51 protein-coding genes, 3 tRNA genes and 1 pseudogene (2 of these 55 running past the window's edge) are annotated in these 56087 nt (G+C 68.7%); 30 read left to right on the top strand and 25 right to left on the bottom strand.

The window, feature by feature from the left end; all coding sequences use genetic code 11:
* The 5 genes from C471_RS10485 to C471_RS10465 all read right to left on the bottom strand — a co-directional run.
* Positions 1–135 carry the 5' end (the start) of a DUF7467 domain-containing protein gene (locus C471_RS10485; RefSeq protein ID WP_004048773.1) on the bottom strand. The gene continues 951 nt to the left of window position 1, outside the view, so only the first 135 of its 1086 coding nucleotides appear in the window; the start codon lies at positions 133–135; the stop codon falls past the left edge of the window.
* On the bottom strand, positions 132–896 hold the full coding sequence (locus C471_RS10480; protein WP_004048771.1) for a hypothetical protein: 765 nt from the start codon (positions 894–896) through the stop codon (positions 132–134). The genes C471_RS10485 and C471_RS10480 overlap by 4 nt, the downstream gene beginning before the upstream one ends.
* A 190-nt stretch (positions 897–1086) precedes the next feature.
* On the bottom strand, positions 1087–2769 hold the full coding sequence (locus tag C471_RS10475) for a vWA domain-containing protein (protein ID WP_004048769.1): 1683 nt from the start codon (positions 2767–2769) through the stop codon (positions 1087–1089).
* A 191-nt stretch (positions 2770–2960) separates the two neighbouring features.
* Positions 2961–4319, bottom strand: coding sequence for a SipW-dependent-type signal peptide-containing protein (locus C471_RS18120; RefSeq protein WP_004048768.1), 1359 nt, complete (start codon positions 4317–4319; stop codon positions 2961–2963).
* 137 nt (positions 4320–4456) lie between these two features.
* Positions 4457–6016, bottom strand: coding sequence for a vWA domain-containing protein (locus tag C471_RS10465; RefSeq protein ID WP_004048766.1), 1560 nt, complete (start codon positions 6014–6016; stop codon positions 4457–4459).
* A gap of 453 nt (positions 6017–6469) precedes the next feature.
* Between C471_RS10465 and C471_RS10460 the strand changes: the two genes are divergently transcribed.
* Entirely contained in the window at positions 6470–7030 is a 561-nt protein-coding gene (locus tag C471_RS10460) for a DUF7344 domain-containing protein (protein WP_004048764.1), read from the top strand.
* 684 nt (positions 7031–7714) lie between these two features.
* Here C471_RS10460 and C471_RS10455 read toward each other — a convergent pair.
* On the bottom strand, positions 7715–8653 hold the full coding sequence (locus tag C471_RS10455; protein ID WP_004048762.1) for a hypothetical protein: 939 nt from the start codon (positions 8651–8653) through the stop codon (positions 7715–7717).
* A gap of 336 nt (positions 8654–8989) precedes the next feature.
* Here C471_RS10455 and C471_RS10450 point away from each other — a divergent pair, with 336 nt between their 5' ends.
* The 4 genes from C471_RS10450 to azf all read left to right on the top strand — a co-directional run bounded on the left by C471_RS10450 (position 8990) and on the right by azf (position 13789).
* Complete coding sequence (locus tag C471_RS10450; protein WP_004048760.1) at positions 8990–9541, top strand: DUF7344 domain-containing protein; 552 nt, start codon at positions 8990–8992, stop codon at positions 9539–9541.
* Positions 9542–9624: 83 nt separating this feature from the next.
* Positions 9625–12432, top strand: coding sequence for a DNA mismatch repair protein MutS (mutS, locus tag C471_RS10445; RefSeq protein ID WP_004048758.1), 2808 nt, complete (start codon positions 9625–9627; stop codon positions 12430–12432).
* 62 nt (positions 12433–12494) lie between these two features.
* Positions 12495–12845 carry a cell division protein SepF gene (locus tag C471_RS10440; RefSeq protein WP_004048756.1) on the top strand — a complete coding sequence of 117 codons (351 nt, stop codon included), beginning with the start codon at positions 12495–12497 and terminating at the stop codon, positions 12843–12845.
* Positions 12846–12922: 77 nt separating this feature from the next.
* Positions 12923–13789 (top strand): NAD-dependent glucose-6-phosphate dehydrogenase Azf, encoded by an 867-nt coding sequence (azf, locus tag C471_RS10435; RefSeq protein ID WP_004048754.1) that lies wholly within the window; start codon positions 12923–12925, stop codon positions 13787–13789.
* A gap of 11 nt (positions 13790–13800) precedes the next feature.
* Here the strand turns inward: azf and C471_RS10430 are convergent, their stop codons facing one another.
* The 3 genes from C471_RS10430 to C471_RS10420 all read right to left on the bottom strand — a co-directional run bounded on the left by C471_RS10430 (position 13801) and on the right by C471_RS10420 (position 15311).
* Entirely contained in the window at positions 13801–14478 is a 678-nt protein-coding gene (locus tag C471_RS10430) for a DUF309 domain-containing protein (RefSeq protein WP_004048752.1), read from the bottom strand.
* Between the two features lie 171 nt (positions 14479–14649).
* Entirely contained in the window at positions 14650–14940 is a 291-nt protein-coding gene (locus C471_RS10425; RefSeq protein WP_049909301.1) for a hypothetical protein, read from the bottom strand.
* Positions 14941–15044: 104 nt separating this feature from the next.
* Positions 15045–15311, bottom strand: coding sequence for a hypothetical protein (locus tag C471_RS10420; RefSeq protein WP_004048749.1), 267 nt, complete (start codon positions 15309–15311; stop codon positions 15045–15047).
* A gap of 461 nt (positions 15312–15772) precedes the next feature.
* On the opposite strand from C471_RS10420, the gene C471_RS10415 reads away from it, so the two are divergent.
* Positions 15773–17614, top strand: coding sequence for a cation:proton antiporter (locus tag C471_RS10415; RefSeq protein WP_004048743.1), 1842 nt, complete (start codon positions 15773–15775; stop codon positions 17612–17614).
* A gap of 50 nt (positions 17615–17664) precedes the next feature.
* Here C471_RS10415 and C471_RS10410 read toward each other — a convergent pair whose 3' ends face one another.
* Positions 17665–18099 (bottom strand): hypothetical protein, encoded by a 435-nt coding sequence (locus tag C471_RS10410; RefSeq protein WP_004048740.1) that lies wholly within the window; start codon positions 18097–18099, stop codon positions 17665–17667.
* Between the two features lie 440 nt (positions 18100–18539).
* A tRNA-Arg gene (locus tag C471_RS10405) sits at positions 18540–18612 on the bottom strand.
* A 443-nt stretch (positions 18613–19055) separates the two neighbouring features.
* Between C471_RS10405 and C471_RS10400 the strand changes: the two genes are divergently transcribed.
* The 3 genes from C471_RS10400 to C471_RS10390 all read left to right on the top strand — a co-directional run bounded on the left by C471_RS10400 (position 19056) and on the right by C471_RS10390 (position 22138).
* The gene (locus C471_RS10400) at positions 19056–20546 is read left to right on the top strand and encodes a single-stranded DNA binding protein (protein WP_004048739.1); all 1491 of its coding nucleotides are present in this window, start codon (positions 19056–19058) and stop codon (positions 20544–20546) included.
* Positions 20547–20701: 155 nt separating this feature from the next.
* On the top strand, positions 20702–21133 hold the full coding sequence (locus C471_RS10395; RefSeq protein WP_004048737.1) for a histone: 432 nt from the start codon (positions 20702–20704) through the stop codon (positions 21131–21133).
* Positions 21134–22138: a histone deacetylase family protein gene (locus tag C471_RS10390; protein ID WP_004048735.1), complete on the top strand. Its 1005-nt coding sequence runs from the start codon at positions 21134–21136 to the stop codon at positions 22136–22138.
* A 225-nt stretch (positions 22139–22363) separates the two neighbouring features.
* Here C471_RS10390 and C471_RS10385 read toward each other — a convergent pair.
* Together C471_RS10385 and C471_RS10380 are read right to left on the bottom strand one after the other, a co-directional pair.
* Positions 22364–22436: transfer RNA gene (locus tag C471_RS10385), tRNA-Asp, on the bottom strand.
* A gap of 29 nt (positions 22437–22465) precedes the next feature.
* Positions 22466–22538, bottom strand: a tRNA-Asp gene (locus C471_RS10380).
* 367 nt (positions 22539–22905) lie between these two features.
* Between C471_RS10380 and C471_RS10375 the strand changes: the two genes are divergently transcribed.
* From C471_RS10375 to C471_RS10330, 10 genes are all read left to right on the top strand, one after another.
* Positions 22906–23133: a DNA-directed RNA polymerase subunit H gene (locus C471_RS10375; RefSeq protein WP_004048733.1), complete on the top strand. Its 228-nt coding sequence runs from the start codon at positions 22906–22908 to the stop codon at positions 23131–23133.
* Entirely contained in the window at positions 23130–24695 is a 1566-nt protein-coding gene (locus C471_RS10370; RefSeq protein WP_004048732.1) for a DNA-directed RNA polymerase subunit B'', read from the top strand. The genes C471_RS10375 and C471_RS10370 overlap by 4 nt, the downstream gene beginning before the upstream one ends.
* A gap of 1 nt (position 24696) precedes the next feature.
* Positions 24697–26526, top strand: coding sequence for a DNA-directed RNA polymerase subunit B (gene rpoB, locus C471_RS10365; RefSeq protein ID WP_004048731.1), 1830 nt, complete (start codon positions 24697–24699; stop codon positions 26524–26526).
* A 6-nt stretch (positions 26527–26532) separates the two neighbouring features.
* The gene (locus C471_RS10360; protein ID WP_049909276.1) at positions 26533–29454 is read left to right on the top strand and encodes a DNA-directed RNA polymerase subunit A'; all 2922 of its coding nucleotides are present in this window, start codon (positions 26533–26535) and stop codon (positions 29452–29454) included.
* Positions 29447–30661, top strand: a complete 1215-nt coding sequence (rpoA2, locus tag C471_RS10355; protein WP_004048729.1) for a DNA-directed RNA polymerase subunit A'' — start codon at positions 29447–29449, stop codon at positions 30659–30661. Before C471_RS10360 ends, rpoA2 begins: the two co-directional genes overlap by 8 nt.
* Entirely contained in the window at positions 30661–31080 is a 420-nt protein-coding gene (locus C471_RS10350; RefSeq protein ID WP_004048728.1) for a NusA-like transcription termination signal-binding factor, read from the top strand. Before rpoA2 ends, C471_RS10350 begins: the two co-directional genes overlap by 1 nt.
* Positions 31081–31125: 45 nt before the next feature.
* The gene (locus C471_RS10345) at positions 31126–31935 is read left to right on the top strand and encodes a DUF7537 family lipoprotein (RefSeq protein ID WP_004048727.1); all 810 of its coding nucleotides are present in this window, start codon (positions 31126–31128) and stop codon (positions 31933–31935) included.
* Positions 31936–32159: 224 nt separating this feature from the next.
* Positions 32160–32588 (top strand): 30S ribosomal protein S12, encoded by a 429-nt coding sequence (locus C471_RS10340; protein WP_004048726.1) that lies wholly within the window; start codon positions 32160–32162, stop codon positions 32586–32588.
* Positions 32585–33238 carry a 30S ribosomal protein S7 gene (locus tag C471_RS10335; protein WP_004048725.1) on the top strand — a complete coding sequence of 218 codons (654 nt, stop codon included), beginning with the start codon at positions 32585–32587 and terminating at the stop codon, positions 33236–33238. Before C471_RS10340 ends, C471_RS10335 begins: the two co-directional genes overlap by 4 nt.
* Positions 33239–33388: 150 nt before the next feature.
* On the top strand, positions 33389–34696 hold the full coding sequence (locus C471_RS10330; protein ID WP_049909274.1) for a dicarboxylate/amino acid:cation symporter: 1308 nt from the start codon (positions 33389–33391) through the stop codon (positions 34694–34696).
* 50 nt (positions 34697–34746) lie between these two features.
* Here the strand turns inward: C471_RS10330 and C471_RS10325 are convergent, their stop codons facing one another.
* A complete protein-coding gene (locus C471_RS10325) occupies positions 34747–36732 on the bottom strand; it encodes an aconitate hydratase (RefSeq protein WP_004048723.1) in 1986 nt (661 codons plus the stop codon).
* Positions 36733–36998: 266 nt separating this feature from the next.
* Between C471_RS10325 and C471_RS10320 the strand changes: the two genes are divergently transcribed.
* Positions 36999–37472 carry a deoxyuridine 5'-triphosphate nucleotidohydrolase gene (locus C471_RS10320; protein WP_004048722.1) on the top strand — a complete coding sequence of 158 codons (474 nt, stop codon included), beginning with the start codon at positions 36999–37001 and terminating at the stop codon, positions 37470–37472.
* A 373-nt stretch (positions 37473–37845) separates the two neighbouring features.
* Here C471_RS10320 and C471_RS10315 read toward each other — a convergent pair whose 3' ends face one another.
* The 3 genes from C471_RS10315 to C471_RS10305 all read right to left on the bottom strand — a co-directional run bounded on the left by C471_RS10315 (position 37846) and on the right by C471_RS10305 (position 40776).
* On the bottom strand, positions 37846–39222 hold the full coding sequence (locus C471_RS10315) for an LLM class flavin-dependent oxidoreductase (protein WP_004048721.1): 1377 nt from the start codon (positions 39220–39222) through the stop codon (positions 37846–37848).
* A 98-nt stretch (positions 39223–39320) separates the two neighbouring features.
* Positions 39321–39728 carry a CBS domain-containing protein gene (locus tag C471_RS10310; RefSeq protein ID WP_004048720.1) on the bottom strand — a complete coding sequence of 136 codons (408 nt, stop codon included), beginning with the start codon at positions 39726–39728 and terminating at the stop codon, positions 39321–39323.
* Between the two features lie 91 nt (positions 39729–39819).
* Positions 39820–40776, bottom strand: coding sequence for a DUF5787 family protein (locus C471_RS10305; RefSeq protein ID WP_004048719.1), 957 nt, complete (start codon positions 40774–40776; stop codon positions 39820–39822).
* Positions 40777–40936: 160 nt separating this feature from the next.
* Here C471_RS10305 and C471_RS10300 point away from each other — a divergent pair, with 160 nt between their 5' ends.
* The 3 genes from C471_RS10300 (at position 40937) to C471_RS10290 (ending at position 42952) form a co-directional block, all read left to right on the top strand.
* Positions 40937–41320 (top strand): hypothetical protein, encoded by a 384-nt coding sequence (locus C471_RS10300; RefSeq protein WP_004048718.1) that lies wholly within the window; start codon positions 40937–40939, stop codon positions 41318–41320.
* Positions 41317–41907, top strand: a complete 591-nt coding sequence (locus C471_RS10295) for an NUDIX hydrolase (RefSeq protein ID WP_004048717.1) — start codon at positions 41317–41319, stop codon at positions 41905–41907. The genes C471_RS10300 and C471_RS10295 overlap by 4 nt, the downstream gene beginning before the upstream one ends.
* A 211-nt stretch (positions 41908–42118) precedes the next feature.
* On the top strand, positions 42119–42952 hold the full coding sequence (locus C471_RS10290; RefSeq protein WP_004048716.1) for an NAD+ synthase: 834 nt from the start codon (positions 42119–42121) through the stop codon (positions 42950–42952).
* Positions 42953–43018: 66 nt separating this feature from the next.
* Here C471_RS10290 and C471_RS18475 read toward each other — a convergent pair whose 3' ends face one another.
* A complete protein-coding gene (locus C471_RS18475) occupies positions 43019–43168 on the bottom strand; it encodes a DUF7563 family protein (protein ID WP_004048715.1) in 150 nt (49 codons plus the stop codon).
* 194 nt (positions 43169–43362) lie between these two features.
* A complete protein-coding gene (locus C471_RS10285) occupies positions 43363–44481 on the bottom strand; it encodes an anthranilate phosphoribosyltransferase (protein WP_004048714.1) in 1119 nt (372 codons plus the stop codon).
* A gap of 319 nt (positions 44482–44800) precedes the next feature.
* Between C471_RS10285 and C471_RS17700 the strand changes: the two genes are divergently transcribed.
* Together C471_RS17700 and ahbB are read left to right on the top strand one after the other, a co-directional pair.
* Positions 44801–44959 carry a DUF7317 family protein gene (locus C471_RS17700; protein WP_004048713.1) on the top strand — a complete coding sequence of 53 codons (159 nt, stop codon included), beginning with the start codon at positions 44801–44803 and terminating at the stop codon, positions 44957–44959.
* 113 nt (positions 44960–45072) lie between these two features.
* Positions 45073–46152 (top strand): siroheme decarboxylase subunit beta, encoded by a 1080-nt coding sequence (ahbB, locus tag C471_RS10280; RefSeq protein WP_004048712.1) that lies wholly within the window; start codon positions 45073–45075, stop codon positions 46150–46152.
* Positions 46153–46179: 27 nt separating this feature from the next.
* Here ahbB and C471_RS10275 read toward each other — a convergent pair whose 3' ends face one another.
* From C471_RS10275 to C471_RS16595, 3 genes and pseudogenes are all read right to left on the bottom strand, one after another.
* The gene (locus C471_RS10275; protein ID WP_004048711.1) at positions 46180–46950 is read right to left on the bottom strand and encodes a bacteriorhodopsin; all 771 of its coding nucleotides are present in this window, start codon (positions 46948–46950) and stop codon (positions 46180–46182) included.
* Between the two features lies 1 nt (position 46951).
* A complete protein-coding gene (locus tag C471_RS10270; RefSeq protein ID WP_004048710.1) occupies positions 46952–48676 on the bottom strand; it encodes a methyl-accepting chemotaxis protein in 1725 nt (574 codons plus the stop codon).
* A gap of 146 nt (positions 48677–48822) precedes the next feature.
* Positions 48823–49333 (bottom strand): annotated as a pseudogene (locus C471_RS16595) (DoxX family protein).
* A 127-nt stretch (positions 49334–49460) separates the two neighbouring features.
* Here C471_RS16595 and C471_RS10260 point away from each other — a divergent pair.
* Together C471_RS10260 and C471_RS10255 are read left to right on the top strand one after the other, a co-directional pair.
* On the top strand, positions 49461–50267 hold the full coding sequence (locus tag C471_RS10260; protein ID WP_004048708.1) for an aldo/keto reductase: 807 nt from the start codon (positions 49461–49463) through the stop codon (positions 50265–50267).
* Between the two features lie 151 nt (positions 50268–50418).
* The gene (locus C471_RS10255) at positions 50419–50844 is read left to right on the top strand and encodes a DUF5790 family protein (RefSeq protein WP_004048707.1); all 426 of its coding nucleotides are present in this window, start codon (positions 50419–50421) and stop codon (positions 50842–50844) included.
* 13 nt (positions 50845–50857) lie between these two features.
* Here the strand turns inward: C471_RS10255 and C471_RS10250 are convergent, their stop codons facing one another.
* Complete coding sequence (locus C471_RS10250; RefSeq protein WP_004048706.1) at positions 50858–51622, bottom strand: creatininase family protein; 765 nt, start codon at positions 51620–51622, stop codon at positions 50858–50860.
* A gap of 121 nt (positions 51623–51743) precedes the next feature.
* On the opposite strand from C471_RS10250, the gene C471_RS10245 reads away from it, so the two are divergent.
* Positions 51744–52100, top strand: a complete 357-nt coding sequence (locus tag C471_RS10245) for a DUF5789 family protein (RefSeq protein WP_004048705.1) — start codon at positions 51744–51746, stop codon at positions 52098–52100.
* Between the two features lie 37 nt (positions 52101–52137).
* Here C471_RS10245 and C471_RS10240 read toward each other — a convergent pair whose 3' ends face one another.
* Positions 52138–54084 (bottom strand): ABC transporter ATP-binding protein, encoded by a 1947-nt coding sequence (locus C471_RS10240; RefSeq protein ID WP_004048704.1) that lies wholly within the window; start codon positions 54082–54084, stop codon positions 52138–52140.
* Positions 54085–54249: 165 nt separating this feature from the next.
* Positions 54250–54564, bottom strand: coding sequence for a DUF7538 family protein (locus C471_RS10235; RefSeq protein WP_049909300.1), 315 nt, complete (start codon positions 54562–54564; stop codon positions 54250–54252).
* 130 nt (positions 54565–54694) lie between these two features.
* Between C471_RS10235 and rnz the strand changes: the two genes are divergently transcribed.
* Positions 54695–55627 carry a ribonuclease Z gene (gene rnz / locus C471_RS10230; protein WP_004048702.1) on the top strand — a complete coding sequence of 311 codons (933 nt, stop codon included), beginning with the start codon at positions 54695–54697 and terminating at the stop codon, positions 55625–55627.
* A 76-nt stretch (positions 55628–55703) separates the two neighbouring features.
* Positions 55704–56087, top strand: partial view of an HIT family protein gene (locus C471_RS10225; protein ID WP_049909298.1) — the 5' portion only. 36 nt of this gene lie beyond the right edge of the window; the window shows 384 of its 420 coding nt (coding positions 1–384); it begins with the start codon at positions 55704–55706; the stop codon falls past the right edge of the window.

Genomic DNA, 56087 nt, shown 5'->3' with positions numbered 1-56087 from the left:
CTCGCGGTCCGAGAGGTACGCCCCCGTGCCGAGCCCGCTCGCCATCCCGACGGCGCCGACGCCGCCGATCCCGGCGAGCAGTTGGCGCCGGCTCAGGCCGCTCGGACGCCCCGCTCCGTCCCCTCCGCGGGTCATTCGGACACCTCGGTGTCGGTCGAGTCGCTCCGCGGGAAGGGGTTCCCATCGTCGTCGCAGTCGACCACGGCGAACTCCACGAGGAAATCGACCGCACCGCCCTGCCCGGCGTTGCCGCCCTCGCCGTCGAACTCCCACGCGAAGGTCAGGCAGCGCTGCTCGCCGGGACCGAGGCAGCCGTCACCGAGGATCCCCGGACGCAGTTCGACCCCGTCTGCGAGCGCGGACCCGTCGATGTCCGCAAGCGTCGTCTCGTCGGCGATCATCCCCCCGGCGGCCGCGAACTCGCCCTCGGCGCCGCCGCAGCTGCCGATCCCGAATATCCCGGTGTCGTGTCGGACCGTGAGCCTGAGACGCTCCGCGAGCGCGGCGCCCGCGGCGTCGACACCGTCGAGGTGCGGGTCGATCCGCAGCCACACGCGGGCGGTGTCCTCGGGGTCCTCGAGCCGGAGGCCGACGCTGGCCGTGCCGTGATCGTGCGGCAGCGCGTTGTCGACGTCGAAGAGCCGGATCCCGGCCGTTTCGACGTCGTCGACCGCGCCGACCGGGCTCGAATCGACGAGCGTCCCGTTCTCCGTGCGCCGCCACCCGACGAGCAGATTCGGGGACGTGTCCGACTGGGCGTACGTGTACGCCGAGTACTCGTCCCAGCGGTCCGTTCCCGTCGACCGTCCGGAGGCGGCCCCGAGGGTCGCGAAGCCGATGGCTCCGGCGCCCGCGAGCGCCTCCCGCCGCGTGAGTCCTGATTCTTTCTGTGTCATTGTGTGTCGTTGCGGCTCCGAACGGCCGGTCGTCGGTATCTCTCCTCGCTGCCCGTGCACGTATGTATGGGTCACCTACCCGAGCGATCGGTCGGTCGAACCCCGCGACAGGAATCCCCTACCGGTGAGGTAGCGGCCCGTCGGGGACGCCGCGCCGAGCGTCGCGCGGTCACCCGCAGCGGGCGCGGGACTACGCGGGCGTCTGGGGATCGGCGTCGCCGTCGAGCTCGAACGGGTTGTCCGACCCGTCGTTGTGGCGGCACTGCTCGGCGTAGAACTCCAGGTCGAAGACGATCGAGTCCCCCTGGATCTCGTTGCCGACCTCGTAGGGGAGGTGCCACTCCAGCGCGATACAGCGCGTGTCCGAGTTGGGGTAGCACTGCCGCCCCTCGCGGTTGCGGTCCGCGTCGAGCGGGTAGCCGCCGGCGATCCCGTCTTGGGGGCCGAGCAGGTCGTACAGCGACCCCTCGAATATCACCTGTTCGCCGTCCGCGGTGAAACCGATCTCCTCGGCGACGCTCGTGACGGGATCGGTACTCGGATCCGCGGGGCCGTTGATCGCCTGATCGATATCGGCGTCGGTCACGTGCATGAACTTGTGATCGCCCGGGAGGGTGGCGATCTGAGCGAGCGTGTCGGCGTCATCCTCCTCGGGACCGAAGCCGACGATGAGGAACCGATCGATTTCGCCGCCGTTCTGTCGAAGGTTATCGCTGGCCGCCGCGAGGAAATCACTCGTCTCAACGTTGATCCCGTTCGTGATCAGGACCATTATCCGGCTGTCCGCTTCGGGGCACTCGGCGAGCGCGTCCGCGCCGGCTTCGATCGCCACCGGGATGTCGGTCCCAGCGTCGAGCGACTGGTAATCGATCGTCTGCAGTCCCGTCGAATCCGCGTAGTTCCCGCCGTCGACGCCGACGATGTCCGACACGTCGCTCGTCGGCAGAAGGACGGTGTCCGCGACCGTCGTCCAGTTCGTCAGTCCGACGCTGAAGGGAGCAGTGTCGCCGTCGGCGGACTCCGCGCCGTCAGCGGTGTCTAACCGACCGATGTACGTTTCGATCGCGTCGATCAGAAGGTCGTCCTTCAGATCGCCGGAGAACGGCGCCGTGCTCCCCATCGAGTCGGTGTTGTCCACGACGAACTGGATGCAGGTGTCGCTTCCCTCGTCGAGGAAGTTGTCGCAGTCGTCGTCGTACCACAGCGTCGCCTCGATCTCCTTCGCGAGCTGCTCTTCCGCCTCCGCCGCGGCGACGAGGTCCGCGTCGGGGAGATCCCCGTGGATCTCTTTGAGCGCCTCGCGTTTGGGATCGTTGAGCGCGCCGATCTGAGCCTCGACGCCGCCGGCGTTGAGCCAGAGGTAGCCCGGGTTGTCGAAGACGTGTTTGCTGATCGTGATCTCGCCGCGGTCACCCGGCTTGACGTCGTCGAGGTCGATGACGGGGCCGACGAACTCGTGGTTCCCGCTGCCGTCGGTGCCCTCGAAGCTCGCGAACTGCCCGCGGTAGGCCGCCTCGATCGCCTCGGGGTCGGCGTTCGCCGGGAGCCCGAGGAGCGTCGGATCCTCAGTCAGCTGATAGCGCGCGTAGATCGGGTCCTGTCGGTCGTCGCCGTCCAGGTCCGGGTACGCGTTCACCGGCGCCCACGTCGTGTGGTCGTCGGGGTCCTGTCCGGGGAGGCCGGTGTAGTAGCTCTGCTGCCAGTCCATCCGGAGCTCGAAGGCGCCGGCGCTCAGCGTGTTGCCCTCGAACCCCTCCCGGTCGTTGAAGAACGCGGTGGTGCCGAGGCCCGCGCCGGCGCTCGCGACGCCGACAGCTCCGAGGCCCGAGAGCAGCTTGCGTCGGGTGAGTGCGGTGAGTTTGTCGTCTGTCATTGGTGTGTGTATGAGTGTACGGGGACGAACCCCGAATTCGTTAGTCGGTCGTTCCCCGAGGGGAGGCCCACCGGCGGAGTCGAACCGCCGTCAGCCGCTGTGGGAACCCGCGACCTCGCGGCCCGAAGGCCGACGGAGCCGCGGTCGGTCCCGGTGACCGTGTCTGCTCGGTGTCGCGCCGATTTCGCGTCCTACTGGAGCGTCGTCGACTGGCCGTTCTGGCTGGACGTGAAGTTGTTAACGGGGGAGTAGGGCCCGCCGGTCGGGACGCTCACGGACGGCTGTTCGCCGCCGGCGCCGGCGTTGAAGCCGAAGACGTAGTTGTCGTCGTTGGCCTCGAGCGTCGAGCGCGGGACGCTGATGAGCGCCTGCGAGCCGGACTTGACCGCGGTGATGCCCGCCGGGAGCGCCGACCATCCGGTCGACGTGTCCTTCTCCCAGTTCGGACCGGTCTCGACCCCGGAGTACAGGAACTCGTCGTTGCCCTGCGCGTTCCAGGCGACCTGGAAGTCGTAGGTCCCGTCGTTGTCAGCGTCGAACGGCAGCGAGAAGTTCGTGCTCGCGAAGGACGGGTCGGCGAGGCTGTACTGGCTGCCGGCGGGCTCGTCGAACGTGACCGCGTAGACGACGTCGTCATCGCCGTAGGAGACGCCCACGCGGGCGACGCCGTCGGGGATGGGCTGGTCGATCCCGTCGGGGTTGACGTAGTCGGCCGCGTACTCCTCGTCGACGCAGGGGTTGGTCGTCCCGTCGTTGTGGCGGGCCTGTTCCGCGTAGAACTCGAAGTCGAAGGCGACGGAGTCGGTCTGAACCTCGTTTTCGACGCTCGTCGGGAGCCACCACTCGAAGCAGACGCACTGCTCGGCGATGACCGGTTCGTCGTCATCGAAGGGCGCGTCGACGCCCTCGAAGGGGACGCGGTTCTCGATCGGCGCGTCGGGCATCCCGTCGCCGTACAGGGGCACGCCCGCGCGAAGCGCGACCATCACGTCCGCGAGCGAACCGGAGACGATCTCCTCGCCGACGATGTTTTCTCCCTCACCGTCGTCGGTACAGTACGAGACCGACACCTGCATCGCGTCGGCGAGCTCGCCCATGCCCTCGCCGGGATCGCCGCCGGTTGTGTCGACGGCCGCCTCGGGCTCGTTCTGCCCGTTCTCGTTGTTCTCCGTCAGCGCGCCGCACATCCACAGATACGCCGGGTTGTTGACGATCGAGAAACAGAACTCGCCCTCGCCCGAGTCGCCGGGCTTGAGGTCGGAGACCTCGATACTGAGGGGTTCGCCCTCCTCTTGGTCGCCGCCCACGACGTTACCGTCGATGAAGGTGCCGTCGGGAGTCGACCACTGCGCGTAGCTGCCCTGGTCCTCCGAGTAGTCGACGTGGACAAACAGGTCCAGCTCGCCGGCTGTCAGGGTGTTGTCGTCGAACGACTCGGTGTCGTTGAAGTACGCCGTGGTTCCGAGTCCCGCGCCCGCGGAGGCCACGCCGACGGCCCCGAGTCCGACCAGCATCTTGCGCCGCGATAGTCCGATTGTGTCGTCGTTCATTGTGTGTCATCCCCGAAGGGAACTCCCGGCGGCGGTCGCGAACCGCCGCGTCGGCCGCCCGCGATGGGCGCCGAACCGGGAACCGGGCGAGACTCGCCCGGGGGAAGCGCGTGGCTTCCGAGACCGTCAGACGTCGATTACTGCCCAGGCTCGCTGGGCGCCGTGCCGTTGGGAGCCGTGCCGTTGGGCGCCGTGCCGTTAGGTGCGGTCCCGTTCGGCGCGCCGACCTGCTCGTTGTGCCGGAACTGCTCGGCGTAGAAGCCGAGGTCGAAGGCGACGGAGTCCGTCTGGACCTCGTTACCGACCTCTGCCGGCAGGCACCACTCGAAGCCGATACACTGGGTCAGGCCGCCCTCGAAGGGATCCGTCATCTCCGTGGCGCGGTTGCCGTCGAGCAGGAGGCCGCCCTCAAGCTCAGCCATCGCGCCCGCGAGGGATCCCTCGAAGATGATGGTCTCGCCGAGGAGCGTCTCGCCGATCAGGCCGAACGCCTGTTCGAGCGCGCCGTCGTCGCTGGCGAAGAAGACGTAGTCCTCGTCGGGGTTGCTGGAGATGGCGTTGAGCGTCGAGACCTGCGCACCACCCACACCGAGCGCGTAGATGGTGGTCCCCTCGCCCTTGGCCGTGGTGGCGGCCGTGGTGGGGTCCGTCCCCGCGTTGTTCCCACCGTCGGTCAACACGACCATCGTGGGCGATTCCCCTTCCTCGCAGTCTTCGAGGTCACCCTGGGCGGCCAAGATGCCCTCACCGATGGCGGTCGAATCGCCGTCGGCGGGGAGCGTGTCGATCGCACCGACGACGAGGGAGAGGTCGTCGGTCAGCGTCTGGATGACCTGCGCGCTCTCGTCGTAGCCGTCGGCGCTGAAGAACGTCACACCGACTCTGCTGCCGGCGGGACCGTCGTTCAGGATGCTCTCCGCGAGCGTCTTCGCGCCGTCGATGGCCTGTTGGTTGCGTCCGCCATTCGTCATCGACCCCGAGGCGTCGAGCACGATCTGGACGCAGAGCGGGCCGCCGCTCTCGCTTCCGGGCTCGTAGACGTTGTCGCAGTCCTCGTCGTACCACATCGTCACGTCGATGGCATCGGCGAGCTCGCCCTCGCCGGAGATGGGGCCGTCGGCGTCGTCGCCGAGCGCGTTGCCCTCGCCGTCCGCGCCCGCCTCGGGCTCGGAGACGGTGTTCTCGTCGTCCGCGGTCACCTCGCCGTTCATCCACACCCACGAGGGGTTGTCACAGATGTGGAGGCTGATCGTCACCTCGCCGCAGTCGCCGGGCTTCACGTCATCGAGCGCGAAGACCGGGATCTGGTCGCCGTTGATCAGGCCCACGTCGGGCGCACAGAAGTCGCGTTCCTGCACGACGTCGGGCCACTCGCCCTCGTCGATGTTCGGGACCTCGCCGATGAGGTAGACGCCGTCCTCCTCCTCGACGACATTGAAGGGCTCTCCGGGACCCTCGTCGCTGTACCAGCCGTTGATCTCGTCGACGCGGCCGAGGCCGCCCGCGTACGTTGCGCGGTAGTCGAGCTTGAGGTCGAGTTCGCCCGCGGTGAGCGTGTTGCCCTCGAACGCCTCCGTGTCGTTGAAGTACGCCGTGGTTCCTAGTCCCGCACCCGCGGAGGCCACGCCGACGGCGCCGAGGCCGGCGAGCAGCTTGCGCCGCGAGAGTCCGATTGTGTCGTTTGTGTCTTTGCTCATGGTTGCTCCCCCGACTCGCCCCCGTCCGCGCCGGTTAGCCGAATCGGTTACTCTCCCCTCCGAGGGATACCCACGTAGTTACGCGCTGCCACGTCACCGTCGAACGGACGCTTCGATCCGGTGGAACGGACGGTTCGCGCCGTCGAACCCCGCGTTCGATCGGCGGTCCGGAGGGCCTACCCGGGCCCGAAATACCGGCACGAACCCCATACTTCGAAGGCGGCGGGCGGTACGGACTCCGTGCCACGCCGGCAGCGGCCTCGGCGCCGGTAAGCAGGGGACGGCGCCGCCTACCGGGGTGCAGGCTAGCGGTTTCGCGGGAGCGGATCCAGACTCGCGGTACCATGAAACACGGACCGAGCGGAGGTAGCGAGCGCATACATATGCCCCCGAGAGAAGATGTAGGGTCAACGAACGATTCTCCGCGTCGCGCGGAGCGTCGGACTCCCATCCATGAAGCTCCGAACAGACGTCCTTCCGGCCGAACAGGTGTACACGATCCTCGCGAACGAGCGCCGTCGGCACGCCCTCGAACATCTCGGGAGCGTCGGCGGCGTCGTGACGGTCCACGAGCTGTCGGCGCTGGTCGCGGGCCGCGAGACCGGCGAGAGCCCGCCGCCGAAGCGCTGTCGCGAGAGCGTGTACACCTCGCTCGTGCAGACGCACCTCCCGAAGCTGGAGGAGCTCGGCGTGATCGAATACGACCGGGAGAGCCAGACGATCGAGATGTCCCGCCACGCGCGAGACGTGGCGCTGTACACCGAGGTCGTCGCGAGCGTCGGCGTCACCTGGTCGGAGCTGTACCGCGCGCTCGGCGTCGCCTCGCTGACGGTCCTGCTCGCGGCGCTGCTCGGCGTCCCCCTCGTCTCCGCGGTCGATCCCGTCCTCCTTACGAGCCTCGGGCTCGCGCTGTTCGCCGCCGCGAGCGCCTACCAGCTGTGGATCAACCGTTTCTCCGTGCTCCGGCAGCTCCGAGGCGGTCGAAGCGGGATCGCCGGTCTGCGACGGCGGTGAGGCAAACTACGGTTTTTCGCGACCGCCGCCGCTGACAGAGAAACCCGGGTCTGGTGCTGACAGGGAAACCGGAGTTCGACACTGACAGAGAGATCGGAGAGATCGTGGTTACGGTGGCGCGCGCCTGCGAGCGCCCGCCGGGCGCGAGCAGCGTGCGCGAGGGAGTCGAACCGGCGCGACCGCGCCGGTTCGACGAGGCTGGGGAGGCGTGAGGCGCGGTCGCTGTGCGGTCGCTGTGCGTTTGTGGCGGGACTCAAAGAGGCAGTCGAGAGGTGGGCGCAGACGACGAAAGCACTCCGGGGGCCGAGCAACGCGAGCGACCGAAGCGCGCAACGAGTGTGCGCCCACCTCCCGACTGGGGCCTTGGAGGGCGTCGCCGGAGCCACCAGAGTCACCAGAGCCACCAGAGTCACCAGAGTCACCAGAGCCACCAGAGTCACCAGAGCCACCAGAGTCACCAGAGCCACCAGAGTCACCAGACCCACCAGAGTCACCAGAGCCACCAGAGTCACCAGACCCACCAGAGTCACCAGAGCCACCAGACCCACCAGAGCCACCAGAACCACCAGAGTCACCAGAACCACCAGACGATCAGAAACAGACGGCGACGCCGCAGGCATCTGGTGAACACTTGCCAGCGGCAGCGACCGATCGGCGACCGAAAAACTCCGCCCTCCCAGGGATTTACGACCGCGCGTCCGCCAGCGACGCCGGGAGGTCGATCTCGAACAGCCGCGCGTTACAGGCGGTACAGCGGCCGGCGACGACCTCGTAGCTCGAACAGCAGGACTCGACGACCCGCTCTTCCAGCTGCACCGGCCCCTCGCAGGTCGGGCAGCGCTCGACGAACAGCCGGAGCGCGCCGAGTGCGCCGCTTCGCGAGGCGAGGGGGAGCGACTCCCAGTCGTCGAGCCGCGCCGTCAGCGCGCGGTCGGCGGCGACGTCGGCGAGGAAGGCCGAGCGCGACTCCCAGTGACCGATGCGCTCGTCGCCGGCGTGCGCGAACGCCGCGTCGCCGCGCCACCGGAGGGAGAGCCCGTCCTCGTCGACGCCGGTGAGGCCCGCGAGGGCGGCGACGTCGGCCGGCGCGGCGGGGCGCGTGCCGTCGGGGGCGAGCTCGGCGGTTTCGACGGTCTCGGCGGTCGCGATCGACGCGCCAACCGTCTCGTCCGTCGACGACGGCTCGCCGAACTCGGTGTCGGCGGCGTCGCGCAGCGCGGCGAGGTGCGTCCGCCACGCCGACTCGAACCACGGCGCGAACCCGAGGTCGCTCCCGTCCGGCGTCTCGACCAACGCGCCGGCCGACAGGAGGTACGACTCCGCGTCGAACTCCGCCGGCGGTCCGGGGTCGCGACCCTTTCCGAACCACCCCAGCACGCGCTCGGGGAGGTACCGCTTCGTGAGCGCGGGCGTGCCGGGCACGAGGTAGCCGCGCAGCCAGATCGCCGCGAGCGCGGCGACCAGGACCGCCGCGCCGAGTTCGACGGCGACCAGCGCGCCGACGGCGACCGCGCCGACCGCGGCGATCGCGACGTTAACGACCGTACACGGTAAACAGCGGTTCTCGCCGGTGTGCTCCGGGCGCCGAAGCCGATCGAGACGGGTGTCATGTGATGCCGTCATGCCCGTCGTTGGGGGGGAGAGGGCGTATGTATGCGCGGCCTACCGCCGAGGACCGGGCTCGAGGGAGGGCGGAAAACCAGACGACGGGCCGGATCGGACGGAAACGGCGGACGGCGGATCGGCGCGGGCCCAAGACGGAATCGCGGAGGGTGAAAATTCAACCCTGTGATGGTTCTTAGCGGCTCGCGAGGCGATCAGTTCACATCCGCACGCCATACGACCTGATACGACATTTTTCAACCGATATAGTTTCCATGATCTCGCCGTGAAATGATAACAGTTAGTGATATGTAGGGCGGTAACGGTAGGTACAGTAATTGATGGCATGATTTTTCCATGACACCGCAACTCATAGGGGAGGGAAAATCGACGACCGGCGACGACGAGCCCTCGCGAGACGAGGTGTTCACGGCGCTCAGCAACCGGCGGCGGCGGAACGTGATCACCTATCTGAAACAGCACGGCGACGGCGCGCGCGTCAGGGACATCGCCGAACAGCTGGCGGCGTGGGAGAACGACCTCGATATCCCCGAGGTGACGTACAAACAGCGCAAGCGGGTGTACACCGCGCTCCACCAGTCGCACCTGCCGAAGTTGGCCGACGGGGGATTCATCGACTACGAGCCGGACCGCGGGATCGTCTCGCTGACCGAACAGAGCCGGCAACTCGAGATATACCTCGAAGTCGTCTCCGAAAACGAGATCCTCTGGGGGGAGTACTACGTCGGCCTCGCCGTCGTCTGTGGACTGCTCGGTAGCGCAGCGTGGGTGGGAACGGTCCCGTTCGCGTCGGTGTCCGGATACGCCTACGCGGTCCTGTTCGCGGCGCTTTTCGGCGTCTCCGGGATCGTACATCGGATGTCGACGCGGCGGAACCGGTTGGGGTGACGCGGGCGCCGCGGGCGACCGGGACGTAGCCGGCCGCCGCACACCCGTAGGGTTTTACCCGCCGACGGCGGGAGTACGGGTATATGCCAACGGGGATCGTCGGGGAGTTCCTCGATCTCAAGGCGGAGACCGACGCTGACGTTCTCGCCATGCAGTGCGGCGACTTCTACGAGTTCTTCGCGGACGACGCCGAGCTCGTCGCCGACGAACTGGATCTCACCGTCTCGCAGAAGTCCTCGCACGGCTCGTCGTACCCGATGGCGGGCGTGCCGCTCTCCGAGCTGACCCCCTACGTGAAGGCGCTCGTCGAGCGGGGCTACCGCGTCGCCGTCGCCGACCAGTACGAGACGGACGACGGCCACGCCCGCGAGATCACCCGCGTCGTCACGCCCGGTACCCTCCTCGAGACCGCGGACGACGACGCGCGGTACCTCGCGGCGGTCGTCCGCGAGGACGACGGCGGGAGGGCGTCGGGCTCCGCGGAGACGAGCGACGACGCGGAGGGGCCCTACGGGCTCGCGCTCGCCGACGTGACCACCGGGCGGTTCCTCGTCACCGAGGTCGAGAGCGCGGGGGACCTCCGCGCGGAGCTGTACCGGTTCGACCCCGCTGAGGTGCTCCCCGGGCCGCGCGTCCGCAACGACGACGAGCTGCTCGGGGCGGTCCGGGAGGACCTGTCGGGGTCCGTCTCGGTCTTCGACGCGGAGGCGTTCGCGCCGGGTCGCGCGAACCACGCGGTCCGCGATCAGTTCGGCCGGGAGACCGCCGACAGCGTCGGGATCGACTCCGATCTGGCGCTGCGCGCGGCGGGCGCGGTCCTCGGCTACGTCGAGGAGACCGGCGCGGGCGTGCTGGCGTCGATCACCCGGCTCACCGCCTACGGCGACGACGACCACGTCGCCGTCGACGCCACGACCCAGCGCAACCTCGAACTCACCGAGACGATGCGGGGAGACGGCGAGGGCTCGCTGTTCGAGACGATCGACCACACCGTCACCGCCGCCGGGGGTCGCCTCCTCCGAGAGTGGATCACCCGACCGCGGCGGGACCGCGCGGAGCTGGACCGCCGGCTCGACGCGGTCGAGGCGCTCGCGTCGGCGGCGCTCGCGCGCGACCGCCTGCGCGAGACGCTCGGCGACGCGTACGACCTCGAACGGCTCGCAGCGCGGGCGACGAGCGGGAGCGCGGGCGCGAGAGAGCTCCTCTCGGTGCGCGACTCGCTGGCGCTGGTGCCCGCGCTCGCCGACGCCGTGTCCGGGACCGCGCTCGCCGACTCCCCGCTCGCCGGGGTGCTGGAGCGGATCGACCGCGAGCGGGCCGCGAGCCTCCACGACGAGCTCGCGGACGCGCTCGCGGAGGACCCGCCGAAGACGAAGACGCAGGGCGGGCTGCTCCGGGAGGGGTACGACGACGAGCTCGACGAGCTGATCGCGCGCCACGAGGAGGTCAACGAGTGGCTCGACACGCTCGCGGAGCGCGAGAAGCGCCAGTACGGGCTGAGCCACGTCACCGTCGACCGCAACAAGACCGACGGCTACTACATCCAGGTCGGGAAGTCCGCGGCCGACGGGGTCCCCGAGCACTACCGCGAGATCAAGACGCTGAAGAACTCGAAGCGGTTCGTCACCGACGAGCTAGAGGAGCGGGAGCGCGAGGTGCTCCGCTTGGAGGAGGCTCGCGGCGACCTGGAGTACGAGCTGTTCGAGGAGCTCCGCGAGCGGGTCGCCGCCGACGCCGAACTGCTGCAGGACGCGGGGCGCGCGGTCGCCGAGATCGACGCGCTCGCGTCGCTTTCGACCCACGCCGCCGGCAACGACTGGACGCGGCCCGAGCTCTCCGACGAGCGCCGGCTCGACGTGGAGGCCGGACGGCACCCGGTCGTCGAGCGGACGACCGACTTCGTGCCGAACGACCTCCGGCTCGACGGGGAGCGCGGGTTCCTCATCGTCACCGGCCCGAACATGAGCGGGAAGTCGACGTACATGCGGCAGGCAGCCCTCATTCAGCTGCTCGCGCAGGCGGGGTCGTTCGTCCCCGCGCGGGCGGCCACCGTCGGGCTCGTCGACGGGATCTACACCCGCGTGGGCGCGCTCGACGAACTCGCGCAGGGCCGGTCGACGTTCATGGTGGAGATGCAGGAGCTGTCGAACATCCTCCACTCGGCGACCGCGGACTCGCTCGTCATCCTCGACGAGGTGGGCCGGGGCACCGCCACCTACGACGGGATCTCGATCGCGTGGGCCGCGACCGAGTACCTCCACAACGAGGTGCGCGCGCGCACCCTCTTCGCCACGCACTACCACGAACTGACGACGCTGGCGGATCACCTCCCGCGCGTCGAGAACGTCCACGTCGCGGTCGACGAGCGCGACGGGGAGGTGACGTTCCTCCGGACCGTCCGCGACGGGCCGACGAACCGGTCGTACGGGGTCCACGTCGCCGACCTCGCCGGCGTGCCGGAGCCGGTCGTCTCCCGCGCCGACACGGTTCTCGACCGCCTCCGCGAGGAGAAGGCGATCGAGGCGAAGGGCGGGGGTCGAGGCGGAGGCACCGGAGGAGAAGACCTCGACGGCGACACGAAACAGGTCGTCTTCGACCTCTCGTCCGGGTCGTTCTCGGAAAGCGGCGACGCCGGAGCGACAGCGTCCGGCGCCCCCAACTCCGGCGCGGGTCGGAACGGGACCGCTCCGAGGTCGGCATCGGACGGTGCCAGCGGGAGCGCGGAGACCGCGGAGACCCCGGAGACTGCGGAGACCCCGGAGACCGACCGACTCGATCCCGAGACTCGCGCCGTGATCGAGGAGCTGAGCGACATCGACATCGCCGAGACCGCGCCGGTTGAGCTGCTGTCGCGGGTTCAGGAGTGGCAGGAGCGACTCGACGAGAGCTGACGGGCGACGCGACGAGAGCGTCTGACGTAAGAACTAATGTCCGACCTCGACGTGTGGTGTGTATGGGTATTATGAGCAAGATCCTCGGCGGCGGCGGAAACCGCTCCGTCGACGACTACGTCGAGCTCGACCTCGACGACTTCGCCGAGGCGCACGCGGACACGGGCATGCAGGTACACATCGCGGAGATCGGCGACCAGGGCGACGTGATCCCGATCAAAGACGCCGTCTACGACGGCGACTTCGTCATCGCGGACATCACTCGCCACTCCACGTCGGACCGGACGATCGAACACATCATCGACGAACTGCGTCAGGTCGCGCAGGAGGTCGACGGCGACATCGTCCAGAAGGGCGACGATCAGATCGTCGTCACTCCGACCGGCGTGAGCATCTCGCGCGAGAAGCTGTAGGACCCGGACGACCACCGATCCGCACGTCGCGGCCGAACCGTATCATATATGCCCGTCTCGCGCCCACGTACGACCGAATGGACGAGCCGGTCCTGCTGACGGGCGCCGGCGGACGGGTGGGGCAGGCCATCCTCCGCGGCATCGGCGACGACTACGAGTGGCGACTCCTCGACAGGGAGCCGCTGCCGGCGACGAAGGTGCCCGACAGAGTAACCGACGCCGACCGGTACGTCGCCGACATCACCGACGATCGGGCGGTTCGTGGGGCGATGGACGGCGTCAACGCGGTGATCCACCTCGCGGGCGACCCGCGGAAGACGGCGCCGTGGGACTCCGTGCTCCGGAACAACATCGACGGAACGCAGACCGTGATGCGCGCCGCCGCCGACGCCGGCGTCGAGAAGTTCGTGTTCGCCTCCTCGAACCACGCCGTCGGCGGCTACGAGACCGAGGAGCGCACGCCGGACCTGTATCGCCCCGGCGACGAATATCGACTCGACGGCACCGAACTCCCGCGGCCGGGGAACCTCTACGGCGTCTCGAAGGCGGCCGGGGAGTCGCTCGGACGGTTCTTCCACGACGAACACGGAATGAGCGTCGTCTGCGTCCGCATCGGGAACCTCACGAAGGACCACCCGCCGCGGGAGTACGAGCGCGGGCAGGCGATGTGGCTCTCACACCGCGACTGCGCGCACCTGTTCGACCGGTGTCTGCAGGCCAACTACGGCTACGAGATCGTCTACGGCATCTCGAACAACGATCGACGCTATTACTCGATCGAGCGCGCCCGCGAGGCCCTCGGCTACGACCCCGCCGACAACTCCGGCGACTACACGTTCGAGGGGGAGCCGAAAGAGGAGCAGAACGGAGGCGACGGCGACGGCGGTCCCCCGGCCGATCCCAACTTCCCGACGGACCCGGACACGCCCACCGACGGCGCCTGACCGAGAGGGGGTTAAAACAGGTCGTCGACGTCCCGTCGCCTCCGCTCCGCCAGTTCCACGTGGTCCGCGAGCCGCGCGGCCACCTGCGGGCGGGCGTCGGGCGTGCGGAGGAACGCGAACAGCAGTTCCGCGAAGGTCGTCCGGCCGGTGCCGCGCTCCTCGCGCGCGAGCGCCGCCGCGGTCTCGAAGGTCTCCTCGTCGCCGGGAGCGACCGCGCCGGCCAGCCCGGGCGCCGCGAGCAGCGCCGCCTGCAGGTCGAGGTCGCCGAAGCGGGGCGCCGCACCCTCGATCCGGAGCGTCGGCGAGGGCGCGCGCTCGATCGTCTCCGGATCGGCCGCGAGCCGGCGACACCAGTCGCGGACGGGGTTGACGTCGACCCCCCGCGGCGCCGACCCGGTCCCGTCGAGGTACTCGACCGCGTTGCTCGCGCAGCCGACCGCTCCGGACCAGTTGCGGGCGTCGGCGTGATGGGTCGCCGCCGCGGTCGCGATCAGCCCGTGGAGCAGGCGCTCGTCCGGTCCCTCCGCGAGGGGGAGCCACGCCGCCTCCCACGGGTCGTGCGCCGCGAGGACGTGCCCCTCGTTGAAGAGGGCGGCGCCGGCGCGGAGCGCGGACGAAACGGGTGGAGCGGCGTCGGAGGTGCCTTCGGCGGCGCTGTCGGGGGCAGAGCCGCGATCGCAGTCCGTCATACCGGACCGTCGGGGGCCCCGAGGGATAAGCGGTGAGGACGCCCGCGGTGACCGCCGGGAGCGAAAGGGGAGGGGCAAGCGTCAGCGGGGAGCGAAAGGGGAGGGGCAAGCGTCAGCGGGGAGCGAAAGGGGAGGGGCAAGCGTCAGCGAGGGGTCGATGACCCGACGCGATCAGCCGTCGGCGGCGCCGGCCTGGTCGTCGCCGGGCGCCGGACGAGCGCGGTCGACGATCCGATCGAGCGCGTCCGGGAACCGGCGCTGGAGGGCCGCACCGGCGACCGCACCGGCGAGGGCGGCCGCGACGAACGCGGCCGCGGTCGGGAACGCCGCGATCGCCAGCACCAGGACCGGCAGCGCGGCGAGCGCCGCCGTCGCGCGCCACGAGGGCACGCGGTCGGCGGGCACCAGGCCGGTGTGGAGGTCGGGGTGTCTCGTGCGTCTGGAGGGGGAATCTCGTTTCATCGTGGTGTCGTGTCGTGGAGTGGGTGGCGCGAGGCCTCGCGCCGCGGTCGGAGTCGGTGCGTCGGTCGGGGACCGCGTGGACCGGGAGCGCCCGGCGGTGTCCGTCACCGGGGACGCGCCTCGTGGACCCCGACGATGTCGGTGAGGTCGTCGACCTCGGTGTCCGGCGCGAGCCGGAGCGAGGCGTCGACCTCGACCGTGAGGTCGTTGAGACGCGGCCGGAGGGCGACGACGTCGAGGTCGGCGACTTCGACGCCGTCGCGCCCGGCGAGCCTGTCGCGAACCCCGGCGTGGAGGTCGCCCGCGGCGTCGCGGGGGACCGCCAGTCGGAGCGCGACGTCGGTCGCGCGGTGGCAGGGTTGGACTGCCATACGGACCCGGGAGGGAGTCGATTCCTCACCCCGAGGCTCTGCCGCTTGAGCTACCGGGTCTAAGTGTCGGAAAGACGGGAAGGGGCAGAAGGTGGCGCTCGCTCCGACGGGCGAAGCCGACCGCCCCGCGTGGGGGTTACGCGGCGACGGTGTCGAAGCGAGTGACGACCGTTCCGCAACCCGGCTTCCCGACGCTCCGGAGGGGGGCGAACATCGGGATGGAGTTGCGAACGGTCATGGTGAGGTCGCCCAGCGGGGGAGTCCGTCCGGGCGTATTCTCGTTGACAGGAGGAACCGAGTTAATAGTTGCTCGTGTGTGCGAATCAATAGCGTGATTTGTCCCCGCGTCGGTATTCCTTTCAGTTATTCCGCGCAGGGCGTCGCGGGGGGCGACTCCGACCCCGGCTACCAGTACACTAAGAAGGGCGGCGGTTGTACGACCCGTAGACGTGTCCAGCCTGTTGCCGGTCATCGCGGCGATCCTCGTGTCGGGACTCGTCGTCCAACTGGTCGCGCACCGCCTGAAGGTGCCGAGCGTCATCTTCTACCTCCTGATCGGCGTCGTGTTGGGACCGGAGGTGCTGGGCCTCGTGACCCTCGAGACGTTCGGAGACGGGCTCGAGATCATCGTCGGACTCAGCGTCGCGATCATCGTCTTCGAGGGGGCGTTCGCCCTGCGGATCGAACGGATCCGGAGCGCGTCGACCGTCTCCCTTCGGCTGGTGACGGTCAGCGCCCTCGTGATGTTCCTCGGGACGGCGGTCGCGGTCCGGTTCTTCGAGGGAGCCGACTGGGAGATCGCGCTGCTCATCGGGGCGCTGCTCGTGGCGACGGGGCCGACCGTGATCACGCCGATACTCAACGTCGTCCGCGTCAGGGACCACGTCGCGACCGCGCTGGAGACCGAGGGGATCGTCAACGACGTGACGGCCGCGATCGTCGCCGTGGTGATCTTCGAGACGCTGCTGCTCGACGACCTCGGAGTCCCCGCGACCCTCCTGTCGTTCCTCCGGCGGCTCGGCGTCGGCGTCGCCGCCGGCGTGCTCGCGACGGTGATCATCTACTACCTCTTGGACAGCGAGTTCGTCCCCGAGCGCGACGTGCAGGCGTCCCAGTTCCTCGTGTTGGCGGCGGCGGTCGGAGCGTTCGCGGCCGCGGAGGCCGTCGCCGCCGAGGCGGGTATCGCGGCGGCGGCGACGAGCGGGATCCTCCTCGGTAACCTCGATATCGACCACAGAGAGGAGATCGAGCGGTTCGCGGAGAACACGACGCTCGTCGTCCTCTCGTTCGTGTTCATCTCGCTGGCCGCGCTGATCGACGTCCAGGCGATCGCGGCGCTCGGCGTCGGCGCCGTCGGGCTCGTGTTGGTGATCATGCTCGTGCTCCGGCCGCTGGGGGCGATCATCGCCACCGCCGGCGTCGAGCGGTTCACGTGGCCGGAGCGGCTGTTCATCGCTGGCGTCGGCCCCCGCGGGATCATCCCGGCGAGCGTGGCCACCTTGTTCGCGATCGAACTGGAGCTGGCGGGGAGCGTGGAGGCGGGCGAACTGCTGGTCGGGACGGTGTTCGCCGTCATCTTCGCGACGGTCGCGATCGAGGCCGGATTAGCCCGGCAGATCGGCGACGTTCTCGGAGTGTCACCAATGCGCACGATAATCATCGGCGGCGGCCGAGTCGGCCGGGCGCTCGCCACACGACTGGAGCGACGGGGTGAGTACGTCGTCATCGTCGAGATCGACGACGAAGAGATCGAACGAGCGCGCTCGAAGGGGTTCACCGTCTACGAGGGCGACGGCAGCGACACGGAAGCGCTGCGCGGCGCGGGCATCGGGGACGCGAAGCGCGTGATCACGGTGACCGGCGACGACGACATCAACCTCCTCGCGTGCCAGCTCGCGCTCACGAAGTTCGACGTCGAATCGGTGTACTCCCGGGTGAACCAGTCGGACAACATCGACGCCTTCGAGAGCATCGGCGTGGAGGCGATCGACTCGCCGACGGCCACCGCGGTCGCCATCGACGACGAGATCGAGCGCCCGGCGATCACCCACTGGATGAACGAACTGGGCGACAGCCACGACGTTCAGGAGGTGGAGGTGACCGCGGAGAACCTCGCCGGGAAGACGATTCGCGACCTCAACGCGCAGATCCCCGACGGGGCCTTCGTCGCCGTCGTCAGCCGCGACGGCGAGAATCACGTGCCGTCGGCGGACAGCGTGCTGGAGTACGGCGACCACGTCACCTTCATCGGCGACACGGGCGCCGTCAAGCGCGCGATGGAGCGGTTCCATCCGCACGACTAATCAGCGGCACGGGACCCCGTTCGACTCGATCGCGTGCGCAGCCTCTCGGTTCACTGACACCGGTTCTGCCGGAACGTCACGTCGAAGACCGACTGCAGAGTGACGTAGAGCACCTCGTCGTAGGTGGCGCCCGTCGGACAGTCCGGGACAAACGTGTACTCACCGATGAGGCCGAGTCCCAAGACGTGCACGCGAATCAGCGCCCGTTCGGACTCGAAAGCGCCTCCGATCTCCGACAGGGCCTTCTCCAGACCGGACGGGCCGACGGTGATGGTCTGCTGGAACACCACGTTCTCCGAGAGTCCCGACTCCACCGTGGCCGGGAGCACTTCGAGTTCGATCGGTTGTTCGGTGTCGAAGTCGCCGCCGACCTCGATGGTCACCGTCTGTGGGTCTCCGAACCTCTCTCTGAGAGAACAGCCGCCGAGTGCCCCGATCGCACCCGTTCCGAGCGTCCCGAGAATCGCTCGCCGCGTGCGCTCCATGTCGCGTTGCACCTCGTCCGGTTTCTTCAAAGTTGGGTCGTGACGACCGAGCGACGGGTTTCGAACGCATGCACGGCTCGCGGTGCTCGCCGTTTGGTGCGTCCGAAAACGTCCTGACGGAGTCCCACGCGGGTGAAACGAGCGTGGGGCACGTCAGGACCGAACGCAGCGGCTGCCTCACTTCGTTCGGCAGCCGCAAAGTGAGCGTCCTGACGGAGATTTGAACTCGGAAAGACGGTCGGCCTCGCTTCGCTCGGCCGCTGCGACTTTCCTGCTCAAATCTCCGCGGAGTTTTTCGGACTCACGCACGGCTCGCGATGCTTGCCGTTTGGTGGGTCCAAAAACGTCCTGACGGAGTCTCGCGCGAACGAAGTGAGCGCGAGGCACGTCAGGACCGAACGCAGCGGCTGCCGAACGAAGTGAGGCAGCCGCAAAGTGAGCGTCCTGACGGAGATTTGAACTCCGGTCCCTGGCTCCGCAAGCCAAGAGGATAGTCCACTACCCTACCAGGACTCAAATGAACGTACCGCGCTGTTACTTAAGACGGTTACGGTCCGCAGAGCGCGTGGCGAACGGTCGCACACGGCGCGGTCGACCGCTCCGAACCGGACCGGCTGTGTGCACCAGTCGGTGACCACGGTCGGCCACGAGCCGGAAGCGGGGTTCGACGGTGAGGCCCCGAGGCCGCGGCGGTGGTCCGCGACGGCGCACGGGGTCGCGAGACGATCGCGACCGACGGGCGGGCCGGACGTAGCTGGGAGCGGGCGGGGCGGCCCGTCCGGGCCGGCCCCGATTGCACACCTTTTGTATCGACGGGACCGATGGACGGGTATGACGAAGCACCGACCCGCGAGGGCGACCCCGCGGCGACCCCGGAACGATCGCCCCGATTCGACCGCGAGACCCCCGCAAGGACAACGCTTATCCGCGGACTCGACAACCGAGGAGGTACGCGTATGGGAGTGATAGAGGACGTCTACGATGATCTCGACACCGACGTCGAGTTCGAGGAGTTCGAGGCGGCCGTCGAGGACAAGGTCGAGCAGATGGGCGGACTCGCCGACGAGGAGACCGCGGCGATGCTCATCGCCCACGAGCTGCGCGACGAGGAGGCCGACACGATCGCCGACATCGAACCGGGCATGAACGACGTGAAGTTCCTGGGGAAGGTGACCTCCATCGGCGACGTCCGCACGTTCGAGCGCGACGACGACGAGGCGGAGGAGGGCCGCGTCTGCAACGTCGACGTGGCGGACGCCTCCGGCTCCGTGCGGGTCGCGCTGTGGGACGAGATGGCCGCCGCCGCCGAGGAGCAGTTGGAGGTCGGACAGGTCCTTCGCGTCATGGGCCGTCCGAAGGAGGGATACAGCGGGCTCGAAGTGAGCGCGGACAAGGTCGAACCGGACGAGGACGCCGAGGTCGACGTGCAGGTGCTCGACACCTACCAAGTGGCCGACCTCTCGCTCGGTGCCTCCGACGTGGACCTCGTCGGACAGGTGCTCGACACCGACTCGGTCCGGACGTTCGACCGCGACGACGGCTCCGAAGGTCGGGTCGCCAACCTCACCGTCGGCGACGAGACGGGCCGCGTGCGCGTCACGCTGTGGGACGACAAGGCCGGTCTCGCCGACGAGTTCGGGCCGGGCGAGGTCGTCGAGGTCGGCGACGGCTACGTGCGCGAGCGCGACGGCGACTTGGAGCTCCACGTGGGCGACCGCGGCACAGTCGAACGCGTCGACGAGGACGTGGAGTACGTCCCGGAGACGACAGACGTCGCCGACGTGGAGATCGGCGAAGTCGTCGACATCGGCGGCGGCGTCATCGAGACCGATCCGAAGCGCACGTTCGACCGCGACGACGGCTCGGAGGGGCAGGTCCGGAACGTCCGCATCAAGGACGACACCGGCGAGATCCGCGTCGCGCTGTGGGGCGACAAGGCGGACCGCGAGATCGACCTTGCGGACCGCGTCGTCTTCACCGACGTGGAGATTCAGGACGGCTGGCAGGACGACCTCGAGGCCTCCGCGAACTGGCGTTCGACGGTCACCGTCCTCGAAGCGGGGAGCGACGCGTCGAGCGGGGCGGCAGGTGCCAGCGCAGACGCCGAGAGCGACCGCGACGCGAACGACACCGGACTCGGCGCCTTCGCCGAGGACGGACAGAAGGCGGCCGCCGAGGCCGTCGCGGGCGAGGCCACCGACGACGACAGCGGCGAGGCCGGCGGCGGGGGCGGCGGTGCCGGGAGCGCCGCGGCCGCGACGGCGGAGCGGTCGGAAGCGGAGGTCGAGTTCACCGGAACGGTCGTTCAGACCGGCGATCCCGTCGTGTTGGACGACGGCCAGCGAACGAAGAGCGTCGAGACCGACGCGAGCCTGCGGCTCGGCGAGGAGGTCACGGTACGCGGGACGGAGCGCGACGGCACGATCGACGCCGTCGACGTGTTCTAGCCGCCCCGAGTTCGTTTCGGCCGAGGAGGAGACGCCGTGACGTTACGAGACGGCGAGCGCTACAGCGAAGCGTCGAGTAGCCGCGACGCCAGCGCTCAGCCTCGGAGACGGCGGTAACGGAAAGCGTTATACGGACCACGGACGCGACTGTGTGTATGAGTGTCGAGTTGCCGTTCGCGCCGGTCGACGGGATCATCCGGCGGAACGCCGGGGACCTCCGCGTGAGCGCGGACGCCGCCGAGGAGTTGGCTCGCCGGATCCAAGCGCACGGCTCGGAGCTGGCGATCGACGCGGCCGAACGGGCAACCGAGGACGGGCGGAAGACGCTGATGGCGTCGGATTTCGGCGTCGAACAGGTGATCAGCCGAGAGGATCTCACTCTTCCCGTCGCCCCCATCGACCGCATCGCGCGGCTCCGGATCGACGACCGATACCGAGTGGGCGTCGACGCGCGGATCGCGTTGGCCGACATCCTGGAGGACTACGCCGACAACGTCGCGAGCGCGGCCGCGACGCTCGCGCGGCACGCCGACAGACGGACCGTACAGGCCGAGGATATCGAGACGTACTTCGCGTTGTTCGAGTAGATGCGCTTCGGCTACAGCGAGCGGTGTCTCGAACACGACACCGGCGAACGGCATCCGGAAAACCCGGACCGGCTGCGCGCGATCCGCCGCGGGCTGGCGAAGCGGCACGGCGTCGAATACGCGGAAGCGGACCCGGCGACGCGCGAAGAGGTCGTCGCGGTCCACGACGCGGAGTACGTCGACGAGCTTGAGGCGTTCGTCGCCGACGGCGGCGGGAGCTGGGACCCCGACACCGTCGCGAGCGAGGGGACGTGGGACGCCGCGCTCACCTCGGCCGGCCTCTCCCAGTGGGCGGCCCGGTCGGCGCTCGACGGCGACGACGGCCGGGACACCCCGTTCGCGCTCGGACGCCCGCCGGGTCACCACGCGGTGCCCGACGACGCAATGGGATTCTGCTTCTTCAACAACGCCGCCGTCGCGGCGCAGACCGTCCTCGACGACGGGGCCGCCGATCGGGTCGCGATCTTCGACTGGGACGTGCACCACGGGAACGGTACTCAAGATGTGTTCTACGATCGCGGAGACGTGTTCTACGCGTCGATCCACGAGGAGGGGCTCTACCCGGACACCGGCGCGCTCGACGAGACCGGTCGCGACGAGGGCGAGGGGACGACGGTGAACCTCCCGCTCGCGGCCGGCGCGGGCGACGCCGACTACCTCTACGCCATCGACGAGGCGGTCGCCCCGGCGCTCGAACGCTTCGACCCGGACCTCGTGATCGTCTCGGCCGGGTTCGACGCCCACCGGCACGACCCCATCTCCCGGATGCGCGTCTCCTCGGAGGGGTACGCGCTGATGACCGACCGGATTCGCTCGGTCACCGATGAGATCGGGGCCGCGAACGCCTACGTCCTCGAAGGCGGCTACGGCCTCGACACGCTGGCCGAAGGCGTCTCGATGGTCCACGAGACGTTCGACGGGCGGACGCCCGTCAGTGACGACGACGAGCCCGATGGGAAGACGGAGACACTGGTGGCCGATCTGCGGTCGCTGATCGACCTATAAAGGCGGACGGTCGCGTTCGATCGTTTTTCGGAGCTGCCTTTTCCGAGAGCCCGTCAGCGTCCAGAAGGCTCGCACCGCTCCTCACTCGTAGTTTCCGTCGGCAGAATACGCCCGGAGCGGGATTTGAACCTCAGTCGTTCCGCTCGCTTCACTCCTTGATTCAAACCCTCTTGCGACCGTTTTCGACGAACGGCTCGCTACGCTCGCCGTGTTGGTCGTTGAAAACGCCCGGAGCGGGATTTGAACCCGCGTCACGACCGTGACAGGGTCGTATGATGGGCCACTACACCATCCGGGCAAACAGCGACAGACCCCGAAGCGTGGGGACGCCCGGAGCGGGATTTGAACCCGCGTCACGACCGTGACAGGGTCGTATGATGGGCCACTACACCATCCGGGCTTGTCGCATCCATTCGTACCCCTGTCTGGCAAATAAGGCTTGTCATCCCCGGCGACGGTGGTGACCGGTGACAGGGAGAGCCGGCGTCGACGCGGAGGGACCACGGTTCCCGGCGAACCGGGACGACGCCGCGGTTCCGGACGTACGCAGTCGATCGGGGAGGTGAATCGGCAAGGCCGACCGACGGAATCGGCGACGCGATCGACCGCGGCGGTACCCTTTTGTGTGATACCCGCATGAGTAGGAGTATCGCACGCCCCCGTCGCCGTGAGCCGTGCATGGCGGAAGCGGTTGGCAAGTCTTATGCCGCTGGCCCATATAGCGATCTGTAGTATCTCGTGATAGCTTCTTTCAATAACCACCACCCATGGTAGACGTAAGCCAACACGAACTCGTCCCGGACCACGTCCTCCTCGAACCCGAAGAGGTCGACGAGGTTCTGGCGGAGTACGACGTGAAACGGACGAACCTACCGAAGATCAAACGCACTGATCCCGCGCTCCCCGACGAGGCTGAGGTCGGCGACGTGGTGAAGATCGTTCGAAACTCCCGCACGACCGAGGAAGCGGTCGTGTACCGATTAGTCGTCTCATGAACAGGCAAGACCGACGCGTGGTGTCACGCGAGTATTTCTCGGACGAACGGCTCGCCGAACACCACTTCCGATCGTTCAACAATTTCCTGGACCGCGGCATGCAGGAGGTCGTCGACGAGAAGGAGACCATCGAGACCGACATCGGCGACAAGGAGGGCCAAGAGCCCGTCTACGTCGAACTCGGCGACGTTCGGATGGTCACTCCGCGCGTCCGCGAGGCAGACGGTTCCGAGGAACTGCTGTACCCCCAGGAGGCCCGCCTCCGAAACATCACCTACTCGGCGCCCGTGTTCATGGAGATGTCCATCGTGCGCGGCGGCGAGGACGAGCCCGAGCAGGTCGTCGACACGACCGAGACCAAGGTCGGCCGGATGCCGATCATGGTCGGCTCGGACAAGTGTAACATGGCCGGTTTCTCCGACGAGGAGCTCATCGACATCGGTGAGGACCCCGTCGACCCCGGCGGCTACTTCATCGTCAACGGCTCCGAGCGCGTGCTGATGACCTCGGAGGACCTCGCACCGAACAAGATTCTCGCCGAGTACGACTCGAAGTACGGCGACGAGATCCAAGTCGCGAAGACGTTCTCCCAGCGCCGCGGGTACCGCGCCCTGGTGCTGTGCGAGCGCAACCGCGAGGGGCTCCTCGAAGTGTCGTTCCCGTCCGTCTCGGGCTCGATCGACTTCGTCACCCTCGTCCGCGCACTCGGGCTCGAATCCGACGAGGAGATCGTCCACCGCGTCTCGGACGACCCCGAGATCGTGAAGTTCATGCTGGAGAATCTGGAGGAGGCCGACGTGCAGACGACCGAGGAGGCCATCGAGACCCTCGGCGAGCGCGTCGCCTCCGGCCAGGGGAAGAACTACCAGCTCAAGCGGGCGAACTACGTCATCGACCGCTACCTGCTCCCGCACCTCCACGAGGAGGGCGTCGAGGAGGAGGACGTGCGGATCAACAAGGCGTACTACCTCTGCCGGATGGCCGAGGCGTGCTTCGAGCTCGCCTTGGACCGCCGCGAGGCCGACGACAAGGACCACTACGCGAACAAGCGCCTGAAGGTCTCCGGCGACCTGATGCGCGACCTGTTCCGGACCGCGCTGAACAAGCTGGCTCGCGACGTGAAGTACCAGCTCGAGCGCGCGAACATGCGCAACCGCGATCTCACCGTCAACACGGTCGTCCGCTCCGACGTGCTGACCGAGCGGCTCGAACACCCGATCGCGACGGGCAACTGGGTGGGCGGACGCTCCGGCGTCTCCCAGCTCGTCGATCGGACCGACTACATGGGCGTGCTCTCGCACCTCCGGCGCCTGCGCTCGCCGCTGTCGCGCTCGCAGCCGCACTTCAAGGCGCGGGACCTCCACGCGACTCAGTGGGGTCGCATCTGTCCCTCCGAGACGCCGGAGGGGCCGAACTGCGGACTCGTGAAGAACTTCGCGCAGTCGATGGAGCTCTCACAGACCGTCGAGGACGAACAGGGGCTGAAACGAGAACTGGCGTCGATGGGTGTCGAGGGGATCCCCGGCATCGAAGGCGTCGAACGACAGACGGCGGACGACTAATATGGCTCAGGCAGAACGCGAAGCGAAGGTGTACGTCAACGGGAGCCTCGTCGGGACCCATCCGGACCCCGAGGCCCTCGCCGAACAGATCCGCGAGGCCCGCCGACGCGGCGACGTCTCGGATATGGTGAACGTCTCGGTCAAGGACCGGACCCAGGAAGTGATCGTCAACGCGGACGCGGGGCGCGCCCGCCGCCCGCTGATCGTCGTCGAGAACGGCGAGCCCCTGCTGGGCGACGAGGAGGTCGAGGCGCTCGAACGCGGCGAGGTCGAGTTCGAGGACCTCATCGAGCGCGGATACGTCGAGTTCATCGACGCCGAGGAGGAGGAGGACATCCTGGTCGCCGTCGACGAGGAGGACGTGACCGAGGACCACACGCACCTCGAGATCGACCCGCAGCTCGTGTTCGGTATCGGCGCGGGGATGATCCCGTACCCCGAGCACAACGCGAGCCCCCGGATTACGATGGGCGCGGGGATGATGAAGCAGTCGCTCGGACTCCCCTCGGCTAACTACCGCATCCGGCCGGACACGCGTCAGCACCTGCTGCACTACCCGCAGCTGGCGATGGTGAAGACGCAGACGTCCGACCAGATCAGCTTCGACAAGCGGCCGGCGGCGCAGAACTTCGTCGTCGCCGTGATGTCCTACGAGGGCTTCAACATCGAGGACGCGCTGGTGATGAACCAGGGCTCCGTCGACCGCGCGCTCACCCGCTCGCACTTCTTCCGGACCTACGAGGGCGAGGAGCGCCGGTACCCCGGCGGTCAGGAGGACCGCTTCGAGATCCCCGATCAGGACGTCCGCGGCGCGCGCGGTGAGGACGCGTACACCCACCTCGACGAGGACGGCCTCGTCAACCCGGAGACGAAGGTGGACGAGTCCTCGGTCCTGCTCGGCAAGACCAGCCCGCCGCGCTTCTTAGAGGAGCCCGACGACATGGGCGGGCTCTCCCCGCAGAAGCGCCGGGAGACGAGCGTGACGATGCGCTCGGGCGAATCGGGCGTCGTCGACACGGTGACGCTGATGGAGGGCGAGGACGGCTCCAAGCTCTCGAAGGTGAAGGTGCGCGACCAGCGCGTCCCCGAGCTGGGCGACAAGTTCGCGTCCCGACACGGTCAGAAGGGCGTCGTGGGCCACCTCGCACCCCAGGAGGACATGCCGTTCACCGAGGAGGGGGTCGTCCCCGACCTCGTGATGAACCCGCACGCGCTGCCGTCCCGGATGACGGTGGGCCACGTGCTGGAGATGCTCGGCGGAAAGGTCGGCTCGCTGCGCGGCTCGCGGGTCGACGGCACGCCGTTCCAGGGCGAAGACGAGGAGGAGCTCCGCGGCGGGCTGGAGGACCACGGTTTCAAGTCCTCCGGCAAGGAGGTCATGTACTCCGGCGTCACCGGCGAGAAGATCGAGGCGGAGATCTTCGTCGGGACGATCTTCTACCACAAGCTGTACCACATGGTGTCGAACAAGCTCCACGCCCGCTCGCGCGGCCCGGTGCAGGTGCTCACGCGCCAGCCGACCGAGGGGCGCGCCCGCGAGGGCGGCCTGCGCGTCGGGGAGATGGAGCGCGACACGATCATCGGCCACGGCGCGTCGATGGTGCTCAACGAGCGGCTGCTGGAGTCGTCGGACGCCGAGACGGTACACGTCTCTGCGGAGACCGGGCTCGTCGCCGTCGAGGACCGCGAACAGCGCCGGGTGTACGATCCGGTCACGGGCGACGAGGACGACATCCACGAGCTCGAGGTGAGCTACGCGTTCAAGCTCCTGCTCGACGAGATGATCGCCTTAGGCATCCGACCGAAACTCGAACTGGAGGACGCAATTTAAATGTCAATGCAAACACCGAAAGTGCTCGGCGGCATCGACTTCGGCCTCATGGACCCGGAGACGTACCGGGACATGTCGGCGACGAAGGTTATCACGGCCGACACGTACGACGACGACGGCTACCCGATCGACATGGGGCTGATGGACCCGCGGCTGGGCGTCATCGACCCCGGCCTGGAGTGTCGGACCTGCGGCTCCCACTCCGGCTCCTGTAACGGCCACTTCGGCCACATCGAGCTCGCGGCCCCGGTCATTCACGTCGGCTTCACGAAGCTCATCCGGCGGCTGCTCCGCTCGACGTGCCGGGAGTGCGGCCGGCTGGCCTTAGACGAGGCGCAGCGCGACGAGTTCCGCGACCGCTATGAGCGGGCGCAGGAGCTCGGCGACGACGAGCACGACGTGCTGAAGGCCGCCGTCCGGCAGGCCCGGAAGGCGTCCACCTGCCCGTTCTGCGGCGAGCCGCAGGCGGACATCAAACACGAGAAGCCGACCACCTACTACGAGGTCCAGGACGTGCTCTCGGGCGACTACTCCGAGCGGATCGCGGCCGCGATGCAGCCCGACGAGGAGGAGGACGACCCGGGCACCTCGCCGCAGGAGCTCGCCGAGAAGACCGACATCGCCTTAGACCGGATCAACGAGATCATGGCCGGCGAGTTCCGGCCGCGCAAGGAGGACCGCCGCGCCATCGAGAAGGCGCTCGACATCGATCTCACCGAAGAGGACATGAACAAGCTGATGCCCTCGGACATCCGCGACTGGTTCGAGGACATCCCGGACGAGGACCTGGAGGTCCTCGGCATCGACTCCGAGCACTCTCGGCCGGAGTGGATGATCCTGACGGTGCTGCCGGTGCCGCCGGTCACCACGCGTCCCTCGATCACGCTGGATAACGGCCAGCGCTCCGAGGACGACCTCACGCACAAGCTGGTCGACATCATCCGGATCAACCAGCGGTTCATGGAGAACCGCGAGGCGGGCGCCCCGCAGCTGATCATCGAGGACCTCTGGGAGCTGCTCCAGTACCACGTCACCACGTTCGTCGACAACGAGATCAGCGGGACGCCGCCGGCGCGACACCGCTCCGGCCGCCCCCTCAAGACCCTCAGCCAGCGACTGAAAGGGAAGGAGGGCCGCTTCCGCGGCTCGCTGTCCGGGAAGCGCGTCAACTTCTCCGCCCGGACCGTCATCTCGCCGGACCCGACGCTCTCGCTGAACGAGGTCGGCGTCCCGGACCGGGTCGCCAAGGAGATGACCCAGACGCTCAACGTCACCGAACGCAACGTCGACGAGGCGCGGCAGTACGTCCGGAACGGGCCGGAGGCCCACCCCGGCGCCAACTACGTGCGCCGCCCCGACGGTCGCCGGCTGAAGGTGACCGAGAAGAACTGCGAGGAGCTCGCCGAGAAGGTCGAGGCCGACTGGGAAGTCAATCGGCACCTCGTCGACGGCGACATCGTGATCTTCAACCGGCAGCCCTCGCTGCACCGGATGTCCATCATGGCCCACGAGGTCGTGGTGATGCCGTACAAGACGTTCCGGCTCAACACCGTCGTCTGTCCGCCGTACAACGCCGACTTCGACGGCGACGAGATGAACATGCACGCGCTTCAAAACGAGGAGGCCCGCGCCGAGGCGCGCGTCCTCATGCGCGTCCAAGAGCAGATCCTCTCGCCCCGGTTCGGCGGGAACATCATCGGCGCCATTCAGGACCACATCTCGGGGACGTACCTGCTCACCCACTCGAACCCCGAGTTCACGGAGACGCAGGCGCTGGACCTGCTGCGCGCGACCCGCGTCGACGAGCTGCCCGAGGCGGACGGCGTCGACGACGAGGGACGCGAGTACTGGACCGGTCGGACGCTGTTCTCGGAGCTGCTCCCCGACGACCTCTCGCTGGACTTCACCTCCTCGACGGGCGACAGGGTGCTCATCGAGAACGGCCAGCTGGTCGAGGGGACGATCGACGAGGACGCCGTCGGCGCGTTCGGCGGCGAGGTCGTCGACACCCTCACCAAGGAGTACGGCGAGACGCGCTCGCGCGTGTTCATCAACGAGATCGCGTCGCTGGCGATGCGCGCGATCATGCACTTCGGGTTCTCGATCGGGATCGACGACGAGTCGATCCCGCCGGAGGCCGAAGAGCAGGTCGACGACGCGATCCAGAGCGCCTACGACCGCGTGCAGGAGCTAATCGCAACGTACGAGGCCGGCGAGCTTGAGTCGCTCCCGGGCCGCGGCGTCGACGAGACGCTGGAGATGAAGATCATGCAGACGCTCGGGAAGGCGCGCGACTCGGCCGGTGAGATCGCCGACCAGCACTTCGGCGACGACAACCCGGCGGTCGTGATGGCCCGCTCCGGCGCGCGTGGGTCGATGCTGAACCTCACGCAGATGGCCGGATCCGTCGGTCAGCAGGCGGTCCGCGGCGAGCGGATCAACCGCGGCTACGAAGACCGGACGCTCTCCCACTACAAGGAGAACGACCTCTCGTCGGAGGCGCACGGCTTCGTGGAGAACTCCTACCGCGGCGGGCTCACGCCTCAGGAGTTCTTCTTCCACGCGATGGGCGGCCGCGAGGGGCTGGTCGACACGGCGGTCCGGACCTCCAAGTCCGGCTACCTCCAGCGCCGGCTCATCAACGCGCTCTCCGAACTGGAGGCGCAGTACGACGGGACGGTCCGGGACACCTCGGGCCGGATCGTCCAGTTCGAGTTCGGCGAGGACGGCACCTCGCCGGTGAAGGTGTCCTCGGGCGAGGGAGACGGCATCGACGTCGACGACATCGTCGACCGCGTCGTCGACTCGGAGTTCGACTCCGACGACGAGAAGGAGCGGTTCCTCGGCGAGCGCGCGCCGCCGACGAACCTCTCGGAACACTCCGGACCGGGCCTCAACAAGGCCTCGGGGGTGGAGTCGGATGACTGAGTACGACCACGTCACCGACGACATCGAGGCGGTCGTGGAGGCCACTGAGCTTCCCTCCCGCCTCAAAGACGAGGTGTACGAGGCGATCGACCGGAAGGCCGAGGAGACCGGCGAGGTCACCGTCGAGCAGGCCACCGACATCGCGACCGGCGTCGAGAACCGCTACATCGAGACGCGGGTCGACCCGCTCGACCCGGTCGGTACCGTCTCCGCGCAATCGATCGGCGAGCCCGGGACGCAGATGACGATGAACACGTTCCACTACGCCGGCGTCGCGGAGATCGACGTCACGCAGGGGCTCCCCCGGCTCATCGAGCTGGTAGACGCCCGGAAGACGCCGGACACGCCGATGATGACGGTCCACCTCGAAGGCGAGCACGCCACGGACCGCGAGAAGGCCCACGAGGTCGTCTGGTCCATCGAGGCGACGCGCATCCTCGCGCTCGGCGACGTGTCGACGAACGTCGCGGACATGCTGGTGCGGATCGACCTGAACGACGACACCCTCCTCGAACGGTGGCCGACGCATTCGGACCCGTCCGAGGTCGCCGCGATCATCGCCGAGACGATCGAGGACTCGCTCGGCGTCGACACCCGACAGTCGGGGACCGTCGTGGAGTTCGGGCCGAACGAGCCGAGCTACCGCGAGCTGCTCCAGCTCGTCGAGCGGCTTCGGGAGATCGTGTTCAAGGGGATCGAGGAGATCGAACGCGTCGTCATCCGGAAAGAGGAGATCGACGGCGACGAGGAGTTCGTCCTCTACACCGAGGGGTCGGCGTTCGGCGACGCCCTCGACATCGAGGGCGTCGACGCCTCGCGAACGACGTGTAACAACATCCACGAGATCTACCGCAACCTCGGGGTCGAGGCGGCCCGCGAGACGATCATCGACGAGACGAAGAACACGCTCGAAGAGCAGGGGCTCGACGACGTGAACGTCCGCCACCTCATGCTCGTCGCGGACATCATGACGAACAACGGCGAGATCGAGTCGATCGGCCGCCACGGCATCTCGGGCTCGAAGGACTCCGTGCTCGCACGCGCGGCGTTCGAGGTGACGGTCAACCACCTGCTCGACGCCGCGATCCACGGCGAGTACGACGAGCTCGACGGCGTCATCGAGAACGTCATCGCCGGTAAGCCGATCTCGCTCGGCACCGGCGACGTCGACCTCCGGATGGGGTCGCGCGTCGTGGGCGACGACTAATGCGCGTCGAGCTCTCCGACGAGGCCCGGCGATACATCGGTCGCTTCGACGAGCTGACCGGGGTCGCGCCGAAGGACTGCCTCGTGGAGAGCGACCGGCTCGTGTTCCTCGTGCCGGCCGGCGAGATGGCCGCCGCGATCGGACAGGCTGGCGAGACCGTCGAGGAGGCGGAGCGGCGGCTCGGCAAGTCCGTCGAACTGGTCGAGGACGCGGACACGGCGGAGGCGTTCGTCGCGAGCGCGCTCTCGCCCGCGGCGGTCAACGCCGTGACGATCTCCGAGCAGAACGATCGAGTCGCGTACGTCGAAGTGCCGGAGCCGGACCGCGGCGTGGCCATCGGCGCCGACGGCGCCAACATCGAGACGGCGCGGACGCTGGCGAAGCGGCACTACGACATCGACGACATCCAACTCACCTGAGGACGGAACCCACGCCCTTTTGTCGACGCGCTCGTGTCTCGCGGCATGGACCGGAGACGCTTCCTCGTCGGCGTCGGGACCGGAGTCGCTATCGGGACCGCGGGCTGTCTCGGCGGCGGATCGGACCGCCCATTCCCCGACGCGGAGTGGCGGAACAAGGACGGCCTCGACGTGGCCGCCCTCTCGGAGCGCCACGTCGAGGCGCTCGTCGACGCCGGAGGCGCGACGCTGTTCTCGACGGCGGAGACGACCCACGACGGGGAGACGGAGCCGAGCCCGTGGCTCCCCTCACAGGAGTACGAGTCCGCGTACGACCTAGAGAACGGGCGTCAGTACGTGCGGCAGACGGTGACCGAAAGCGAGGAAACCGACGTGTCGGAGCTGTACGTCGCCGACGACGTGGCGCTGATTCGCCAGCAGAGCGGGGACGAGACGCAGTACGGCCGGCAGCCGGTCGACCGGTCGGGCGACGACCTCGAATCGGCGATGCGCTCGGAGGTCGTGACGGGGATCCGCGTCGAGGGGGAGACCGCGGGCGGCGAGACGGAGTATGAGGGGCTGAATCTGTGGAACCCGACGAGCGACGGCGAGGGCGAGGTGCGCGGCGAGCCGACGGCGCGGTTCACCGCCGACTCCTTCGAGGGCGACCGGAACGTCCCGGAGACCGTCGAGACGGCGGCGGCGACGGTTCACGTGTACGAGTCCGGCGTGGTGCCGCGGCTCGAGCAGTCGTGGGCGGGCGACCACGACGGGCAGGAGGCGACCGTCGACGTCGACATCGACTACCGCGACCTCGGCGCGACGGTGTCGGAACCGGAGTGGGTCGCGGCGGCGCGCGAGGAGACGAGCGCCTGACGCTCGGACGCGTTTCGGGCGCGTTCCCGGATCGGTTCCAGACGAAACGACGGGCGCTCTCGACGGCTTACCGTCTCAACGGGAGCGAGCACCCGTCGTTTCCGACCGCTCGAAGGCGCAAAACACTCTCAGAACGGACGAGAGGTACCGTTCGAGCGATCTGAGGGCGTTTCTTCGAGGCGAAAGACGACGCTTAAGTAGCTCCGTTCGGAAGTGGATGTACGATGGCGAACGGCAAATACGCGGCCCGTAAGCTCAAACAGGACCGGCAGAAGCGACGCTGGTCCGACTCCGAGTACGCTCGGCGAGAGCGCGGGCTCAAGAAGAAGTCCGACCCCCTCGAGGGCGCCCCGCAGGCCCGCGGGATCGTGCTGGAGAAGGTCGGGATCGAGGCAAAGCAGCCGAACTCGGCGATCCGAAAGTGCGTCCGCGTTCAGCTCATCAAGAACGGGAAGCAGGTCACCGCGTTCTGTCCCGGTGACGGCGCAATCTCGTTCATCGACGAGCACGACGAGGTCACGATCGCCGGGATCGGCGGCGCGAAGGGTCGCGCGATGGGCGACCTCTCCGGCGTCAACTACAAAGTCGAGAAGGTCAACGGCGTCTCCATGATCGAACTGGTTCGCGGAAACGCGGAGAAGCCCGTCAGATGAGCGGTGAGGAGACCGAGGCGCCGTCCGACGAGGACGTCGCCGCCGACGAGCCGGATCCGGACGCGCCCGCGTCCAGCGAGGCCGCCAACGAGAACGCCAAGCTGTTCGGCGTCTGGGACGTGACCGAGATCGCCTACGAGGACCCCTCGACGAAGCGCTACATGACCGTGACGCCCATCGCGCACACGATGGGCCGCCACGCGTCCAAGCAGTTCAAGAAGTCCGAGATCTCGCTGGTCGAGCGGATGATCAACCGGCTGATGCAGACCGACGAGAACACGGGCAAGAAGCAGCAGGCGACGCGGATCGTCCGCGACGCCTTCGACATCATCCACGAGCGGACCGAGGAGAACCCGGTCCAGATCCTCGTGACGGCCGTCGAGAACGCCGCGCCCCGCGAGGAGACCGTCCGCCTGAAGTACGGCGGGATCTCCGTCCCGAAGGCGGTCGACGTCGCGCCCCAGCGCCGCGTCGACCAAGCGCTGCTGTTCATCTCCGACGGCGTCGCCAACGCGACGTACAAGTCGACGACCTCCGCCGCCGAGGCGCTCGCCAACGAGCTCGTCACGGCCGCGGACTACGACCCCGAGCGCTCCTACTCCATCTCGCAGAAGGAGGAGCGCGAGCGCGTCGCCGCCGCGGCCCGCTAACGTCGCGCCGCCGCCGCTACCGCTCGGTTTTCCTTCGTTCCGTGTCGTGACCGGCAGATCTGTTCGAATCAAAATCCGAACGTCACCGATCGCAGCGAATGCACGGTAGCGCCGGTACCTACTTGACGATTGCCTAACCACATCGAGTGGATGGCAAGCACAACCATGCGATCGTGGCAGCGGTATCGGTCAGTACCGATCGTCTATCGAATCGGGGTGGCGTTCGTGCTCGGTTCGGTGTTCGGACTCGTCGTCGGTCAGCCGGCGACGGCGCTCCAGCCGCTCGGGGACATTTTCGTGAACCTGCTGAGCATGCTGATCGTCCCGATTGTCGTGTTCACGCTGCTGATGGGGGCGCGTCGGCTCTCGCCGAGCAATCTCGGCAAGATCGGCGGGCAGGTTGTCGCGTTGTACGCCCTCACCTCGGCCGCGGCGGTCGGCTTCGGACTGCTGGTCGCGAACCTCATCGATCCGGGGGCCAACCTCGAACTGGGGGACGCGGAGCCGCAGACCGCCGAAGCGCCCGACATCGTCGAGGTGATACTGGGGATCGTGCCCCAAAATCCGATCGGGGCGATGGCGTCCGGAGACATCCTCCCGACCATCTTCTTCGTCATCGTGTTCGGACTCGCGTTAGCGCTCGTCGAACAGTCGGCCGACTCGCCGGACATCCGGGACGGAGTCGAGTCGTTCTACAACTTGGCCGAGGCGGGCGCGGAGGCGATGTTCAAGGTCGTCTGGGGGGTGATGGAGTACGGCGTGATCGGCGTGTTCGCGCTGATGGCGGCGGTGTTCGGCGAGGCCGGCGTGGACGCGATCGTGCCGTTCGCGCTGCTTATCGCGACTCTGCTGATCGCCGTCCTCGCACACATCGCGGTCGTCCACCTCGGGATCTTCGTGCGGCTGCTCGCCGGCCAGTCGCCGATCGGGTTCCTCACCGGCGGGCGGGACGCGCTGATCACTGCGCTGTCGATCCGCTCGTCGAGCGGGACGCTCCCGGTGACGATGGCGAACGCCGACGACAACTTCCACATCGACGAAGGGGTCTACAGCTTCTCGCTGCCGCTGGGCGCGACGATCAACATGGACGGGACCGCCCTGTACCAGGGGGTGGCCGCGATCTTCGCCGCGAACCTCGTCGGCGTCCAACTGTCCATCGCCGAACAGGTGACCGTCGTGCTCGTGGCGGTGCTGGCGAGCGTCGGCGCGGCGGGCGTGCCGGGGACCGGCCTCATCATGTTGACGCTCGTGTTGACGCAGCTCGGGCTTCCGTTGGAGGTCGTCGGGTTCGTCGCGGGCGTCGATCCGATCTTAGACCGGTTGCGGACGATGACCAACATCAGCGGCGACCTCGCGGTCACCACCGTCGTCGCGAAGTGGAACGACGCGATCGACTTCACGCGGGGCGCGTGGGTCGGGGAAAGCGGGGACACCGGCGTCGCCGCTGGCGACGACTGAAAAAACGGAGGAATCGGGGTCGGACCGAGCGGTCGGCGTCGGCGGCCGCCTCAGTCGTCGGCCGGCGCCGCACCGGAGCCGTCGTCGGCGTGCTGCTGTTTGACCCACGAGAGCTTGCCGCCGGCCGCGAGGATGTCGCGCTCGCGTTCGGAGGCGTCCAGGTCGGCGGTGAACTCCCACTCGCCGTTGACGCTCACGGTGAACTCCTCCTGTCCGGAGGAGACGCCCGCGGGCACGTCGTCGACGATTTCGAGGTCGTCGCCCTGGTCGATCTTCTCGTACGTCTCCGCGTCGATCGCCAGCGGGACGATACCGAAGTTGAACAGGTTCGCCTTGTGGATGCGGGCGAAGCTCTGGGCGAAGACAGCCTCGATGCCGAGGTACATCGGACAGAGGGCCGCGTGCTCACGCGAGGAGCCCTGTCCGTAGTTCTCGCCGGCCACGAGGACGCCGCCGTCGGCGTCGAGGGCGCGCTGCGCGAAGGTGTCGTCGACGCGCGAGAGCGTGAACTCGGAGAGCTTCTCGATGTTCGAGCGGAACTTCAGGATATCTGCCGTCGCCGGGATGATGTGGTCGGTGGTGATGTTGTCCTCCATCTTGAGGAGGGCCTCGCCGCCGTCCACGTCGATCCCGTCTTTGAGCGGCACGTCGCCGATGTTCGGGCCCTTGACGAGGCCGTCGTCGATCGCCTCGTCGGGCGAGATGATGTCGGAGTCGTCCTGTCCCATGCCGGGGCCGTACTTCGTCCCCATCTCCAGGCCGGGCGCCTCGAGATCGCCGAGGTCGTCGGCGAGGTCGCGGGGGTCGACGATTTTGCCGGTGATGGCCGCCGCGGTGGCGACCTCGGGCGAACAGAGGAAGACGGAGTCGTCTTCGATGCCGGAGCGACCCTCGAAGTTGCGGTTGAAGGTGCGCAGCGAGACGGAGTCGGAGGCGGGCACGTGACCGATACCGATACACGCGCCACACGTCGCCTCGGAGAAGTTGACGCCGGCCGCCATCATCTCCGCGGTCCAGCCCTCGCGGGCCAGCATCTCGGAGGCCTGCTTCGAGCCGGGCGCGACGATCATCTCGGTCTGCTTGGCGACCTCGCGGCCCTCCAGCATCTTCGCGCTGGGGAGGATGTCCTCGTAGGCGCCGTTGGTACAGGAGCCGACGATGACCTGCTCGACGTCGGTGCCCTCGTACTCGCTGACGGGGGCGACGTTGTCGGGCATCGACGGCGCGGCCACGAGCGGTTCGAGCTCGTCGAGATCGACCTCGATCGTCTCCGCGTATTCGGCGTCGTCGTCGGGCTGGAGGTCGACGTACTCCTCCTCGCGGTCCTGGCGCGCGAGCCAGTCTTTCGTCTTCTCGTCGGTCGCGAAGATCGAGGAGGTGGCGCCGAGCTCGGTGCCGAGGTTCGTGATCGTGGTGCGCTCGGGGATCGTGAGCTTCTCGGCGCCGGGGCCGGTGTACTCGAAGATCTTGCCGACGCCGCCCTTGACGGTCAGCTCGCCGAGCAGGTGGAGCGCCACGTCCTTGGCGGTCGCCCACTCGGGGAGCTCGCCTTCGAGGTGGACGTTGACGACCTCCGGCATCTCGACGTAGTAGGGGCCGCCGCCCATCGCGACGGCGATGTCGAGGCCGCCGGCGCCGATCGCGAGCTGGCCGAGCCCGCCGGGGGTCGGCGTGTGCGAGTCGGAGCCGAGCAGCGTCTTGCCGGGCGCCGCGAAGTTCTCCTTGTGGACCTGGTGGCAGATCCCGTTACCGGGCCGGGAGAAGTACGCGCCGAACGTGCCGGCCGCGGAGCGGAGGAAGCGGTGGTCGTCGGTGTTCTTGAAGTCGAACTGGTACGTCTGGTGGTCGCAGTACTGCGCGGCGAGCTCCGTCTGGACCTCGTCCAGATCCAGCGCCTCGAACTGGAGCCACACCATCGTCCCAGTGGTGTCCTGGGTCAGCACCTGGTCGATCTCGATGCCGATCTCCTCGCCGGGCGTCAGCTCGCCCTCGACGAGATGGTCATCGAGGATTTTCTCCGTAATCGTCTGTCCCATATCATCCGAAGTTGGCCCTCCCGTGGATATAAAACCCGCGAGTTTTTTGCAAGATCGACCGTGTTAGATCGGTTCTGGTACTGAATATTGCGGGAGACCAAGTGTGGTACCACTACCCATGTAAGGAATAGGCGTAACGAGTGTATAAGGCCGATAAAGGGCTATACCCTCCGAAATCGGGGGTTTGAGCGACTCGTCCGATCGGAGCGATCGGCGCCGCGATAGCGGACGACACCGTTTAGTCTCGCCCGCGGATTCGGTTGGACATGTTCGACTCGGGAGCGACGGTCGCGGCGGCGCTCGACGCGGGCGGCGCCGACCTCGACGACGAGCAGCGACAGCCGAACGGCGTCGACCTCACGGTCGGTGCCGTCTTCGAGCAGACCGAGACGGGCGCGATCCGGCGCGACGGCAAGCGGGTCGGCGAGCGCGAGGAACTGGAGCCGGAGGACGGGACGTACCGGCTGGAGGCCGGCACGTACGTCGTCCGATACGGCGAGCCGGTGCGGATTCCCGACGATCGGATCGGGTTCGTGCTCCCGCGGTCGACGCTGCTGCGCAACTCCTGTACCCTCGACACCGCGGTCTGGGACGCGGGCTACGAGGGCGTCGGTGAGGGTCGCCTCGACGTGGGCCACGCGATCGAGATCGAGCCCGGCGCGCGGATCGCCCAGTTGGTGCTCGCGACCGCCGATCACGACGGGACCTACGAGGGGTCGTATCAGGGCGAGCGACTCTGATCGGCTCGGCGACCGCGATCGCGGCAGTTCCTGCCGAGATCCGCGGCTCCGTGGGATCACGACGACCGCCGTCAGCGCCGAGGCTCCTGGACGCGTCGGCGAGACGGGCGCGCATGGAACGAAGCCGCGTCAGTCGAGCCGTGCCGCCGGGTACCGGTCGCTCTCGGATAGTCAAAGGAACGAACGGCACGCCCGTGCCAGGAAAAAGTGGCACGGGCGTGCCGTTCAGTAGGTCCCCGCTGACGCTTCGGCCCTCCAAGCGAAGCGTCACCTGAAACAAGCGGTGGAATCCACTTAAGCGTGCCGGGGGCGGCAGAGTTGTCGTATTAGCGATCGCCGAGAGCGTCGCGACGCCGGGCGGGGGCGCGCGCCGTCACTGCTTCGCCGGGTGGTCCTCGCGGAGCCCCGACTGGCCCGGACCGAGGAGTCGCTCGCGGAGGGTCCCGTCGCCGCGCGGCGCGTCCCCGGCGTCGTCCGGGTCGGGGACCAGCCCCCGCTCGCGCAGTTCGGGGACGACGAGGTCGACGAAGTCGGTCAGCGAGTCGGGGCGGACGACCTCCTTCACGTTGAACCCGTGGACGCCGACCTCCTCGTGCCAGTACTCCAGCTCGTCGACGACCTGTTCCGGGGTGCCGACGATCTTCGGAGAGGTGGTACCGAGCCCGCAGAACTCGGCGACCTCGCGGACGGTCCACTCGCGGTCGGGCTGGGCCTTGGTGAACGCGTTCATCGTCCCCTGGATCGCGTCGGTCTCGATGTGTTCGACCTTCTGGTCGGGGTCGAGCTCGGAGAGGTCCATGTCGAGGAACCCCGAGAGGAGCGCGAGCGTCGCCTCGACGTCGACGTGCGCTTTGTACGCCTCGTGTTTCGCCTCGGCGGCGGCCTCCGTCTCGCCGACGATCGGCACGACGCCGATGAAGAAGTTGAGGCTCTCGGGGTCGCGCCCGTGGTCCGCCGCGCGCGACTTCACGTCCGTCATGTACTCGCGGACGCCCTCCTCGGTCGGCTGGCTGGCGAAGACGCCCTCCGCGTTCGCGGCCGCGAACTCCCGCCCGCGGTCCGACGAGCCCGCCTGATAGATCACGGGCGTACGCTGCGGCGAGGGCTCGCAGCCGTGGGGGCCGGGCACCGAGAAGTGCTCACCCTCGTGGTCGATCGCCGAGACCTTCTCCGGGTCGGTGTACCGGCCCGCCTCGCGGTCGATCTCGACGGCGTCGTCGTCCCACGACTCCTCCCAGAGCTCGTAACAGACGTCGAGGAACTCGTCGGCGCGGTCGTAGCGCGTCTCCTTGTCCATCCGCTCGTCGAGCCCGAGGTTCTCGGCGGCGGACTGGAGGTACGAGGTGACGACGTTGAGCGCGACTCGCCCGTCGGTGAGGTGGTCGAGCGTGGAGAACTCCCGCGCGAGCTGGTAGGGGTGCGTGTAGGTCGTCGAGCGCGTCACGGCGAAGCCGAGGTCGTCGGTGACCTCCGCCATCGCGGGCACGACGAGCTGCGGGTCGCTCGCGGGCGTCTGGACCGCCTTCTCGACGGCCGTCTCGCGGTCGTCCCCGTACACGTCGTAGATCCCGCGCACGTCGGCGAAGAACACCGCGTCGAAGCCGCCGCGCTCGGCGGTGCGCGCGACCTCGGTCCAGTACTCGCGGTCGGTGTACTCCGGCGACCGGTCGCCGGGGTAGGTCCACGACCCGGGCGAGACGTGCTCGACGGAGGCCATGGTGAAGAGGTTGAGATGCAGGTGGTCGGACATAGACCGCGGTAGGCGATCCGCGGGTAATACCCCACAGAAAGAGGCGGGACTTGTCGGCGTCGGGGACGCGGTATCGAGAGGCGAGAAGAAGAGTCGGGCTACGGCGACACCGTCTCCGGCGAGGAGACGTACGCCGCGAAGTCGGACGTGGTGATGATGCCGATCGGCTTGTCGCCGTCGACGACCGGAACGTGGTGGATCCCGTGCTCGACCATCATCTTGGCCACCGCCGAGACGGAGTCCTGTGCGCTCGCCGTGATCGGATCGCGTGTCAGGTACCGCTCGACGGTCGTTTCGGCCTTCGGCTGGCTCTTCGCGACGATGTCGACGAAGTCGGTCGTGGTGAGGATACCGATCAAGGCGCCCTCGTCGTCGACGACCAGCGTCGAGCTGATGTCGTTGTCGAGCAGCACGGCCGCCGCGTCCTCGACCAGCGTGTCCGGCGTCACCGTGTGGAGGTCGCTGGTCATCAACCGCGCGACGAACACGTCTTCGATGTCGTCCATACGTGAGAGTCCGTCCCTCGGAGTATAAGCGTTCTCACGAGCGACGGAGTAGCGGCGAGTCGCGGGGAGCGGAGGCGGAGATCCGGGGGCGTCACAGGAACCGCGAGAGCCCGGACTGGCGGCGCGGACCGTCGCTAGCGGGGTCGGCCACCCACGCGGTCCGCTCGTCGCGGAGACGGTCACGGCGGGGATCGGGCGGATCCGCGGGGTCGTGCGCGTCACAGGCCGCGCCGCAGTCACGCCCGGGGTCGACGGGCCGGTCGAACCGCTCGCAGTACGGGTGCCCGTCGGGGGTCGTGGTCGCGTGCGCGCAGGCCGGGGGATCGGGGCGCCACCCCTTCCCGTAGGCGCGCTCGGCGACCCGTCGGCGCTTCCGCGCCTTCGCGGCGGGGTCGACGAGCGCCACGTCGGTCCGGAGCCCGCGCTCCTCGCGGATCTCGACGCCGGGCGCGTCGGGATCGAGCGGCGTCGGCTCCCGGACGACCTCGCGCTCGCCCGTGTCCGGGTCGAACCGCCAGACGCCGACCGCCTCGGGGATCCGGTTGAGGTGCGCGCGGGTGACGTAGGAGGCGGTCGCGAGCACGACCTCGTCGAACAGTTCGAGCGCGGCGTCGTACCGCAGTTGGGCCGCCAGATTGCCGGGCGTACCCAGGTCCGGCTTGTTCTCGATTGCGGTCAGCGAACCGACCCAGTCGTCGGGGTACCGGGCGGTCGAGCGCACGACCGGCCGCCCGTCGCGGCGCTCGCGTTCGAGGTAGCCGATCTCGGCCGCGCGCTCGGCGACGGCCTCGGCGCGGTCCGGCCGGAGGTCGAACGCCTCGGTGAGGGGGACTGCCTCGCCGGGACCGACCGCCGCTTCGATCGCGGGGTCCGGGATCCGGTCGGGCGCGATCGCCGCGCGCCGATCGAACTCCGGACCGGGCGTCAGCACGCAGACGTCGACGATCCGGCCGCCGGGGTTCTCGATCCCGGCGCCGAGCTGGCGAGCGACGACGCGGTCAGGGGATTCGAGCGCGGCACACAGCGCCAGCTCGAACCGGAACTCCATGGGGGAGGGAGGGGCGCGGGCGAGTAAAGCGCGTCGGCGGCGGGGCGGGCACAGTCGGGTACGGCGCCGTCGAGTGCGGCGTCGACGGATGCGGCTCGCGAATCGGCGGCGTTTCACCGCGGTCGAAACCGGTATTCCCGGCCGACGCCAACGGTGATCCATGCGCCGGGTCACCCGGAACCTCCTCATCGCCATCGCCCTGGTCGTCGTCGCCCTGCTCGCGCTGGGGGCGCTTCCGAGCTACCTCGGGAGCGGCGACCCCTACTACCTCACCGCCGAGCCGATCGAGACGAACGAGACCGCGGCCGACGTGAACAACGTCTCGGACCGGCGGTACCCGTTCCTCACGAGCGCGATCGCGAGCGACGACGGGCGCTCCGAGGGGTACCAGACCGGTCCGTACGGGGTGAAAGAATGGTTCACCCACACGCCGTTCGACGAGGTTGACGCCCTCACCCAACAGGTGCCGGGGGCGGCGAGCGGCGACGGCGTTCGCGTCCGACGCGGCGGACAGGCGTATTACGTGGAGGTGGTACAGCCGTGAGCGACGGCCTCGGCGACCTGCCGGCGTTCGACGACGGACGGAACCACTCGCTCCCCGGCGAACCGGAGTGGCCGGTCCGAGAGGTCGTCGTCGAGTACGACGAGGGGTGGTTCGTCGGCGGCTACGACCGCGTCGAGCAGCCCGACGGGACGGAGAAGAAGTACTACTGGGCGGAGCTGTCGCCCGCGACGGTGATCGTCGCGGTCGCCGACGACCACGTGCTGTTCGTCGAGCAGTACCGCCCAACCGTGCGGAACACCCAACTGGAGCTCCCCGCGGGGATCGTCGAGCCCGGTGAGTCGTACACCGCCGCCGGGGCGCGCGAGCTCGCCGAGGAGACCGGCTTCGAGCCGGACTCCACCTCGTTGCTCCAGGAGGTGTGGTGTTCGACGGGCGTGTTGCGCCACACGCGCGGCTACGTGTTCGCCGAGGGGTTAGAGCCCGTCGACGTCGACCACGACAGCAACGAGTTCCTCGTCCCGCGGACGGTCCCGATCGACGAGGCGCTGGCGGTCGCCCGGGAGCCGCCGACGAACGACGCGACGCTGGAGGGGTTGCTGTTGGCCGAAGAGGAGGGGCTCCTGTAGGCCGAAGAGAGGGCTCCTGTAGGCCGAAGAGGAGGAGTTGCTGTTGGCCGAAGAGGAGGAGTTGCTGTTGGTCGAAGAGGAGGAGTTGCTGTTGGTCGAAGAGGAGGAGTTGCTGTTGGCCGAAGAGGAGGGGCTCCCGTAGAACCCGACGCGCGTCCAGTTCCCCGCGCCGACGGGGAGGTATTAGTCGCCGCGGTCCCAGACTCACCCCATGAGCCGGACCTCGGACCAGTCGGTGTTGCTGTCGGACGACCCCCCGCTCGACCTCCGCCTCTCGGAGGAGGAGCTGGAGAACGCCCGCGAGCGCATCGTCTCGTTCATCGCCGATCTCGTCGACGACGCCGGCGCCGACGGCGCCGTTCTCGGCCTCTCGGGCGGGATCGACTCGACGCTGACCGCCTACCTCGCCGTCGAGGCGCTCGGCGAGGACGGACTGCACGGGATCACGATGCCCGCCGAGGTGAACGACCCGGACGTGATGAGCGACGCCGAGCGCGTCGCCCACGAGCTCGGGATCGAGTACGACGTGATCGAGATCCAGCCGATCGCGGAGTCCGTCTTCGACGCCGTCCCCGAGGCCGCCGACGACCGCATGGCGGCGGGCAACGTCTACGTCCGGACGCGCGCGGTGTTGAACTACTTCGTCGCCAACGCGGAGAACCGGATCGTGCTGGGGACCGGGAACCGCGCGGAGGCGATGACGGGCTATTTCACGAAGTACGGCGACCAGGCGGTCGACTGCAACCCCATCGGGAACCTGTACAAACAGCAGGTGCGCCAGCTGGCCGCGCACGTCGGCGTCCCGCACGACCTCGTGATGCAGGAGCCGACCGCGGGCATGTGGGAGGGCCAGACCGACGCCGCGGAGATGGGGCTGGACTACGACACCGTCGACGCGATCTTGGCGGTCCACGTCGACGGCGGGCTCTCGCGGGCGGCGACGGTCCGCGAACTCGACGTGCCGGAGGAGGCCGTCGACCGCGTCGTCGAGCTCGTCGAGCGCAGCGCTCACAAGCGCTCGATGCCGCCCGCGCCCGAGCGCTAGGCGTCGACGGGCGGTGAAACGGAGAAGCAGGGCGAAAGGGCCGAAAAGTGTCGGTCAGGGGGGGAGTCAGGCGTTCTGCGCTCGTTCTTTCGCGACCTCCGCGATTCCGGCGTTCGCCGAGCAGTTCGGGCACGCGTGTATCCGGCCGCGGGCGTCCGCAAACACCCGGGCGAACCGGTCGGAGACGTGTGCCTCGCAGTGTTCACACGTCGGCATAGTGGGAAGCGGTATCGTGGATCATGTTCGGTACGCTTCCACTTGGGGCTACGGCCTCAAGACGCCTTTCCGAATTCTGTCCCAAATTCGACCCAGATCGGTCTGTTTTGGAGGGTGATCGTGGGGAGAAGTAGCCACAGGAGGCGACCGAACGGAGAACGAGAAACTGTGAGAGACGAGACGCGTCGGTCCGGTCAGAACTCGCGGAGCGCTTCGAGGACGTCGTGTGCGGAGCCGTCGTCGATGACCTCGCGGGCCGCGTCGAGGCCAGCCTCGATCGAGTCGACGTCCTCGCGGGCGTAGATCCGGAGCGCGGCGTTGACCGCGACCGCGTCGGCGAAGGGGCCGTCGCGCTCGCCGGTGAGCACATCCTCGGTGATCTCGGCCGACTCGACGGCGACGTCGTCGACCGCGAGGTCCGCCTCTTCGAGGTCCATCCCGTACTCCGCGGTCTCGATCTCGAAGTCGGTGAAGGAGGCGCCCTCGCTGCCGGCCGCCTCGGCGTCGCCGTCGGTTCCGCCTTCCTCGTCGCCCGCGGCGTCCCACTCGGCGACCTTCGTGTAGCCGGGGCGCACGTCGTCGTACCCCTCCATCCCCTGGAACATCAGGACGCGGTCGAGGTCGTGGAACTCGCTTTCCACGAACGTGTCGACCACCTTCTTCGCGAACGCGAGGTGGTAGAAGGAGCCGAGGTGGACCGACGCCCCGGCGGGGTTCGCCAGGGTCTCGATCGTGTTGACGAACGTCCGGACCCCCATCTGGTCGCGGCGCTCGAACAGGTCGTCGACCGCGGGGTTGAACGCCGGCTGGTAGTAGAAGCCGAAGCCGGTCTCGTCGACCATGTCGGCGGAGTCGGAGGGCGTCAGCTCCGTGTGGACGCCCAGCTCCTCTAAGACGTGCTTGTACGCGTCCTGCTTCTGCGTGGGGACGCGATCGCCCGAGTGGACGACGACGGGGGTGCCCGCTGCGGCCGCGACGACGCCCGCCGCGACGCCGAGGATCGCGGAGCGCCCCTTCCCGTCGTAGTTGGCGCCGCAGTCGACGGGGTCGGCGTCCGGTTCGGCGTACTCGACGCGCTCGCACATCACGTCGACGTACGCGCCCAGCTCCTCGGGCGTGTTCCGCTTCCAGCGGTTCGCGAGCCAGAACGCACCGAGCGTGGTCGGGTCGGGCTCGTCCGCGAGGATGCGCTCGAACGCCTCGGTCGCCTGCGCGCGCGTGAGGTCGTCGGCCGACTTGTGGCCGGAGCCGCACACCTCGGTCATCAGCCGTTTGAGGGGCCAGTCGCCGAACTCCTGGGTCGCCTGAGCCATACGCCTCGTTCGGGACCTCGGGCGAAAAGTCCCTCGCTCGGCTCCCGAACGCTGAGAAGGGGGCGAACCGGCGCGTCAGCGGGGCACCGATCCGAGCTGCCGTCTCGCTCGGTCGCGGCGCGCGCGAGCGCCGACTCCGGTCGCTGAGACCGTTCGCGGCCGTTCTGTGGTACACGTTCACACATTAGAAAAGAACGTACGTTGCCTTCAGGAGCACAAAAAGATACAAAAAGATAATTCTGTAGCGCTTGTGTTCTGTAACACACTGCAAAAGGCGTTAGAGTTATATGTACGTCCATCTAGTTGAGTATCGTACCCGATGACGTCCAAATCCGTGGCCACCGCACTCACGCTGTATCGCGCCCGCACACTGACGCTCGAACAGGCCGCGACCGTCGGCGGCTGCTCGACGATCCAACTCGAAGAGAGCGCCCGGGCGTTCGCGCCGACGCCGGGCGAGGCCTCCGCTGACGACTGACGCCGACATCGACGATCGACCCTCGCGTTCCCGCTGACGACCGAGCGCCGTATCGGGCGGCCGCTCCCGCGTTCTCCGAAACCCGTACGTACTCGCGACCCCAATCCGGCGTAATGAGTCTGGACGCCGACTGGCGGGCCGACGTCGACGCCGTCGACGCGGCCCTCATCGACGAGTACCAGAGCGGCTTCCCCGTCGAGTCGCGCCCGTTCGAGCGGGTCGCGCGCGAGATCGCGGCCGAGACGGGAGCCGACGTCGACGCCGACGCGATCCTCGAACGCGTTCGCGACCTCCGGGAGCACGGCGTCTTCCGGCGGTTCGGGGCGGTCCTCAACCCCCCGGTGATCGGTTCCTCGACGCTGGCGGCGGTGCGCGCGCCCGAGGGCCGGTTCGACGAGATCGCCGAGGTGATCAACGGCTACCGGCAGGTGAACCACAACTACCGCCGGGATCACGAGTGGAACCAGTGGTTCGTCGTCACCGCAGGCTCGCGGGAGACGCGCGACGCGATCCTCGCGGAGATCGAGGAGCGGACCGGCTGCGAGGTGCTGGCGCTCCCGATGCTCACGGACTACTACATCGACCTGGAGTTCCCCGTCGTGAACGGGGACCGGTTCGCGCGGGAATCGCTGGATCAGACCGAGGTCTCCGCCACTCGCATCTCCGAGGACGCCCGCGGCGACCTCACCCCGCTCGACGCCGACCTCCTCTTGGCGATCCAGGACGGCTTCCCGCTGTCGGCGACCCCCTACGCCGACGTGGCGGACGAGATCGGCGCGACCGGCTCCGGCGTCGATCCGACCGTCGACGACGTGCTCTCGGCGGTCGATCGCCTGCTCGCCGGCGGCTGCATCAAGCGGATCGGCTGCGTCGTCAACCACGTCGTCACCGGGTTCACGAACAACTGCATGGTAGTCTGGGACGTGCCCGACGACGAGCTCGACGAGCGCGGCGAGGCGGTCGGGAGCCTCCCGTACGTCACGCTGTGTTACCACCGCCCGCGCCGAACGGAGCAGGACTGGGAGTACAACCTGTTCACCATGATCCACGGCCGCGAGGCCGAGGCGGTCGATGAGAAGATCGACGAGCTGGCGGCCGACCACCTCCCCTTCACCCACGAGCGGCTCTACTCGACGGAGACGCTGAAACAGACGGGCGCGCGGTACGAGGACCTCGTCGCGGACGGGGAGTGAGGAAGAAACCGAGGGAGGAACCGCGGCTCAGTCGTCGCCGAGGACGGTCGTCTGATCGGCGGCGTCGGGGTCGGCCGCGACGAACTCGCGTTCGGCGTCGAGCCCGCGTTCGGCGCCGAGGCGGTCGAGCGCGTCGGCGCCCGCGACCGCGACGACGACGAAGCCGACCTTCGAGACGATGTCGAGGTAGACGAACACGAGCATCTCCGTCGCCGGCGTCAGCAGACCGAATCCGGTGGGGGCGAGCAGCCACACCACCGGGTACAGCGTCCACAGCACCACCGTGATGTTCCGGAGCGTGCCGAAGACGGCGCGGACCCGGTCGCCCTCCGCCGAGGCCGACCGCGGGAGCGCGACGAGGAGCCCGTAGACGAGCCCGAGGTACGCGACCCCGGCGACGCCGAAGGCGACCCACGAGACCGGCCCGCTGGTCGCGGCGGCGGCGATGCCGCCGGCGATTATCACCACGTCGATCCCGATCAGGCCGGCGAGCACGCGCCGGGACGGCCGAGCGAGCAGTCCGAGATAGAGGAGCAGAAGCGGCGTGGTCACGAGCCAGTCGACGTACCTGACGACTTCGAGCTCCCCGGCCGACGTCGACACCGTGCCGACGCCGAGCGCCATCGCGAGGTACGCGAGCGCCGCGACGCCGGTGACGCCGGCGAGGGTGGCGTAGTAGACGGCGTGCGACTCGCCCGTTTCCGACGAGCGGGAGTACCACGCCCACAGCGGGGGAATCGTGCCGGCGCCCATCGCGAGCACGCCGATCCAGGCCCAGACGGCGGTGTCGACGAGCATCTCAGTTCACCCCCTCCCCGTCGGCGTCGGCGGGGTCACCCGCTCCGTCACCGTGTGGGAAGTCGAAGGAGCCCCCCGCGGTCCCGTCGTCGAGCTCCCCGTCCGTTCCGCCGTCGGAGACCGCGGTGGGGGTAGCGTCGCCGTCGGCACCGGTGGCGTCGCCGTCACCGCCGACCGCGGCGTCGGACGCGGCGCCGAGGCCGTCGTGAGCCTCGAACTCGAAGTCCTCGACCGCATCGCGCAGCGCGAGCGCGCGGTCCGAGAGCGACCCGGCCGCGGTCTCGACCGCGCCGAGGGTCCGTTCCTGTTCGTCGACCGCGCCGGTCACGTCGCCGGCCGCGCTCGCGGTCTGTGCGCTGATCGCGGAGACGTCCTCGACGTGACCGACCACCGCGTCGACGGAGTCGGCCTGCGTCTCGGTCGCTCGGGTGATCTCGGTCATGCTCGTGTCGGTCCGCTCGGAGGCCTCCGCGAGGCGTTCCAAGGCGTCGATCGACGTCTCGACCGTGTCGACGCCGGCGGAGATCCGCTGCTCGGTGCGCGCCATCGCGTCGACGCCCGTCTCCGCGCGTTCCTGGACGGAGTGGATCCGGGCCTCGATCTCGCTCGCCGACTCCTGCGTCTCCTCGGCCAGCGCTTTCACTTCCTCGGCGACGACCGCGAAGCCGGCGCCGTCGGCGCCGGACCGGGCCGCCTCGATCGAGGCGTTGAGCGCGAGCAGGTTCGTCTGCTCCGCGATCTCCGAGATGGCGTCGACGACCTCGCCGATCTCCTCGACCTCCTCGGCGAGCGCCTCGACCTCCGCGGCGGTCTCCGCGGTCGTCTCCTCGACCGCGTCCATCTCCGCGAGCGCCTCCTCGGCGGCCTCGCGGCCCTCCTCGCCGACCGCGGCGGCGTGCTCCGCGGTCTCCGCCACGTCGGTGACGGTGGAGGCGACCTCCTCGGCCGACGACGCGAGGTTCTCGGCCTCGTCGGTCGCCGCCTGCAGGTCGTCGCGCTGGGTGCGCGCCCCCTCGGCGATCTCCTCGACCGCCTCGCTCACGGTCCCGGTCGTCGCCCGCAGGTCCTCCGTGCGGTCGTCGACGGTGCCGGCCACGTCGGCGGTGTCCTCGGCGACGGTCGCGACGGAGGCGACCGTCCCCTCCAGCTCGTCCGCCATCTCGTTGAACGCGGTGCCGACCCGCGCCATCGCCTCGTTGTCGCTGTCGGGGTCGACCCGCCGAGTCAGGTCTCCGTCGGCGAGCGCGCGCATCGCCGACTCGTACTCGGTCGCCTTTCGCTCGACCGTCTCGGCGCGCTCTGTCGCCTCGCGTCGCGCCCGCTCGGCCTCCTCGCGGGCCGTCTCGGCGTCGTCGATCTCGGACCGGAGCGAGCCGCGCATGGAGTCGAACGCCCGGAACAGCCGCCCGATCTCGTCGGTTCGTCCCGTCTCCAACCGCACGTCGAGGTCCCCCTCGGCCATCCGCTCGGCCTTGGCCGTGAGCTGTCGCAGGGAGATGACCGTGTTCGATCCAACGGTGACGCCGATGAGCGCGAGCCCGATCACCGTCAACAGCGTCATCCCGACGAGCCCGGAGCGCACCTCTGCGCCCGCGCCTCCGGCCCCCTCCGCGCGGAGGTAAACGATGACCCCGTAAGAAACTGAGACCCCCATGACCCCGATCAAAGACAGCGCGAGCTTCGCGCCGTAACTCGACCGGACGCCGGAGGACGATCCCTCGTGCATAGTGTACTGGTTGGCAGGGATCGTGTCGGCATAATAACTGCCACCCGAATATTACGAGTGATAACTCAGCCCGCCTCCGAGCCCGTCGTTAGCGGGGGATCGGAGGGTCTCTCATCGAGCCCCGGCGGTCTCTCACCCGATGGCCTTCACCCGAGGAGGTATCGGGTCCACGGGTACCGCTCGACGAGGGGCTGCCCGCCGACCACGTACTGCTCGACGATCGAGTCCAGCCCGAGGATCCGACCGGCGCCGAAGGCGGCGACCGAGAGGAACACGAGCATGTACGCGAAGTCGCCGTTGATGTAGCCGTGCGAGATGTCCCAGTTGCCGAGGTAAAAGAGGAGCATCATGAACGCGCCCCAGAAGGCGGCGAGCCGCGTGAGCAGGCCGACGATCACGCCGAGCCCGATGAAGACCTCACCCCACGGCACCGCGACGTTCACGAAGTCGACGAACAGCGCGTTCTCGCCCATCGCGGCGAACAGCCCGGCCGCCGGGCTCCCGTTCGCNGAGGACCTTGTCGAGACCGCTCTGGAAGAACGCGAGCCCGATCATCAGCCGCAGCGCCAGAATGAACCACACGCTCAGCGTGTGGAGCTTCCCCTCCACCGAAACGCCGCCGATCGTACTTCGCAGCGCAACTTCTTTCGTTGACATACGTCCCCGACTCTCGGAGATGGCTTAAAAATGGGGCCGGATTCTCGGGCGGTGCGATCCGTCCGACCGATGCTCCGATCCGCTCTGGACCGGTACGTTGAGGGCGCCGCCGCCCGCGTGGGAGACCATGACGAACGCCTTCGACAGGCTCGGATACGGGACGTACAAGCTGGCGGACGGCGAGGAGTGCGTCTCCGGCGTCGCCCACGCGATCGAGACGGGATACCGGCACGTCGACACCGCGCAGGGGTACGACAACGAGGCGTCGGTGTCGGCGGGGATCGACCGCACGGACGTGGATCGCGAGGAGCTGTTCGTCGCGACGAAGCTCTCGACGGACACCCTCTCGTACGACGACGCGACCGCGACCGCGCGTGTGAGTCGCGACCGGCTCGGGGTCGACTCGATCGACCTGCTGTACGTCCACTGGCCGATCGACACCTACGATCCCGAGGAGACGCTACCCGCGCTCGACGACCTCGTCGACGAGGGAGTCGTCGACCGGATCGGGCTCTCGAACTTCCGTCCGGATCAGCTCGACGAGGCGATCGACCGACTGGATCACGACGTGTTCGCGCATCAGGTGGAGTGCCACCCGCTGCTTCAACAGGAGGAGTTGCGCGAGCGCGCGGCCGAGCACGACCACTGGCTCGTCGCCTACTCGCCGATCGCGCGCAACCGCGTCGCCGACGTGGACGTGCTCCGAGAGATCGCCGCGAACCACGACGCGAGCCCGGCGCAGGTGAGCCTCGCGTGGCTGCTCTCGAAGGACCGGGTCGCCCCGATCCCGAAGGCCGCCGACTTCGGCCACGTCGAGGCCAACTGGGCGGCCCGCGAGATCGACCTGACCGACGGCGAGATCGCCCGGATCGACGCGCTCGACCGCGGCGAGCGGATCGTCGACTTCGAGGAGGCACCGTGGAATCAGGCGTGATCGGCGACCGGTCCCCCGACGAGCGCGTCGGCGTCCGGAGCGAAACTGAACGCCCGGTCGCACCGAACCGGACCGCAGACGCCGCGTCGAGTCGGGTTTCACTTCCGCTTTCGGGCGCGTTTTTAAAAGGCGTCGGCACGACGACTCGGGTATGAGCCAGTCCACGTTCGACGACGACGACCTGTTCGGCGAGGCCGCCGAGGAGACGCGTGCCGAGGTCCGAGAGCATCTGCGGGCCGCCCGCGCGGAGCTTCCCGACGCCGACGCGGTGTGGGAGACGGACGCGGACAACGTGCTCGGTGCGCTCAACGGCCTGAAGTCGTCGCTCGACGTCGGCGACGCCGTCGACAGCGTCCGCTCGGCGAAGAAGGCGTACGTGCTCGGCGAGCGCGCCGACGCCTTCGACGACGCCGACGATTTAAAAGCGGAGATCGAGGAGTTGGAGTCGCTCGTCGGCGACATCGAGGCCGCCGCCGAGGAGGTCGGCTCGCTCACCGGCACCGTCCCCGCGATCCGCGGCGCGCTGCAGGACGCGGCGGAGGCGGACGGAGAGGAGAGCGAGGAAGACGAGGAGTAGGCGCCGCCCGCAGCTATCGCGTTTCGCGATCGACGACCGCCGCCGTCAGATCCGCGAGCGCGTCGCTCGCGAGGTCGAGCAGGGCCTCGCCGCGCGCCACGTCGCCCGCGCTCGGGTCGCCCACCACCCCGTTCTCGGTGAACTCGTCGGAGTCGTGCGCGAGGTTCACGCCCGAGACCCACTCGCCCCAGCGGTCCGCGGCGCCCTCGTGGGACTCCTCGATCCGGTCCTCGCGGACGAGATCGGGGTTCGTCGCGCGCAGCAGCGCCGTCTCCAGCGGGCCGGCGTGTCCCATGTCGCTCGCGTGCTCGCCGACCGCCTCGAACCAGGTGAACGCGACGGCGTACCCGTCGTGGGCGGAGTCGCGCGAGAACCGACGGGCGACCTCCGCGAGCGCCTCCACGTTGCCGCCGTGCCCGTTGACGAACACGACCCGGTCGATCCCGTGGTGCGGCAGCGATTCGGCCGCCTCGCGAGCGTACGCGCGGAAGGTCTCGGGCGAGACCCACATCGTCCCGTCGAACGCGCGGTGTTCCTCGGCGACGCCGACGGGGATCGGCGGGGTGACGGCGGCTTCGGCGGCTTCGGCGGGCGCTCCGTCACCGTTCGCCGCCGTCTCGTAGGCCGCCGCGCCCGCCTCCGCGACCGCGACCGCGTCGAGCGTGTCGGTCCCGAGCGGGGCGTGAGGGCCGTGCTGTTCGGTGCTGCCGACGGGGACGAGCGCGACGTCGACATCGGCGTCGCGCACGTCGGTCCAGGTGGCGTCCGCGAGTCGCATACCGGGTCGTCGTCGGGCCGCGCCGTATAGGCGACGGTCCGCGGTTGAGCCGAGGCGGGGGACGACTCGAACGGCTCGATCCGGCGGGAGTATTAATCCGACGGGCGATGAGGGATCGAGTATGAGCAACGACAACGAGAACCAAGCGCAGGCGTACGGGGTGACGTTCGGGCCGTTGAAACGGGCGCTCCGCGAGCACCGATATCCGGTGACGGCCGGGGAGCTGATCGAGCAGTACGGTGGGTTCGAGCTGGCGACCGCGGCGGGCGACCGGCGGCTGGAGTCGGCGCTGCAGGAGTGCGAGGCGACGACGTTCGCCGAGCCGTGGGAGGTCCGGGACGCGATCCTCGGCGGGCTCGACGACGACGCGGTGGTCGGGTATCACGGGAAGTCGGGAGAAAGCGAAGCCGCGGAGAGCGACGACCGGGATTCGCCGGAGGTCGACCGAGCGGGCGACTGGAGCCGGCTGTCGGAGTAGCCCGTCCTCCCGGCGTCAGTCGTCGTCGCTCTCGGCGTCAGTCGTCGTCGCTCTCGGCGTCCTCGATCAGGCGCGCGGTGCGCTCCTGCGCGCGGTCGATGAACTCCTGTGGCAGCTCGTCGATCTCGCCGGCCTGCACGCCCCAGAGGTGGGCGTACAGCCCGCCGTTGTCCAACAGCTCGTCGTGGGTGCCGCGCTCGACGATCTCGCCGCCCTCCAACACGAGGATGGTGTCCGCGTCCTTGATCGTCGAGAGGCGGTGCGCGATCGCGAACGTGGTGCGGTCGGCGGTGAGCCGGTCGAGCGAGCGCTGGATCAGCATCTCCGTCTCGGTGTCCACGTCCGAGGTCGCCTCGTCGAGGATGAGGAGGTCGGGGTCTTTCAGCACCGCTCGCGCGATGGTGACGCGCTGGCGCTGGCCGCCGGAAAGTTTCACCCCGCGTTCGCCGACCATCGTGTCGTAGCCGTCGGGAAGGTTCTCGATGAACTCGTGGGCCTCGGCGGCCCTCGCGGCCTCGCGGACCTCCTCGTCGGTCGCCTCGAAGGTGCCGTAGGTGATGTTCTCGCGGACGGTGCCGTAGAACAGGTACGACGACTGGCCGACGTAGCCGATCGACCGGCGGAGCGACTTGAGCGTCACGTCGCGCACGTCCTGGCCGTCGATCCGGATAGCGCCCTCGTCGACGTCGTACATCCGGAGCAACAGTTTGAGCACCGTTGACTTCCCGGCGCCGGTCGGCCCGACGAGTGCGAGCGTCTCGCCGCCTTCGACCTCGAAGTCGATGTCGGAGACGATGGTCTCCTCGTCGTAGCCGAAGCTCACGTCGTCGTAGGCCACGTCGCCGTCGCCGACGGTCAGCTCCTCGGCGTCCGGGTCCTCGGCGAGCCGCGAGGGCTCGTCCATCAGCCCGAAGATCCGTGCGGAGGAGGCGCGGGCGCGCTGGTACATGTTGATGATCTGCCCGAACTGCGCCATCGGCCAGATGAACCGCTGGGTGTAGAGGATGAAGACGACGAACATCCCGACCGAGAGCTCGCCGGTGAACGGGCCGGGCGGCGTGTCTTGAAACACCCAGAGCCCGCCGATGACGAACGTGACCACGAAGCCTATGCCGGCGAGCACGCGGAGCGCCGGGAAGAACTTGATCCGGGTCGTGATCGCGTCCCAGTTGGCGTCGAAGTAGTCCATCGACACGTCGTCGACGCGGTCCGACTCGTACGGCTCGGTGTTCGACGACTTAATAACCTGGATGCCGCCGAGGTTGTTCTCCAGCCGGGAGTTCATCTTCCCGACCGACGAGCGCACCTCGGCGTACTTCGGCTGGATCGTCTTGATGAAGACGTAGGTGAACCCGCCGATGATCGGGACCGGCAGGAGCGCGACTAAGGCGAGCTGCCAGTTGATCCAGAAGAGGAGGCCGCCGATGCCGACGACCATCACGGAGAGGCGGAACAGGGAGTTCATCCCGTCGTTTAAGAACCGTTCGAGCCGGTTCACGTCGTTCGAGAGGATGGACATCATCTCCCCGGTCTGCTTGTCGGAGAAGAACTCCATGTTGAGCCGCTGCATCTTGTCGTAGGTGTCGGTCCGCACGTCGTGCTGGATGTTCTGCGCGAAGGCGTTGAACCCCCAGTTGCGGATCCAGTGGAACGCGGCCCCGATCGCGAACGCGGCCCCGATGACGCCGATGGTGAACCAGAACTGCGCCTCCTGTCCCGTCGGGAGCCACGCGTCGGGGAGAACGACGAGCGGGATCTGCTCGCTGAACAGGGCGTCCTCGTAGAACACGGCGTCGATCGCGATCCCGAGCATGAGCGGCGGGAGGAGGTCGAGGAGCCGAGCGAAGACGCTGGCGAAGATGCCGACGGACACCTGCGGGAGGTAGTCGCGACCGTACGCGAGGAACAGCCGTTTCATCGGGTTCTCGATCTTGTCCCGCTGTTCCTCGAAGGGGTCGTCGTCCTCCCATTCGGCGCTACTCATTACCGGTTCATATCGTATCGGGCGGCAAAGGGGTTTCCTTCGAACCGAGATGCACCGGCGGAAATCGCCGGTACTGGGCGCCAAAACGGGCGATCGGCGGATCGGAACGGACAAGATCGGACGGAACGGGAGGTGACGAGACGGGCCTCGAGACCGGACGCGAGATCAGATCTCGCGGCGCTCCACGTCGGGAGCGACGCCGGCGGCGTCGAGGTCCTCGCGGATGCGCCGCCTGAGGGGATCCGGGATCCGGTCGCGGGGGACGGGAGCGGCCGTGGCGGCGGCCGCGTCGGAGTCGGCGGCCGAGTCGGCGGCCGAGTCGGAGTCGGCGGCGGGAACCGTCCAGTAGAGGACGCGCTCGGCGTCGGCGTAGAACTCCACCGCGAACCGGTCGCCCCCGCCGTCGTAGTGGACGCGCGCCGCGTCGCCCTCGGCGCGCCATCCCTTCTGTCCGACCAGCGCGGCGATCGAGTCGTGCACGGTCACGCTCGGGGCGGCGGACACATGTCGGCTTCGACCGATCGTCGGCGCTCGGACGGATTGCGCCGTTCCCCGCGGCAGCCGACGGCTACCTCGAAAGGAGTTTATCGCCGCCGGCCGCAGGAGGGGTATGTCCCTTCGCGTCACCTTCCTCGGGACGGGCGGCGCCGTCCCCACCACCGAGCGCGCGCCGAGCGCACTGTTCGTCAACCGCGAGGGCGACCGCCTCCTCTTCGACTGCGGCGAGGGGACCCAGCGCGGCATGATGCGGCACGGCACCGGGTTCGGGATCGACCACCTGTTCGTCTCGCACCTCCACGGCGACCACGTCCTCGGGATCCCGGGACTGGTCCAAACGCTCGGGTTCAACGACCGCGAAGACCCCCTGACGATCCACTGTCCGCCGGGAACCGGAGACGACCTTCACGACCTCGTGCACGCGGTCGGCCACGACCCCGCGTTCCGGATTCGGATCGACGAGGTGTCGCCCGGCGGGGTCGCGCTCGACGCCGACGGCTACGAGGTCAGGGCGTTCGAGACGGTCCACCGGACCGTCTCGCAGGGGTACGTGCTGGAGGAGGACGACAGACCCGGTCGGTTCGACCGCCCGAAGGCCGAGGAGCTGGGCGTCCCCGTCGGCCCGAAGTTCGGGCGGCTCCACGCGGGCGAGCCGGTCGAGGCCGAGGACGGCTCGACCGTCGAGCCCGATCAGGTGGTGGGGCCGCCGCGGCCCGGCCGGAAGTTCGTTTACACCGCCGACACCCGCCCGCGAGAGAACACGGTCGAGGCCGCGGCGGACGCCGATCTGCTCGTCCACGACGCCACCTTCGCCGACGACATGGCGGACCGCGCCCGCGACACTGCGCACTCGACCGGCCGGGAGGCCGGTTCGATCGCCGAGCGCGCCGACGCGAAGCGGCTCGCGCTGGTGCACATCTCCTCGCGGTACGCCGCCGACGCCTCGCCGATCCGCCGAGACGCGCGCGAGGCGTTCAGTGGCGAATGCCTCCTCCCCGACGACGGTGACCTGTTCGAGGTCCCGTTCCCAGACGCGGACGGGTAGGAGGAGTACCGCGTCCCGCGGCCGTCCCCGTTACCGCCGGGAAACCTTGATGGGTCACGACGACGACCTCTCGCGTATGTCCGCAGACTGCATCTTCTGTTCGATCGTCGACGGCGACATCCCGGCACGCACCGTCTACGAGACCGACGACGTGCTGGCGTTCCTCGACGCCACCCCGCTCGCGCGCGGCCACACGCTCGTGATCCCGAAGTCGCACGCCAAACACGTCGGGGACCTCGACGACGACCTCGCGAGCGACCTCTTCGCGGCCGTGACGGAACTCACGCCGCGCGTCCAGTCGACCGTCGGCGCCGACGGGGCGAACGTCGGGATCAACGACGGCGAGGCGGCCGGACAGGAGGTCCCGCACGTCCACGTCCACATCATCCCGCGGTTCGAGGGCGACGGCGGCGCACCCCTGCACGCCGTCGGCGGCGAGCGACCCGACCTCTCCGACGAC

Origin of the sequence: Halorubrum saccharovorum DSM 1137 (assembly GCF_000337915.1) — an archaeon.
Taxonomy (GTDB): domain Archaea; phylum Halobacteriota; class Halobacteria; order Halobacteriales; family Haloferacaceae; genus Halorubrum; species Halorubrum saccharovorum.
Note: the sequence above shows the minus strand (reverse complement) of the source record. Positions and strands in the feature narration are given on the sequence as shown.

What these genes read in the sequence shown, in the direction of transcription:
- C471_RS10345 (WP_004048727.1), top strand. Translation starts at nt 31,126, where the DNA reads ATGGACCGGAGACGCTTCCTCGTCGGCGTCGGGACCGGAGTCGCTATC.
- C471_RS10255 (WP_004048707.1), top strand. Translation starts at nt 50,419, where the DNA reads ATGAGCCAGTCCACGTTCGACGACGACGACCTGTTCGGCGAGGCCGCC.
- C471_RS10250 (WP_004048706.1), bottom strand. Translation starts at nt 51,622, where the DNA reads ATGCGACTCGCGGACGCCACCTGGACCGACGTGCGCGACGCCGATGTC.
- C471_RS10300 (WP_004048718.1), top strand. Translation starts at nt 40,937, where the DNA reads ATGCGCCGGGTCACCCGGAACCTCCTCATCGCCATCGCCCTGGTCGTC.
- C471_RS10480 (WP_004048771.1), bottom strand. Translation starts at nt 896, where the DNA reads ATGACACAGAAAGAATCAGGACTCACGCGGCGGGAGGCGCTCGCGGGC.
- C471_RS10310 (WP_004048720.1), bottom strand. Translation starts at nt 39,728, where the DNA reads ATGGACGACATCGAAGACGTGTTCGTCGCGCGGTTGATGACCAGCGAC.
- C471_RS10420 (WP_004048749.1), bottom strand. Translation starts at nt 15,311, where the DNA reads ATGGCAGTCCAACCCTGCCACCGCGCGACCGACGTCGCGCTCCGACTG.
- C471_RS10410 (WP_004048740.1), bottom strand. Translation starts at nt 18,099, where the DNA reads ATGGAGCGCACGCGGCGAGCGATTCTCGGGACGCTCGGAACGGGTGCG.
- rnz (WP_004048702.1), top strand. Translation starts at nt 54,695, where the DNA reads ATGTCCCTTCGCGTCACCTTCCTCGGGACGGGCGGCGCCGTCCCCACC.
- C471_RS10305 (WP_004048719.1), bottom strand. Translation starts at nt 40,776, where the DNA reads ATGGAGTTCCGGTTCGAGCTGGCGCTGTGTGCCGCGCTCGAATCCCCT.
- C471_RS10245 (WP_004048705.1), top strand. Translation starts at nt 51,744, where the DNA reads ATGAGCAACGACAACGAGAACCAAGCGCAGGCGTACGGGGTGACGTTC.
- C471_RS10260 (WP_004048708.1), top strand. Translation starts at nt 49,461, where the DNA reads ATGACGAACGCCTTCGACAGGCTCGGATACGGGACGTACAAGCTGGCG.
- C471_RS10285 (WP_004048714.1), bottom strand. Translation starts at nt 44,481, where the DNA reads ATGGCTCAGGCGACCCAGGAGTTCGGCGACTGGCCCCTCAAACGGCTG.
- C471_RS18475 (WP_004048715.1), bottom strand. Translation starts at nt 43,168, where the DNA reads ATGCCGACGTGTGAACACTGCGAGGCACACGTCTCCGACCGGTTCGCC.
- C471_RS10240 (WP_004048704.1), bottom strand. Translation starts at nt 54,084, where the DNA reads ATGAGTAGCGCCGAATGGGAGGACGACGACCCCTTCGAGGAACAGCGG.
- C471_RS10460 (WP_004048764.1), top strand. Translation starts at nt 6,470, where the DNA reads ATGAAGCTCCGAACAGACGTCCTTCCGGCCGAACAGGTGTACACGATC.
- rpoA2 (WP_004048729.1), top strand. Translation starts at nt 29,447, where the DNA reads ATGACTGAGTACGACCACGTCACCGACGACATCGAGGCGGTCGTGGAG.
- C471_RS10350 (WP_004048728.1), top strand. Translation starts at nt 30,661, where the DNA reads ATGCGCGTCGAGCTCTCCGACGAGGCCCGGCGATACATCGGTCGCTTC.
- C471_RS10440 (WP_004048756.1), top strand. Translation starts at nt 12,495, where the DNA reads ATGGGTATTATGAGCAAGATCCTCGGCGGCGGCGGAAACCGCTCCGTC.
- mutS (WP_004048758.1), top strand. Translation starts at nt 9,625, where the DNA reads ATGCCAACGGGGATCGTCGGGGAGTTCCTCGATCTCAAGGCGGAGACC.
- C471_RS17700 (WP_004048713.1), top strand. Translation starts at nt 44,801, where the DNA reads ATGACGTCCAAATCCGTGGCCACCGCACTCACGCTGTATCGCGCCCGC.
- C471_RS10315 (WP_004048721.1), bottom strand. Translation starts at nt 39,222, where the DNA reads ATGTCCGACCACCTGCATCTCAACCTCTTCACCATGGCCTCCGTCGAG.
- C471_RS10465 (WP_004048766.1), bottom strand. Translation starts at nt 6,016, where the DNA reads ATGAGCAAAGACACAAACGACACAATCGGACTCTCGCGGCGCAAGCTG.
- C471_RS10325 (WP_004048723.1), bottom strand. Translation starts at nt 36,732, where the DNA reads ATGGGACAGACGATTACGGAGAAAATCCTCGATGACCATCTCGTCGAG.
- C471_RS10320 (WP_004048722.1), top strand. Translation starts at nt 36,999, where the DNA reads ATGTTCGACTCGGGAGCGACGGTCGCGGCGGCGCTCGACGCGGGCGGC.
- C471_RS10270 (WP_004048710.1), bottom strand. Translation starts at nt 48,676, where the DNA reads ATGCACGAGGGATCGTCCTCCGGCGTCCGGTCGAGTTACGGCGCGAAG.
- C471_RS10370 (WP_004048732.1), top strand. Translation starts at nt 23,130, where the DNA reads ATGAACAGGCAAGACCGACGCGTGGTGTCACGCGAGTATTTCTCGGAC.
- rpoB (WP_004048731.1), top strand. Translation starts at nt 24,697, where the DNA reads ATGGCTCAGGCAGAACGCGAAGCGAAGGTGTACGTCAACGGGAGCCTC.
- C471_RS10450 (WP_004048760.1), top strand. Translation starts at nt 8,990, where the DNA reads ATGACACCGCAACTCATAGGGGAGGGAAAATCGACGACCGGCGACGAC.
- ahbB (WP_004048712.1), top strand. Translation starts at nt 45,073, where the DNA reads ATGAGTCTGGACGCCGACTGGCGGGCCGACGTCGACGCCGTCGACGCG.
- C471_RS10455 (WP_004048762.1), bottom strand. Translation starts at nt 8,653, where the DNA reads ATGACGGCATCACATGACACCCGTCTCGATCGGCTTCGGCGCCCGGAG.
- C471_RS10475 (WP_004048769.1), bottom strand. Translation starts at nt 2,769, where the DNA reads ATGACAGACGACAAACTCACCGCACTCACCCGACGCAAGCTGCTCTCG.
- C471_RS18120 (WP_004048768.1), bottom strand. Translation starts at nt 4,319, where the DNA reads ATGAACGACGACACAATCGGACTATCGCGGCGCAAGATGCTGGTCGGA.
- C471_RS10335 (WP_004048725.1), top strand. Translation starts at nt 32,585, where the DNA reads ATGAGCGGTGAGGAGACCGAGGCGCCGTCCGACGAGGACGTCGCCGCC.
- C471_RS10400 (WP_004048739.1), top strand. Translation starts at nt 19,056, where the DNA reads ATGGGAGTGATAGAGGACGTCTACGATGATCTCGACACCGACGTCGAG.
- C471_RS10390 (WP_004048735.1), top strand. Translation starts at nt 21,134, where the DNA reads ATGCGCTTCGGCTACAGCGAGCGGTGTCTCGAACACGACACCGGCGAA.
- C471_RS10375 (WP_004048733.1), top strand. Translation starts at nt 22,906, where the DNA reads ATGGTAGACGTAAGCCAACACGAACTCGTCCCGGACCACGTCCTCCTC.
- C471_RS10395 (WP_004048737.1), top strand. Translation starts at nt 20,702, where the DNA reads ATGAGTGTCGAGTTGCCGTTCGCGCCGGTCGACGGGATCATCCGGCGG.
- C471_RS10330 (WP_049909274.1), top strand. Translation starts at nt 33,389, where the DNA reads ATGGCAAGCACAACCATGCGATCGTGGCAGCGGTATCGGTCAGTACCG.
- C471_RS10290 (WP_004048716.1), top strand. Translation starts at nt 42,119, where the DNA reads ATGAGCCGGACCTCGGACCAGTCGGTGTTGCTGTCGGACGACCCCCCG.
- C471_RS10430 (WP_004048752.1), bottom strand. Translation starts at nt 14,478, where the DNA reads ATGACGGACTGCGATCGCGGCTCTGCCCCCGACAGCGCCGCCGAAGGC.
- azf (WP_004048754.1), top strand. Translation starts at nt 12,923, where the DNA reads ATGGACGAGCCGGTCCTGCTGACGGGCGCCGGCGGACGGGTGGGGCAG.
- C471_RS10425 (WP_049909301.1), bottom strand. Translation starts at nt 14,940, where the DNA reads ATGAAACGAGATTCCCCCTCCAGACGCACGAGACACCCCGACCTCCAC.
- C471_RS10360 (WP_049909276.1), top strand. Translation starts at nt 26,533, where the DNA reads ATGCAAACACCGAAAGTGCTCGGCGGCATCGACTTCGGCCTCATGGAC.
- C471_RS10340 (WP_004048726.1), top strand. Translation starts at nt 32,160, where the DNA reads ATGGCGAACGGCAAATACGCGGCCCGTAAGCTCAAACAGGACCGGCAG.
- C471_RS10275 (WP_004048711.1), bottom strand. Translation starts at nt 46,950, where the DNA reads ATGCTCGTCGACACCGCCGTCTGGGCCTGGATCGGCGTGCTCGCGATG.